50 protein-coding genes (1 of these 50 running past the window's edge) are annotated in these 57,671 nt (G+C 43.4%); 10 read left to right on the forward strand and 40 right to left on the reverse strand.

All coding sequences use genetic code 11. The annotated features are described in order from the left end of the window. The 6 genes from D8872_RS10945 to proB form a co-directional block, all read right to left on the reverse strand. The coding region (locus tag D8872_RS10945; RefSeq protein ID WP_125390574.1) for a GbpC/Spa domain-containing protein at window positions 1-4,302 on the reverse strand (4,302 nt) is incomplete at its 3' end. A gap of 284 nt (window positions 4,303-4,586) precedes the next feature. Next, a complete protein-coding gene (gene truB / locus D8872_RS08155) occupies window positions 4,587-5,465 on the reverse strand; it encodes a tRNA pseudouridine(55) synthase TruB (protein WP_125390575.1) in 879 nt (292 codons plus the stop codon). Between the two features lie 11 nt (window positions 5,466-5,476). Continuing rightward, window positions 5,477-6,748: a DUF2130 domain-containing protein gene (locus D8872_RS08160; protein ID WP_125390576.1), complete on the reverse strand. Its 1,272-nt coding sequence runs from the start codon at window positions 6,746-6,748 to the stop codon at window positions 5,477-5,479. Between the two features lie 236 nt (window positions 6,749-6,984). Beyond that, window positions 6,985-7,785 (reverse strand): pyrroline-5-carboxylate reductase, encoded by an 801-nt coding sequence (proC, locus tag D8872_RS08165; RefSeq protein ID WP_125390577.1) that lies wholly within the window; start codon window positions 7,783-7,785, stop codon window positions 6,985-6,987. A gap of 2 nt (window positions 7,786-7,787) precedes the next feature. Then, a complete protein-coding gene (locus tag D8872_RS08170) occupies window positions 7,788-9,050 on the reverse strand; it encodes a glutamate-5-semialdehyde dehydrogenase (protein ID WP_125390578.1) in 1,263 nt (420 codons plus the stop codon). 96 nt (window positions 9,051-9,146) lie between these two features. Continuing rightward, window positions 9,147-10,256, reverse strand: coding sequence for a glutamate 5-kinase (gene proB / locus D8872_RS08175; protein WP_125390579.1), 1,110 nt, complete (start codon window positions 10,254-10,256; stop codon window positions 9,147-9,149). 137 nt (window positions 10,257-10,393) lie between these two features. Between proB and D8872_RS08180 the strand changes: the two genes are divergently transcribed. Next, window positions 10,394-11,209: a Cof-type HAD-IIB family hydrolase gene (locus D8872_RS08180; protein WP_125390580.1), complete on the forward strand. Its 816-nt coding sequence runs from the start codon at window positions 10,394-10,396 to the stop codon at window positions 11,207-11,209. Window positions 11,210-11,326: 117 nt separating this feature from the next. Here D8872_RS08180 and D8872_RS08185 read toward each other — a convergent pair whose 3' ends face one another. The 8 genes from D8872_RS08185 to D8872_RS08225 form a co-directional block, all read right to left on the reverse strand. Then, complete coding sequence (locus D8872_RS08185) at window positions 11,327-12,478, reverse strand: iron-containing alcohol dehydrogenase (RefSeq protein ID WP_125390581.1); 1,152 nt, start codon at window positions 12,476-12,478, stop codon at window positions 11,327-11,329. Window positions 12,479-12,769: 291 nt separating this feature from the next. Continuing rightward, window positions 12,770-13,840: an ABC transporter substrate-binding protein gene (locus D8872_RS08195; protein ID WP_005590161.1), complete on the reverse strand. Its 1,071-nt coding sequence runs from the start codon at window positions 13,838-13,840 to the stop codon at window positions 12,770-12,772. Continuing rightward, window positions 13,837-14,610: an ABC transporter permease gene (locus D8872_RS08200; RefSeq protein WP_005590157.1), complete on the reverse strand. Its 774-nt coding sequence runs from the start codon at window positions 14,608-14,610 to the stop codon at window positions 13,837-13,839. The genes D8872_RS08195 and D8872_RS08200 overlap by 4 nt, the downstream gene beginning before the upstream one ends. Next, window positions 14,607-15,413: an ABC transporter permease gene (locus tag D8872_RS08205; RefSeq protein ID WP_125390582.1), complete on the reverse strand. Its 807-nt coding sequence runs from the start codon at window positions 15,411-15,413 to the stop codon at window positions 14,607-14,609. Before D8872_RS08205 ends, D8872_RS08200 begins: the two co-directional genes overlap by 4 nt. Next, complete coding sequence (locus D8872_RS08210) at window positions 15,394-16,551, reverse strand: ABC transporter ATP-binding protein (protein WP_045497085.1); 1,158 nt, start codon at window positions 16,549-16,551, stop codon at window positions 15,394-15,396. The genes D8872_RS08205 and D8872_RS08210 overlap by 20 nt, the downstream gene beginning before the upstream one ends. Before the next feature lie 203 nt (window positions 16,552-16,754). Next, the gene (gene murB / locus D8872_RS08215) at window positions 16,755-17,657 is read right to left on the reverse strand and encodes a UDP-N-acetylmuramate dehydrogenase (RefSeq protein WP_061911264.1); all 903 of its coding nucleotides are present in this window, start codon (window positions 17,655-17,657) and stop codon (window positions 16,755-16,757) included. A 165-nt stretch (window positions 17,658-17,822) separates the two neighbouring features. After that, window positions 17,823-18,689 (reverse strand): homoserine kinase, encoded by an 867-nt coding sequence (thrB, locus tag D8872_RS08220; protein ID WP_125390583.1) that lies wholly within the window; start codon window positions 18,687-18,689, stop codon window positions 17,823-17,825. A 1-nt stretch (window position 18,690) separates the two neighbouring features. After that, window positions 18,691-19,977 carry a homoserine dehydrogenase gene (locus tag D8872_RS08225; protein ID WP_125390584.1) on the reverse strand — a complete coding sequence of 429 codons (1,287 nt, stop codon included), beginning with the start codon at window positions 19,975-19,977 and terminating at the stop codon, window positions 18,691-18,693. Between the two features lie 132 nt (window positions 19,978-20,109). Here D8872_RS08225 and D8872_RS08230 point away from each other — a divergent pair, with 132 nt between their 5' ends. After that, the gene (locus D8872_RS08230) at window positions 20,110-21,042 is read left to right on the forward strand and encodes a polysaccharide deacetylase family protein (protein ID WP_125373024.1); all 933 of its coding nucleotides are present in this window, start codon (window positions 20,110-20,112) and stop codon (window positions 21,040-21,042) included. A 252-nt stretch (window positions 21,043-21,294) separates the two neighbouring features. Here the strand turns inward: D8872_RS08230 and D8872_RS08235 are convergent, their stop codons facing one another. The 8 genes from D8872_RS08235 to D8872_RS08270 all read right to left on the reverse strand — a co-directional run bounded on the left by D8872_RS08235 (window position 21,295) and on the right by D8872_RS08270 (window position 29,062). After that, window positions 21,295-22,251, reverse strand: a complete 957-nt coding sequence (locus tag D8872_RS08235) for an ABC transporter permease (protein ID WP_061911259.1) — start codon at window positions 22,249-22,251, stop codon at window positions 21,295-21,297. Window position 22,252: 1 nt separating this feature from the next. Next, complete coding sequence (locus D8872_RS08240; protein WP_061422956.1) at window positions 22,253-23,347, reverse strand: ABC transporter permease; 1,095 nt, start codon at window positions 23,345-23,347, stop codon at window positions 22,253-22,255. Between the two features lie 13 nt (window positions 23,348-23,360). After that, complete coding sequence (locus tag D8872_RS08245; RefSeq protein WP_125390585.1) at window positions 23,361-24,875, reverse strand: ABC transporter ATP-binding protein; 1,515 nt, start codon at window positions 24,873-24,875, stop codon at window positions 23,361-23,363. Window positions 24,876-25,011: 136 nt separating this feature from the next. After that, window positions 25,012-26,067: a BMP family lipoprotein gene (locus D8872_RS08250; RefSeq protein ID WP_061911253.1), complete on the reverse strand. Its 1,056-nt coding sequence runs from the start codon at window positions 26,065-26,067 to the stop codon at window positions 25,012-25,014. 71 nt (window positions 26,068-26,138) lie between these two features. Beyond that, window positions 26,139-26,528 (reverse strand): cytidine deaminase, encoded by a 390-nt coding sequence (locus D8872_RS08255; protein WP_125390586.1) that lies wholly within the window; start codon window positions 26,526-26,528, stop codon window positions 26,139-26,141. Next, a complete protein-coding gene (gene deoC, locus D8872_RS08260) occupies window positions 26,515-27,177 on the reverse strand; it encodes a deoxyribose-phosphate aldolase (protein WP_125390587.1) in 663 nt (220 codons plus the stop codon). Before deoC ends, D8872_RS08255 begins: the two co-directional genes overlap by 14 nt. Before the next feature lie 17 nt (window positions 27,178-27,194). Continuing rightward, window positions 27,195-28,472, reverse strand: coding sequence for a pyrimidine-nucleoside phosphorylase (locus D8872_RS08265; protein WP_125390588.1), 1,278 nt, complete (start codon window positions 28,470-28,472; stop codon window positions 27,195-27,197). Window positions 28,473-28,474: 2 nt separating this feature from the next. After that, window positions 28,475-29,062: a class I SAM-dependent methyltransferase gene (locus D8872_RS08270; RefSeq protein ID WP_125390589.1), complete on the reverse strand. Its 588-nt coding sequence runs from the start codon at window positions 29,060-29,062 to the stop codon at window positions 28,475-28,477. Window positions 29,063-29,155: 93 nt separating this feature from the next. Here D8872_RS08270 and coaA point away from each other — a divergent pair, with 93 nt between their 5' ends. The 4 genes from coaA to D8872_RS08290 all read left to right on the forward strand — a co-directional run bounded on the left by coaA (window position 29,156) and on the right by D8872_RS08290 (window position 31,999). Continuing rightward, a complete protein-coding gene (gene coaA / locus D8872_RS08275; RefSeq protein ID WP_125390590.1) occupies window positions 29,156-30,076 on the forward strand; it encodes a type I pantothenate kinase in 921 nt (306 codons plus the stop codon). Window positions 30,077-30,146: 70 nt separating this feature from the next. Beyond that, window positions 30,147-30,383 (forward strand): 30S ribosomal protein S20, encoded by a 237-nt coding sequence (gene rpsT / locus D8872_RS08280; protein WP_001274000.1) that lies wholly within the window; start codon window positions 30,147-30,149, stop codon window positions 30,381-30,383. A gap of 67 nt (window positions 30,384-30,450) precedes the next feature. Continuing rightward, window positions 30,451-30,969, forward strand: coding sequence for a DNA topology modulation protein (locus tag D8872_RS08285; protein WP_125381763.1), 519 nt, complete (start codon window positions 30,451-30,453; stop codon window positions 30,967-30,969). 301 nt (window positions 30,970-31,270) lie between these two features. After that, window positions 31,271-31,999 (forward strand): TraX family protein, encoded by a 729-nt coding sequence (locus tag D8872_RS08290; protein ID WP_005590134.1) that lies wholly within the window; start codon window positions 31,271-31,273, stop codon window positions 31,997-31,999. Between the two features lie 279 nt (window positions 32,000-32,278). Here the strand turns inward: D8872_RS08290 and yaaA are convergent, their stop codons facing one another. Next, window positions 32,279-33,007, reverse strand: coding sequence for a peroxide stress protein YaaA (yaaA, locus tag D8872_RS08295; RefSeq protein WP_125381762.1), 729 nt, complete (start codon window positions 33,005-33,007; stop codon window positions 32,279-32,281). Window positions 33,008-33,177: 170 nt separating this feature from the next. Here yaaA and D8872_RS08300 point away from each other — a divergent pair, with 170 nt between their 5' ends. From D8872_RS08300 to D8872_RS08310, 3 genes are all read left to right on the forward strand, one after another. Further along, on the forward strand, window positions 33,178-33,624 hold the full coding sequence (locus tag D8872_RS08300; protein ID WP_125390591.1) for a DUF1836 domain-containing protein: 447 nt from the start codon (window positions 33,178-33,180) through the stop codon (window positions 33,622-33,624). Continuing rightward, window positions 33,608-34,255: a PAQR family membrane homeostasis protein TrhA gene (trhA, locus tag D8872_RS08305; protein ID WP_005590131.1), complete on the forward strand. Its 648-nt coding sequence runs from the start codon at window positions 33,608-33,610 to the stop codon at window positions 34,253-34,255. The genes D8872_RS08300 and trhA overlap by 17 nt, the downstream gene beginning before the upstream one ends. Before the next feature lie 189 nt (window positions 34,256-34,444). Then, complete coding sequence (locus D8872_RS08310) at window positions 34,445-35,203, forward strand: CPBP family intramembrane glutamic endopeptidase (RefSeq protein ID WP_005590130.1); 759 nt, start codon at window positions 34,445-34,447, stop codon at window positions 35,201-35,203. 105 nt (window positions 35,204-35,308) lie between these two features. Here D8872_RS08310 and D8872_RS08315 read toward each other — a convergent pair whose 3' ends face one another. The 4 genes from D8872_RS08315 to D8872_RS08330 all read right to left on the reverse strand — a co-directional run bounded on the left by D8872_RS08315 (window position 35,309) and on the right by D8872_RS08330 (window position 42,566). Continuing rightward, window positions 35,309-36,949 carry a hypothetical protein gene (locus tag D8872_RS08315; protein ID WP_125390592.1) on the reverse strand — a complete coding sequence of 547 codons (1,641 nt, stop codon included), beginning with the start codon at window positions 36,947-36,949 and terminating at the stop codon, window positions 35,309-35,311. Further along, a complete protein-coding gene (locus D8872_RS08320; RefSeq protein WP_045497015.1) occupies window positions 36,939-37,682 on the reverse strand; it encodes an ABC transporter ATP-binding protein in 744 nt (247 codons plus the stop codon). The genes D8872_RS08315 and D8872_RS08320 overlap by 11 nt, the downstream gene beginning before the upstream one ends. Before the next feature lie 110 nt (window positions 37,683-37,792). Then, window positions 37,793-39,406 (reverse strand): M20/M25/M40 family metallo-hydrolase, encoded by a 1,614-nt coding sequence (locus D8872_RS08325; protein WP_125390593.1) that lies wholly within the window; start codon window positions 39,404-39,406, stop codon window positions 37,793-37,795. A 124-nt stretch (window positions 39,407-39,530) separates the two neighbouring features. Then, window positions 39,531-42,566, reverse strand: a complete 3,036-nt coding sequence (locus D8872_RS08330) for a CocE/NonD family hydrolase (protein WP_125390594.1) — start codon at window positions 42,564-42,566, stop codon at window positions 39,531-39,533. A 179-nt stretch (window positions 42,567-42,745) separates the two neighbouring features. Between D8872_RS08330 and D8872_RS08335 the strand changes: the two genes are divergently transcribed. Beyond that, complete coding sequence (locus tag D8872_RS08335) at window positions 42,746-44,194, forward strand: alpha-amylase (RefSeq protein WP_125390595.1); 1,449 nt, start codon at window positions 42,746-42,748, stop codon at window positions 44,192-44,194. Window positions 44,195-44,264: 70 nt separating this feature from the next. On the opposite strand, the gene D8872_RS08340 is transcribed toward D8872_RS08335, so the two are convergent. The 13 genes from D8872_RS08340 to D8872_RS08400 form a co-directional block, all read right to left on the reverse strand. Beyond that, the gene (locus D8872_RS08340) at window positions 44,265-45,215 is read right to left on the reverse strand and encodes an alpha/beta fold hydrolase (protein WP_260471690.1); all 951 of its coding nucleotides are present in this window, start codon (window positions 45,213-45,215) and stop codon (window positions 44,265-44,267) included. A 120-nt stretch (window positions 45,216-45,335) separates the two neighbouring features. Then, the gene (locus D8872_RS08345) at window positions 45,336-46,373 is read right to left on the reverse strand and encodes a M42 family metallopeptidase (protein ID WP_125390607.1); all 1,038 of its coding nucleotides are present in this window, start codon (window positions 46,371-46,373) and stop codon (window positions 45,336-45,338) included. A 191-nt stretch (window positions 46,374-46,564) separates the two neighbouring features. After that, window positions 46,565-47,269 carry an MIP/aquaporin family protein gene (locus D8872_RS08350; protein WP_125390597.1) on the reverse strand — a complete coding sequence of 235 codons (705 nt, stop codon included), beginning with the start codon at window positions 47,267-47,269 and terminating at the stop codon, window positions 46,565-46,567. Window positions 47,270-47,339: 70 nt separating this feature from the next. Beyond that, window positions 47,340-49,166, reverse strand: a complete 1,827-nt coding sequence (gene glpO, locus D8872_RS08355) for a type 1 glycerol-3-phosphate oxidase (RefSeq protein WP_125390598.1) — start codon at window positions 49,164-49,166, stop codon at window positions 47,340-47,342. A gap of 56 nt (window positions 49,167-49,222) precedes the next feature. Beyond that, complete coding sequence (gene glpK, locus D8872_RS08360; protein ID WP_125390599.1) at window positions 49,223-50,731, reverse strand: glycerol kinase GlpK; 1,509 nt, start codon at window positions 50,729-50,731, stop codon at window positions 49,223-49,225. A 157-nt stretch (window positions 50,732-50,888) separates the two neighbouring features. Then, window positions 50,889-52,316 (reverse strand): AcpB/EbpR/MafR family transcriptional regulator, encoded by a 1,428-nt coding sequence (locus D8872_RS08365; protein ID WP_125390600.1) that lies wholly within the window; start codon window positions 52,314-52,316, stop codon window positions 50,889-50,891. Between the two features lie 192 nt (window positions 52,317-52,508). Then, a complete protein-coding gene (locus D8872_RS08370; RefSeq protein ID WP_045496981.1) occupies window positions 52,509-53,021 on the reverse strand; it encodes a DUF6630 family protein in 513 nt (170 codons plus the stop codon). 135 nt (window positions 53,022-53,156) lie between these two features. Beyond that, the gene (locus D8872_RS08375; protein ID WP_125390601.1) at window positions 53,157-53,612 is read right to left on the reverse strand and encodes a hypothetical protein; all 456 of its coding nucleotides are present in this window, start codon (window positions 53,610-53,612) and stop codon (window positions 53,157-53,159) included. After that, the gene (locus D8872_RS08380; protein WP_125390602.1) at window positions 53,605-53,796 is read right to left on the reverse strand and encodes a hypothetical protein; all 192 of its coding nucleotides are present in this window, start codon (window positions 53,794-53,796) and stop codon (window positions 53,605-53,607) included. The genes D8872_RS08375 and D8872_RS08380 overlap by 8 nt, the downstream gene beginning before the upstream one ends. A 54-nt stretch (window positions 53,797-53,850) precedes the next feature. Next, on the reverse strand, window positions 53,851-54,738 hold the full coding sequence (locus D8872_RS08385; RefSeq protein WP_125390603.1) for a DUF4300 family protein: 888 nt from the start codon (window positions 54,736-54,738) through the stop codon (window positions 53,851-53,853). Between the two features lie 228 nt (window positions 54,739-54,966). Then, complete coding sequence (locus D8872_RS08390) at window positions 54,967-55,278, reverse strand: hypothetical protein (RefSeq protein WP_125390604.1); 312 nt, start codon at window positions 55,276-55,278, stop codon at window positions 54,967-54,969. Between the two features lie 155 nt (window positions 55,279-55,433). Beyond that, window positions 55,434-57,200, reverse strand: coding sequence for a glycoside hydrolase family 13 protein (locus D8872_RS08395; RefSeq protein WP_125390605.1), 1,767 nt, complete (start codon window positions 57,198-57,200; stop codon window positions 55,434-55,436). A gap of 230 nt (window positions 57,201-57,430) precedes the next feature. Continuing rightward, on the reverse strand, window positions 57,431-57,671 hold the 3' end of the coding sequence (locus D8872_RS08400) for a hypothetical protein (protein WP_125372996.1). The gene runs 260 nt beyond the window's last position; the window shows 241 of its 501 coding nt (coding positions 261-501); its start codon lies off the right edge, out of view — the gene reads right to left on this strand; it ends in the stop codon at window positions 57,431-57,433.

The following is a 57,671-nucleotide window of genomic DNA, read 5'->3' on the forward strand; positions in this document are numbered from 1 at the left end:
GTTCTTATCAAGACCAACTTTAACAGTGTGCGTGCCGTTGTTATTATCGACAACTTGGGCTAATGATGGCTTACCATCTTCTCCTTTAGCACCAGTTGCACCTGTTGCGCCAGTGGCTCCAGTTTCACCTTTATCACCCTTAGCTCCGGTTGCACCTGTGGCACCAGTAGCACCGGTTGCGCCAGCTTTTCCATCCTTACCATCTTTGATGATTGTAGATGATGTTACTTCGTCTGGATCAAGCTCACCGTTACCGTTCTTATCAAGACCGACTTGAACTGTGTGTGTGCCATTGTTATTGTCAATAACTTTAGCTAGTGGAGATTTTCCATCCTTACCGTCTTTGACGATTGTTGAAGATGTTACTTCATCTGGATCCAACTGGCCGTTGCCGTTCTTATCAAGACCAACTTTAACAGTATGAGTACCGTCGTTGTTGTCTACGACTTGAGCCAATGATGGCTTACCATCTTCACCTTTTGCACCTGTAGCTCCAGTTTCACCTTTATCGCCTTTAGCTCCGGTCGCACCTGTAGCACCGGTTGCGCCAGCTTTTCCATCTTTGACGATAGTTGAAGATGTTACTTCATCTGGATCAAGCTCACCATTACCGTTCTTATCAAGACCGACTTGAACTGTGTGTGTGCCATTATTATTGTCGACAACTTTAGCTAGTGGAGATTTTCCATCCTTACCGTCTTTGACGATTGTTGAAGATGTTACTTCATCTGGATCCAACTGGCCGTTGCCGTTCTTATCAAGACCAACTTTAACAGTGTGTGTACCGTCGTTGTTGTCTACGACTTGAGCCAATGATGGCTTGCCATCTTCACCTTTGGCACCTGTTGCACCTGTTGCGCCTGTTTCACCTTTATCGCCCTTAGCTCCTGTCGCGCCTGTTGCTCCAGTAGCACCGGTTGCGCCAGCTTTTCCATCCTTACCATCTTTGATGATTGTAGATGATGTTACTTCGTCTGGATCAAGCTCACCGTTACCGTTCTTATCAAGACCGACTTGAACTGTGTGTGTGCCATTGTTATTGTCGACAACTTTAGCTAGTGGAGATTTTCCATCCTTACCGTCTTTGACGATTGTTGAAGATGTTACTTCATCTGGATCCAACTGGCCGTTGCCGTTCTTATCAAGACCAACTTTAACTGTGTGTGTACCGTCGTTGTTGTCTACGACTTGCGCCAATGATGGCTTGCCGTCTTCACCTTTATCACCTTTAGCTCCGGTCGCTCCGGTTGCTCCAGTTTCACCTTTATCGCCTTTGGCTCCGGTCGCTCCTGTAGCTCCAGTTTCACCTTTATCACCTTTAGCTCCGGTCGCTCCTGTAGCACCTGTGGCACCTGTTGCGCCAGCTTTTCCATCCTTACCATCTTTGATGATGGTTGAAGAAGTTACTTCGTCTGGATCAAGCTCACCGTTACCATTCTTATCGAGACCGACTTGAACTGTGTGGGTACCATTGTTATTGTCTACAACCTTAGCTAGCGGAGATTTACCGTCCTTACCGTCTTTAACGATGGTAGATGAGGTTACTTCATCTGGATCCAATTGGCCGTTGCCGTTCTTATCAAGACCAACTTTAACAGTGTGAGTGCCGTTGTTATTATCGACAACTTGGGCTAATGACGGCTTACCATCTTCTCCTTTAGCGCCAGTCGCACCTGTTGCGCCTGTTTCACCTTTATCACCTTTAGCTCCGGTCGCGCCTGTGGCTCCAGTCTCTCCTTTGTCGCCTTTAGCTCCAGTGGCGCCAGTAGCGCCGGTTGCACCAGTCTCACCTTTGTCGCCTTTAGCACCAGTGGCGCCGGTCGCCCCCTTATCACCTTTGGCTCCAGTGGCTCCGGTCGCACCTGTTTCACCTTTATCGCCTTTAGCTCCGGTCGCGCCTGTGGCTCCGGTTGCGCCAGTAGCGCCCTTATCGCCTTTTGGTCCTGCTGCACCTGTGGCTCCAGTGGCGCCAGTTGCACCCTTATCACCTTTTGGTCCTGCTGCGCCTGTGGCTCCGGTGGCACCAGTTGCACCTTTATCACCTTTTGGTCCTGCTGCGCCTGTGGCTCCGGTTGCGCCCTTATCACCTTTTGGTCCTGCTGCGCCTGTGGCTCCGGTTGCGCCTGTTGCGCCCTTATCACCTTTTGGTCCTGCTGCACCTGTGGCTCCGGTTGCGCCTGTTGCACCTTTATCACCCTTAGGTCCAGTTGGTCCCGCATTACGTTTGACAACCATAATGGTATCTACAGGATCAACGTAATTGTGTCCTTTAAATCCTCTTACAGTTCCACCATTTTTAAGTGTCTCAAGCTCTTGAGCTGTAAACTTAGGATTCGGTACATCATTTAGGTTTTCTGGTTTTGGTCCTACAACAATAACTTGTCCGTCCTTACCTTGTTGGTAAACAATCTGAGAACCAGTTTGATTGTCGAAGGCGCGTTTTTGATCTGGAGTGGCATTCTCATAATCTACGACTCTGACATTATGTGGAATATCCATGACAAATCTGTCATAAGACTTTTCTGGTTCTGGTGCTGGAACTTCATTGACATATGCTGCAGGAGTATAAGACAAATTAGGGTTAGTTACGACGTTATTCGCTTTCACATTGGTATTAAATGAGAACCATTGGCGAATTGGGCGTGGCCAGTACCGACCAGGGTTAGTGGTAGCAATATCAAAGCTCAATGATGTACCACTTGTAACTTTTGCAGCACCCGCTCCCCAGAATTCATTTGGATTACCTTGTTGGTCCCATTGATATTCAGTTTGGCCTTTATAAGAGTTATTCTTACCATTTGCATAGTACCAACCATTTGCCTGTGGAACGATAGAAGAACCTACAATTTGTACATTCTGCATATTTGAGCTCAAATTACCATAAATTTCAGCGTAAATATCGTCCCCGTGGTGGTTACGTGAAGCGAAAGAAACAACACCAGGTGTTTTACCAAAGTCTACCTTAGTACCGTCCGCATAATAGAATTCCCATTCCATATGCAACTGGTTACCAGTTCCTTTACGATCATAGCTGGATCCATTCCAAACTGTCATAGTTGGGTCTTTATGGATAGCCATTACCATACTATCATCATAAGCAGAACTCTTCTTAGGAGTATATCGAGCAATAGCTTTCGTAATAGGTCGACCACCAACAGAAGAATTCTTCAACGTGTACTCTACTGTTGTGGTTCTACCAACTTGCGTATGAACCATGTAGTAACCATCTGTTTGGTCCTTGATGATTCGCTCAGCTGCTGGCTGACTCGTATCAGCTCTAGTGATGACTGCATTTGGTTGGGTCGTTGTCCCGTCTCGCCACTCACTGTAGCTTCGGCTGTCCAAAGCTTCACGAACATATTGATTTCGTGATGTGAGCGTACTGTCTTTGACGAACCAGTCTCCTTGTGCCAGCTTAATCTTAGCCGTTGCATTTGGCTCATCGGTAAATACGAAGTTCTGTGGTGCAAGCTGTTGCAAGCTTCCTTCTTTACCGGTTAATTGTTGAGCTCTTTGTTTGGCCACTAAGTAATCAGAGATTTTTTTATTCATTGCCTGAGCTTCAGTATTTTGAAGATCCGCTGCTTGACGTTCTAAGTTGCGTCTTTCTTCGTCAGTTGTTGCGGTTCCAAAATTTCTAAGCTGATTTGGTGTAACTGGCAAGTTCTCTGATGCTGCTCTATCCAACTGAGTTTTCAAAGCATTAGCTTGAACTGTAGCTAGATTACCGTCTTGGGTAACAGTATAGTCAGATCCTTGACGAGTAGCACCAGTATTTCGGAATCCTGATGTACCACTAACACTTCTGAATCCTGATGTGCCTGAACGCTTAGGTTGTGTGGCTGCATTAGTTTCAGAACTTGGTGTTTTTGCTTCTGTTTTCTCTTCTTTTGGCTCAGCCTTTTCTTCTGCTTTAGCTTCTTTCGGAGCACTTGTTTCTTCTGACTTTTCGTCTTTTGAAACAGCAGCTTCTGCTACTTTAGCTACTTCTTCAGTACTCGGTGCAGATTGTTCCTTAGCTTCAGTTGCTTGATCATTTGCACTTGATGACGCAGTATTCTTTTCAGGTTCAGCTTGTGCTTCAGTTGCCTGTTTCTCAGACTCTTTTTCATCTGAAACTCTAGCAGCTTCTGCTACTTGAGCTGCTTGGTCTTGTGCAGAAGGACTAACTTCTTGCGCACTTGCAACTCCCCCTCCTAGAAAGAAAATACTTGATCCTAGAAAAACTGAACATGCACCCCATGCTCTCGTCTTACGAATTGTAAAACGTTGCCTTTCTATTTTCTTCCAGTCTTGTCCCATGTATTGGAACCCTCCTTATTATTCTAAAATTGTCACTCTTTCAAGTGTACCATATAAGTAAGATTTAAGCAATTTTATGGCCCTTTAATTAATTAATCATTTTTAGCAAAACTGTCCAATTTTTGAGTTTTACTATTTCAAAAATTCACAGTAAATTTTATAAGTGTTTCTGATCTATTCGAACAGAATTTTTATTCATTTTAGCTCATATATTTGATTAATTATTCTAAGCATATAGAAAAATCCTGAAATTAGATTTCAGGATTTTAACATTCTCAATTTGATCAAAGAAAAACTTTTCTAGGTTTGTAGGTTTCTTCCCTTTTTTCTAAGATAGCGATAAGCTTACCTTTATGAAAACCAGCCAAGATTGTTGCCGCATTTTCAATGAAAATAAAGCGACCAAAGCGGACTTCCTCTAGCTGCTCTATCGTTAATTCAATCTTGGGTAGATCACCTGTCCCCAACTCCAGAGGCTGAAGGAATGCAAAATCCTCCACTGCTACTCGCTCCGCTATTTCATCCAAGGTCAAAGCATCATCCAAGCTCATACCTGCTGAAGAAGTCCTTGTCAGCTGGGACATGTGACTGGCAAAACCCAGCTTCGCTCCTAAATCAACAGACAGGGTTCGAACATAGGTTCCCTTGCTGCACTTGACTCGAAAACGAAAGCGGGCTTGTTCAGCTTCATAGGAAATCGGACTTGTGCGCTCGAAACTATAGATGGTTACCAGCCGCTCTGGACGCTCCACTTCTTGACCTGCACGCGCATACTCATAAAGCTTGCGACCATTGACCTTGACTGCTGAGTACATGGGCGGTATCTGGCGAATCTCACCAGTCATGGACTCCATCGCTTCATCGATGAGAGCTTCTTCTAAAAGTTCCGTCACTGGCGTCCGCTCAAGAATGTCTCCGCTGGCATCTTCTGTTGTCGTTGAGCAACCCAGCGTGATTTCACCCTCATAGATCTTGCCTTCCTCCTGCATGAACTCGACCAAACGTGTCGCCTTACCTACAGCAATCGGAAGCACCCCGACTACATCTGGATCCAAGGTCCCCCCGTGACCAATTTTCTTCGTTCCTAAAATCTTGCGCAGCTTAAATACCGCATCATGCGAAGTCATTCCCGCTTCTTTTCTTAAGTTGATAATTCCGTTCATGTCTTACTTTCTTACTTCTCCTTCAAAGCTTCAAACTTAGCTTTCATGGTGGGATTTTTGCGCGTCAGTTTCTTGACAGAGACATCGTCCAGTTTGTTGTTTGCCAAGCGCAGCTGGTTTTCAGAGGTCGTCAAGAATTTCTTGATTTCTTCCATCCGGCGGATTGCCTTGTCAATCTCCTCGATGGCCTTGCCAAAGTTGGTCGAAGCTGACTGATAGTTCTTGGCGAAAGCTACTTTAAAGGCATCCAAATCTTCCTCAAAATGCGTAATATCAATGTTTTGTTCCCGCACCAAGGCCAGCTCCTGCTTGTACTGGAGCGAGTTAAGCGCAGCATTACGCAGGAGGGTAATCATGGGGAGGAAGAACTGAGGCCGGATAACATACATCTTCTCATAGGCATAGGACACATCGACAATACCCGAATTGTAGAGCTCGCTATCAGCCTCAAGAAGTGTCACCAAAATGGCATACTCACAGCCTTTCTCCCGCCGGTCCTTATCCAGCTCTTTGAAAAAATGCTCGTTTTTCTTCTTGGTCGCTGTCTCATCGCCTTCATTTTTCATCTCAAACATTATGGAGAGGATTTCTACACCATTTTCATCCACCTCACGGTAAATGTAGTCACCCTTGCTGCCTGTTCTGGCATCATTGTCCTTGCCAAACTCCGCTCGTGGAAACATGGCCATACGGTTCTTGTTAAACTCGTACTCACAGTGCTGTTCCAAACTCTCGCCAATCATCTTAGTGGACTGCTTGGCTTTAAAATCCTTGTAGAACTCTATGGTCTCATCCTTCTGACGCAGCTCTACCTCATAGCGCTCTTTGAGAGAGGTCTGAGCCAGCGCTGCTTCCTTTTCTTGCAAGACTAGCTGATTCTTAACCTCGTCTCGCTCTTTTTCCAGCGCTGACAAGGTTTTTTGAAGTTGATTTTCATGCTCCAAGCGCAAAGTTGTCAGCTGACTTTCCAATTGATGAACTTCCTTATCCTTCTCCTGCAATTGAAGACTAGCTGCCTGCTCCGCCTCTTTCTTTGCCAATTCCTGCTGGGTCTCAAACTGAGCAATCTGACTTTGAAGATTACTAATTTCCTGCTCTTTCTGCGATAGCAGAGCTTGTTGGACATTCTGGGATTTTTGCTCTGCTAAAGCCAGTTCCTGCTCAATCCGAGCATGAACCTCCTTGTCAAACTCTGCTGTCCGAACCTGCGACAAAAGCTCACTGTACTGGCTCTCATTGACTGTAAAAACCTCCCCGCAGTTGGGGCATTTGATTTCATTCATGGGGTACCTCATTCAAGATTTTCTATATTTCATTATACCATTCTTCCCTTTAAATGAAAAACAGCAAGCCANNTGGCTTGCTGTTTGTTGAGGGAATTAATATACTTTCCCCATTATCTTCTGAAGGGTCAATAGAAATTTTTTTAGATGTTTCCTAGTTTACCCTAAAGCATGTCCACTGAAAGTTAGCTTGTTATTTCAAACCGTCAGAAATCGGTTCAAAACTGGTAAATCCTTCATTTCCCCAACTCCTGCGTCCTCTTGTAGGCAGCTTGAACGGCTGCCATGACCGTTCCTCGAAAGGCGTTTTCTTCCAGACTGGCTACCCCAGCGATGGTCGAACCAGCTGGACTGCAGACTTGATCTTTGAGCTGAGCCGGATGTTGGCCACTGACCTGACTTAGTTTAGCAGCGCCTAAAAGGGTTTGATTGGCCAGTTCAAGCGATATGTCGCGACTAAGTCCTGCTCGGACACCTGCATCCGCTAAAGCTTCTATAAAGAGATAAACGAAGGCTGGTCCACAGCCAGCAAGAGCTGTCGCCGCATCCAGCTGCTTTTCCTCCAGTTTGACCAAAAGGCCAGCTGAAGACAGAAGTTCCCGCAACATATCTTCGTCCGCTTGATTCGCTTGCTGGGATAAGGCATAGCTAATAACGCCCTCGCCAACAGCTACTGGTGTATTAGGCATGATCCGAATCCAACGATGGTGGCTAGGTGTCAATTTTTCTAACGTTCCCAAAGGCAGACCAGCAGCCATCGAAACCAGCAGAAGAGACTCCCGTTTTTCTAGAATTTCCTGATACTCAGCCAGCATGTCAGCAAATTGAGCTGGTTTGATACCCAGAAAAATCACTTCTGCCTGAGCAAAAACTTCTGCATTACTGACCGGCTGGCCACCAACTTCCGCAGCAATCTTTTCAGCCTTTTCGCGACTGCGATTAGCTAGTAGTAATTCGCTTCTATATCTTTCATCTTGGGCAACTAGGCGAGCGAGACTACCACCCATATTTCCAAGACCGATAAATCCAATTTTCATCTTTATTTCCTCACTTGACCAGTTCCTTGGATGACGTACTTATAGCTGGTCAACTCTTTCAGTCCCATAGGACCTCTGGCGTGCAATTTCTGAGTAGAAATCCCCATTTCGCAGCCAAGGCCAAATTGACCGCCATCTGTAAAGCGAGTTGAGGCATTGACATAAACTGCTGCGCTATCCACCTGCTCTGTGAAGTATGCTGCTGCTGCATCGTTCTCCGTCACAATGGCATCCGAGTGATGAGTGCTGTGAGCTTCAATATGCTCCACCGCTTCTTCCAGCGAGGAAACCAGCTTGACAGCTAAGACATAATCCAAAAATTCGGTGTCAAAATCTTTCGGTCTAGCTTGCGAGCCTGATATATACTGAGCTGCTTTCTCATCCAAACGTAATTCAACAGGGTTTTCTTGCAAAGCATCACGATCTGTCACCAGTACCTTCTGCAAACGTGGTAAAAAGTCAGCTGCAATCTCTTCATGAACCAATAGTACCTCCATGGCATTGCAGACTGAGGGGCGACTGGTCTTAGCATTCTCAATAATCGCCAAAGCCTGATCTTGGTCAGCATCCTTATCTACATAGATATGGACAATTCCGGTACCCGTCTCAATAACCGGCACAGTCGCATTTTCCACGACCGCCTGAATCAGTCCGGCACCTCCACGAGGGATGAGCAAATCCAGATAGCCCTTGGCCTTCATCATAGCCTGTGCGGAAGCCCGACTGGTATCAGAAACCAACTGGATACAATCCGGCGAAATCTTGGTCTGAGTCAAACCTTCTTTCAAAGCTATGACAATAGCTAGCGCTGTCTGATAGGCATCCTTGCCGCTTCTGAGAACGACTGCACTACCACTTTTTAGGGCAAGGGCCGCAGCGTCAGAGGTGACGTTAGGGCGACTTTCGTAGATAATGCCAATCACGCCCATAGCCACTCGCTTTTTGCTGATGACGAGGCCGTTCTCAAGCTCAGTCCTTTCCAAGACTTGCCCTACAGGATCCTCCAAGTCAATCAACTGGCGAATGCCTTCTGCCATAGCAGCAATCCGCTCCTCATCTAGATAGAGGCGGTCCAGCATGACATCTGAAATTTTACCTTTAGCCGCTGCCATATCCAGTGCACTGGCTGCTAAGATATCCGCACGAGAAAGCCAGAGCTGCTTTGCCATTTCTTCCAACGCTTTGTTTTTCTCAGCAGTCGTAGCCGTGTTGATTGATTTTTTTGACTTTCTAACAATTTCAAATAATTCTTGTGTCGAGGTCATAGCGCCTCCTTTCGTAAGATACAATAATTTATTTTTTCTATTGGCGAAGATGTTGGAGAGTTCGGGTAAAGGAAATAAGTAAGTTCCTATTTCCACTTAAAATTCAGAAAAGAGCAGTTGGAGCTCTGGAGTAATAGAAATCCAATCGTCACGATGAATCACGACTCCCTTGGGTTTGCTAGATCGAAGCATGTCCTTGAGGGCAGATTTACCAAAGCGCACGCGCCCCTTTCCTAAAATCGCACCAGTCTCCTCTTCGTACACTGTCACCGTATCTTGGTAAGAAAAATGCCCCTCTAACCTAACAATTCCTGATGCCAGAAGGCTTTTGCCATCGTAGCGCAGAGCCTGAGCCGCACCTTGATCCACATAGATAGCACCTTGGCTCTTGGCATAAAAGGCCAGCCACTGCTTTTGCGTCTTCAAGCCCTTATCCTGCGCTGAGAAAAAGCTCCCATCTCTAGTCTGGCTCGCCGCTTCCAATAAAGCATTGCTTTTTAGCGATGAGCAAATATAAACTGGTACACCAGACATGGTCGCCAAAGTCGCTGCTTTAATCTTGGTCAGCATGCCACCAGTCCCATTGCTGGAGCCCGCCCCGCCTGCCATGTCAATCAAATCGCTCGAGATCGCCTCAATTCTTTCAAGACGTTGGGCAGTTGGATCTGAAGCTGGGTTGGCCGTGTACAGCCCATCAACATCTGTCAAAAGTACCAAAAGATCCGCCTGAACCATGGCTGCCACCTGAGCACTAAGCGTGTCATTATCACCCACTTTTATCTCCTCGATAGAAACTGTGTCATTTTCATTGATAATGGGAATGGCACCCCGATTAAGGAGGACTGACAAAGCTTGGTGGGCATTTTTGTAACGTCGCTTATCCGCAAAATCATCCTGTGTCAGCAAGATCTGGGCAGACACAATCTTCTTCAAGAGTAGATTGGTTGTGTACTCCTCTAGGAGAAGGCCCTGACCAACAGCTGCCGAAGCCTGTTTATCGGCTACCTTGGTGGGGCGTTTTTTAAAGCCCAGAGAAGAAAAACCTGCTGCAATGGCTCCAGACGATACCAAAATCAACTCATGTCCAGCTTCATGCAAGACCGATAATTGATGCGTGATTTCCCGCACCTTCGCCCGCGACAGACTCCCGTCAGGATTTGTCAATGAGCTCGTTCCAACTTTAAATACAATACGCTTTGCTTTCATAGCTTCTCTTTTCCTTACTAGATTTTCTTATTATACCATAAGGACAGGAAAATTAAAAAAACAATCTTTCCCCATTTCTGCTCTCCTAGCAATAGAAAATATGCTATAATATTCACAAATACTATTGGAGAAAAACTATGATTAAACTAATTGCCCTTGATATGGATGGAACCCTGCTAACTGAGGAAAAAAAGATTCCTCAAGCTCATATTGATGCCATCCACCAAGCTATCCAAGCTGGAGTCAAGCTGGTCCTCTGTACAGGTAGACCGCTCGTGGGTGTCAAGCCCTACTATCAGGAGTTGGGCTTGGAGAATGAGAATGAATATGTCATCGTAGACAATGGCTGCGCTATCCATCAGACTAGCGATTGGCAGGTCGTCGACTGGCAAGAATTAAATCCAGATGACATTCGCTACCTCTACAGTTTGGCCGAGCAGAGCCAAGCACAGTTGACCTTGTTTGATGAAGAGCATTACTTCGTCGTGGGAGAAAAAGCCAGCAAAATTGTGACAGATGATGCGGCTCTTGTCTTTACGACTCCTACTGAAATCAGCCTTGAGGAAGCTTGCAGCGGCCAGCATCGAATGTTTCAAGCTATGTTTCTAGGAAATCCTGAGCAGGTAGATGATTTTGAGAACAAGTTCGCACAAGAACTCTGCCAACGATTCAGTGGCGTCCGTTCCCAGCCTGTCATCTACGAGGCGATGCCAAAAGGTGTTACCAAAGCCTTTGCCCTAGAATGTCTAGCGCAACGCCTAGAGATCAAGCCTGAGGAAATCATGGCACTGGGCGATGCTAATAACGATATTGAAATGCTGCAGTTTGCTGGCTTGGGCGTTGCCATGGGAAATGCTAGCCAACATGTCAAAAACTTGGCCGACTATGTGACAGATAGCAATGAAGAAAATGGCGTCGCCACAGCTATTGCTAAGTTTATTTTAGAGCACTAATCCTGTACGACCATCCTATTTCCATAAATTAAAAAGACAGTTGTAGGAGAGAGAGAGCAACTGTCTTTTTTTGATATAAATCAACTAAGTTTAGAGAGTGAACTGTTTTCCTCTGGCTTAAAACAATTCTTTGTATAAAGCAATGGTTTCTTCCAAAGTCGGCATGAAAGGATTGCCCGGTGCGCAAGCATCAATCAAGGCATTCTTAGAAAGGTATTCAAAGTCAAAGTCCTTTTCTTCAATACCAAGTTCGGTCAATTTCTTAGGAATACCGACCGTTTCGGACAAGGTTTCGATTTCTGAAATGGCATATGCTGCACACTCTTCATCAGTCTTGCCTTCGGTATGCAAGCCTAAAGCTTTAGCTACATTTCTAAAGGCTGCTGGCACACGTTTGGCATTTTCACGCTCAACTACTGGCAGGAGCATAGCACAGCAAACGCCATGAGGCAAATGATAGACCGCACCTAGCTGGTGAGCCATCGAATGCACGTAGCCCAGACCTGCGTTGTTAAAGGACATGCCGCCGAGGAAAATAGCATTGACCATAGCTTCACGTGCTTCTATATCATGGCCATTAGCGACTGCTCGCGGCAAATATTCCTTAATCAACTCAATGGCACCAATAGACAACTTCTTGGTCACGCCATAAGCACCAGGAGTTACCAAGGCCTCAACAGCATGAGTCAAAGCATCCATCCCGGTTGCTGCTGTTAAATTAGCTGGTTTGGAAACCATGAGCTCTGGGTCATTGACAGAGATGAGAGCCAGACTATTTTTATCAACCATCACCATCTTAACCTTACGTTCTTCATCCGTGATAACATAGTTGATAGTGATTTCAGCAGAAGTCCCTGCCGTGGTGTTGATGGCTACAACTGGCAGACCCTTTTCTTTAGACTTGTGAAGCCCTTCGTAATCCTGCGGCTTGCCTCCATTTGTCGCCATGATGGAAATACAGCTAGCAGCATCCTGAGGTGAGCCACCGCCGACACTGATGATAAAATCACAGTCATTTTCTTGAAGAGTAGCTAAGCCATCGTAGACATTCTTACAAGATGGATTTGGGTCTACATCTTCAAAAACCACATATTCAATGCCTTCTGCTTCTAGCGGATTGATGACTTTTGGTAAAATGTCACTGGATGCAATGTAGTGGTCTGTAACGATCAGAGCTTTCTTGAAGCCCAGCTCTTTGACATGACCGCCAAATTCATTAATGACACCCTTACCAATCAAATTGACTGATGGAACGTAGAAAACTGACATAATGATTTCCTCCTTAATTGAGCACAAGGCTCTATTGCATATGTTAATATAATTTTACTACTTTCTCTACTGCTTTTCAAATAATTATACAAGTCAAAATAGAAAAAAGAGAGTGGGACAGAAATCGGTAATTCGTTAGAATTCGATTTCGTCGTCCCACCTCCGCACAGTTGAGTAGGGCTGTAAAAGCTGATGAAATCAGCGTAGTAGAGCCCACTCAACCACTGCGCCTTGCTCGATAATCCAAAGACAATTGAGAGGCTAGGACTTTTGTCCCAGCCTCTTCTTTGGCTATTTGCGATACATTTTGACTTGAAGATAGAGGTCGTTGTAGGTTCCAAGCCATTTTGGTCCTAATTGCTGATAGACTTCCAGATGCTTCATGGTTTCTTCGGTTGGATAGAAAGCCTCGTCTTCCTGCACTTCTTCTGGCAGCATAGCCTTGGCAGGAAGGTTTGGCGTTGAGTAGCCAACATAAAGGGCATTTTTATAAGCATTTTCTGGTCTCAGCATGAAATTGATAAACTGATAGGCAGCTTTTTTATTTTTGACCGTTTTTGGAATAACGATATTGTCAAACCAAAGGTTGCTGGCTTCTGTAGGCACGACATAGCGCAAGTCTTCATTGGCTTCCAGCATTTGACGAGCTTCGCCAGAGAAGGTCACGCCGATAGCCGCGTTATTCTGAATCATGTAGCCCTTCATCTCATCAGCGACGATGGCCTTGATATTGGGCGTCAGAGTGTAGAGTTTATCGACAGCCTCCTGCAGCTGGTCAGCATCTTTGGAGTTAAGACTATGACCATTCGAGTTCAGACCAATCCCCATGACTTCACGGGCTCCGTCAATCATCATGATGGAGTTTCTGTATTCTGGCTTCCAGAGATCGTTCCAGTGCTCAGGCGCGTGCTCGACCATTTTAGTATTGTAAACAATGCCCAGGGTTCCCCAGAAATAAGGAATGGAATACTGATTTCCTGGATCAAATGGCTGATCCAAAAAGTCTGAACCAATATTTTCCAAGCCTTTGATCTGGCTATGGTCCAATTTCTCCACCAAGTTTTCCTTCATCATCTTGGCGATCATATACTCGCTTGGGATTGCGATATCGTAGGTTGTACCACCTTGTTTGATTTTCGTGTACATGGCTTCGTTAGAGTCGAAGGTTTCGTACTGCACCTGTACGCCTGTTTCCTTGGTAAACTCTGTCAGTAATTCCGGATCAATGTAATCTCCCCAATTATAGACAACCAATTTATCACTGCCCTTGCTATTGGCTTTACTCTCAATCCGATAGCTAATTCCCCACAAGATCAGGATAATCGCAAGAATCCCTGCCAAAAACGAATAGAGTTTTTTCATGCTGCTTCCTCCTTCTCACGCGTGATAAAGTAATAGCCAATGACTAAAACGATACTAAAGAGAAAGACCAGAGCAGACAGGGCATTGATTTCCAAGGAAATTCCTTGCCGTGCACGGGAATAAATTTCTACGGAAAGAGTCGAGAAGCCATTTCCTGTTACAAAGAAGGTCACAGCAAAGTCATCTAGTGAGTAGGTGAAAGCCATAAAGTAGCCAGCAATAATCGCTGGTGTCAGATAAGGCAACATGATTTCCTTGAGCATCTGGACTTGACTGGCTCCCAAATCATAGGCAGCCTTAATCATGTCGTCATTCATTTCTTTCAGTCGTGGCAAAATCATCAACACAACAATGGGGATTGAAAAAGCGACGTGGCTGGCCAAAACGGACACAAAGCCCAGCTGGAATTTAGCCGTGGTGAAGAGAATCAGGAAGCTAGCCCCAATCATAACGTCAGGCGCCACCATCAAAATATTATTGATGGATAGGAAAGCATCCTGATATTTCTTGCGAGCTTGGTAAATATAAATAGCACCGAAAGTTCCGATAATGGTAGCAATGAGGGAAGAAAGAAAGGCTAAGAAGAAGGTCTGCGCCAAGATCAAAATCAGGCGCGAATCTTCAAATAACTTTTGAAAATGAACCAGATCAAAGCCAGTAAATTTATTCATATCATCGCCAGCATTGAAAGCATAGGCAATCAAGTAAAAGATCGGAAGATAAAGGATTAGAAACACAATCGCTAAATAGAGATTAGCAAATTTTTTCATCGTTCTCTCCTTTCCTTGGTTGCCCACATAGTGAAGAGCATGGCAATAATCAGAACTACTCCGATGGTTGAGCCCATTCCCCAGTTTTGCGTTGTCAAGAAATGCTGTTCAATGGCTGTACCCAGCGTAATAACACGGTTCCCACCGATCAAACGCGTCAGCATGAAGAGGCTGAGACTGGGAATAAAGACTGACTGCACGCCACTTCTCACACCATTCATTGAAAGTGGAAAGACGACATTGCGGAAAGTCTGCCGACGATTGGCACCCAAGTCATAGCTGGCATTGATGAGGTTGGGATCCAAATCATCCAAGACGTTGAAAATCGGCAGAATCATAAAGGGCAGCTCAATGTAGCTGGCAACAAAAATAAAAGAAAAGTCAGTGAAAAGAATCTGTTTGGGACCAATACCGATAAAGGTCAAAAATTCATTCACCGAGCCGTTTTGCCCAAAAATACCGATAAAGGCATAGGCCTTGAGCAAAAGATTGATCCAAGTCGGCAGGACAATCAGCATCAGCCAGAGCTGGCGATGCTTGAGCTGGGTCAAAAAATAAGCAGTCGGATAGGAAATGAGCAAGGTCACCAAGGTGATGATGCCTGCGTAAAATACCGAGTTAAAGCTCATTTTCAGATAGGTCAAATTCTGCGACGTGAAATAAATCCGATAGTTTTCCAGCGTGAACTGCCCTTCGATATTAAAGAATGATTTCCAGACAATCATTATCACTGGAGCTAGGACAAAAAGCAGAATCCAAAGAAAATATGGAAGCATAAAAAGGTTAGAGGTTGTTTTCTTCATCTCTTTCCTCCTCAATGGCGTTTATCAGCCCTGCTTCTTGTTCTTCGATTTCTACGTATTCTTCAATCCGAGCATCGAATTCTTCTTCGGTTTCATTGAGGCGCATGATATGGATATCCTCTGGCTCAAAGTCCAGACCGATTTCTTCTCCGACGATGGCCTTGCGGGTCGAGTGAATCATCCATTCATTTCCGAGTTCATCATAGGCGATAATTTCGTAATGAACCCCGCGGAAAAGCTGGGTATCTACTTTAACCTGCAGTTTTCCTTCTTCAGGCAGAGTAATGCGCAAATCCTCTGGACGAATCACCACTTCAACGGATTCGTTTGGTCGCATGCCTCCGTCAACTGCTTCAAAGCGCTTGCCATTGAACTCGACCAAGTAGTCTTCGATCATCTTACCTGGCAGGATATTAGATTCTCCGATAAAGGTCGCAACAAAGTGGTTAATCGGCTCATCATAGATATCCACTGGCGTTCCTGACTGGACAATCTCCCCTTCGTTCATGACAAAAATCCAGTCACTCATAGCTAGGGCTTCTTCCTGGTCGTGAGTGACAAAGACAAAAGTGATCCCAAGGCGCTGTTGGAGTTCACGGAGCTCATATTGCATATCCGTCCGCAACTTCAAATCTAGCGCAGAAAGAGGCTCGTCAAGTAGGACAACCCGTGGCCGATTGATGATGGCACGAGCAATGGCTACCCGCTGGCGTTGACCGCCTGAAAGTCTCCGAATTGAACGGCGCTCATATCCTTCCAGCTGCACCATTTTCAGAACTTCAGTAACCCGTTCTTCAATTTCTTTTTTGTCTACCTTCCGCAACCGCAACGGAAAGGCTACATTCTCAAAAACATTCATATGCGGGAAAAGGGCGTAGGACTGAAATACGGTGTGAATATCCCGCTTATTAGTAGGAATGTCATTGATGCGAACACCATCCAAAAAGATGTCTCCCGTTGTCGCATCTAGCAGTCCTGCAATAATATTGAGGATGGTTGACTTCCCAGAGCCAGAAGCTCCTAGAAGCGTATAAAATTTTCCTTCTTCTAATTCAAAGTTAATATCTTTGAGAACGACGGTGTTACTGTCTTCAAAAACCTTCGAAACGTTTTTGAACTCAATAATTGGTTTTTTCAATTGGCATAAATTCCTTCTTTTCCATGTATTAACAGATTTTTGGTTCTGTCAGACCAAAAGAACCTCTCGAGGGCTACTATGGCCCTGCATACTTGCGATATCGATAGGCTTTCACCCCCTTTACTAATGACACATGGATATGGGCTATCCCAAAGACTTAGACAAATCTTAAAAAAGCAATCAGATAATTACATATTGGACTCTTATGCTTCTCCAATAATTCGAACTTCTCGTTCCAGAGTGACACCTGAATGCTCCTCGACTGTTTTAATGACATGAGCAATCAACTCTTCATAATCGCTAGCTGTACCATGATCGACATTAATCATGAAACCAGCATGCTTTTCTGAAACCTCTACACCACCGATTCGATAGCCTTTTAGACCAGCCTCACTGATTAGCTGGCCAGCAAAATGTCCCAGAGGACGCTTAAAGACCGACCCACATGATGGATATTCCAAAGGCTGCTTGAGTTCACGCAGATAGGTCAGACGTTCCATTTCCTGACGAATGTTTTGGTGGACACCTGGTGCCAGACCGAACTTAGCTGAAATGACGATGTCGCCAGTTTCTTGAATAAGTGAATGACGATAACCAAAACGCATATCACGTGCATCCAAGGTCTTAATTTCTCCTTCAGGGGTCAAGACCTTGCAAGAAACAAGCACATGAGCAATTTCTCCGCCATAAGCGCCAGCATTCATAAAGACAGCACCGCCGACACTACCCGGGATGCCACAGGCAAATTCAAAGCCAGTTAAACTATGATGAAGGGCAATACGAGTAGTCTGAGTTAGATTGGCACCAGCTTCTGCCTCAATCGTATAGCCATCTACTGTTACATTATTTAGCTTGTCAAACATGATGACAAAGCCTCGAATACCGCCATCTCGAACGATAATGTTACTTGAATTTCCAAGCACCAACCAAGGAATATTTTCACGATTGGCCAACTTGACAATCCGAGCCAATTCATAACGGTTGCGTGGAAAAACTAAGAAATCGGCAGCTCCGCCTACCTTCGTATAAGTGTATTGACTCAAAGGTTCATTAAAACGGATGTCGATTCCTTCTAATTCCGCAGAAAATTTTTCTAGGTTTTGCATGACTTACTCTCTTTTTTACAAATTACACTCTATTATATCAAAATTAAATGATATTTACGATAGACTAAGGGAAATAAAGATTCTTTTTCAAAGCAAAAAGAAAGAGGAGAACGAAGATTGTAGACCAACACTGCGTCCACAAGTTCGTCATCCTCAAACTCTCTTCTATTTTTCTACACGTACACCCTGAGTATCGACTTGCAACTGGAAGACTTGTCCATCAAAGCCTTGTTCCTTGATTTGCTGATAAATCTGCTCAGCCTTGTCTTTTGGAGATAAAACCATAACAGTCGGACCAGCTCCAGAGATGTAAGTCGCAAAAGCGCCCTGTTTTCTGGCTAAGAATTTAATGTCAGAAAATTCTTTGATAAGCGGTTGGCGATATCTCTCATGGAAACGATCGGATTCGATAGCACGACCAGCTGTTTTCATATCGCCTTTTAAGAGCGCTGCAACAGCGACATTGGCTACGGAGCTTGCGGCAACAGCTTCCTTGTATGAAAGGCGATTAGGCAAGACTCGGCGGCTTTCAACTGTTCTCAACTCATAATCGGGAATAAAAGCGATAAAGCTGACCTCTGGGAAATCTGACACGACAGCTGAAACTTGATTTTGGAAAGAGCTTGCAATCACTAAGTTTCCATAAATCGCTGGTGCGACATTGTCCGGATGCCCTTCGATTTTTGTCGCAATTTTTAACTTCTCATGATCCGATAAGTTCAGATTTGCTAACTGATTGGCCAGTTCAATCCCAGCAACAATAACGGAGCTAGAAGAGCCGAGACCGCGCGCCAAAGGAACATCGCTAATCATTTTTAAGCGATGAGGCTGAAGATCTGGGGCTAATTGCAGGGCAATCTTGATTAGTAAATTCCGTTTATCCGTTGGAATTCGAGGATTGAGGTCATGCTCAATAACCCACTCCTCACTTTCTTCCAAGACTTCAATTTCTAAATATTTGGAGACTGCGACACCAACTGAGTCAAAACCAGGCCCGATATTGGCACTGGTTGCTGGTACAATAATTTTCATCTTATTCTCCTAATACTTTAAAGGTATTGAGCAATTCAAACTCTGGTACCTCACGGAGCTTGGCAACGACATTTTCTAGCTGAGTCTTGCTGACAGCATGCGTGATGATGACTACACGAGCAGTTTCACCATCCGTACCTTCTTGCAGAATTTGCTTGAAGGAAACTTCTTCAGCATTGAAGATTTCAGCCAAATGCAAGACTTGACCCTTGGCATCTGGAGCCAAGATAGAGAAATAATAGTTGCTCTTAACATCCTCAGGCTTAGCCAAGACAAGCTCGCGACTAAATTCATTGAAGGCTTTGCCAATCGTGCCTTCATTTAGGCGACGAACAATACGGACAATATCCGCAACGACACTGGTAGCAGTTGGTTTTTGACCTGCACCTGGACCGTAATACATGGATTCTCCGATACCGATTGACTCGACAAAGACCGCATTCATTACGCCGTTTACGCTAGCTAGTGGATGCGCTTTTGGCAAGAAAGTCGGTGTCACTTCCGCAGCGATTCCTGATGGCGTTTCCTCAATCGAACCAACTAATTTCACTACATAGCCCAAATCTTGAGCAACAGCGACGTCTTCAGGCGTGATGTTGCGAATACCTTGGTGGCTGACGTCTTCAAACTTGATATTCATACCAAAAGCAAATTGGCTGAGGATAACCATTTTATAGGCTGCGTCAATACCATCAACGTCGTTCGTCGGGTCACTTTCAGCAAATCCTAAACGTTGCGCTTCTGCAAGAGCATCCTCGTAAGACCAACCTTCTTCTACCATCTTGGTCATCATGAAGTTAGATGTTCCATTGACCACGCCCAAAACGCGGGTAATCTTATCAGATGCCAATGAATTAACCAAGGTGCGCAAAATAGGGATACCACCTGCAACAGCAGCTTCATAGTAGAGAGCAACGCCATTTTTCTTAGCAATATCTAACAATTCAGAACCATGAACTGCCAGCAAGTCTTTGTTAGCGGTTACCACATGTTTACCTGCTTCAAGTGCGCGCGTGATAAAGGTTTTTGCTGGTTCAATCCGTCCCATCAGCTCCACTACGATCGCAATTTCGCCGTCATTTAAGATTTCATCCACATTGGTCACAAAGTTATAATCATTTCCAGCTGCCAAAAGACGCTCTTTTTCAGCATCATCCTTGACCAAAACTTTAGCAACTTCAATCTCAGAATGAGCAGCCTGAACAATCTTTTCTCCATTTTCTTTCAACAAGAAAGGAACACCACTGGCAACTGTTCCAAAACCAAGTAAAGCAATTTTAATAGACATGAGGAACTCCTTGAATATTTCTTATATAAAAAACATTATAACAAAAATATATAGAAATGCCTACAAATCTATTTGTATATTTGTTATAATGTAAGTAAAAATTTTAAACTCATGAGATTAGAAGGAGATACCATGACCGATAAACACATTGGAAGACGCATGCAAAGACACAAAGCTAAGAAAAAGGCATTCCTTTTTTCTATTATCAATCTTTTCTTGCTCCTTGCCCTAATCGTAGGCGGAATTTATCTTTGGAAGACTCAGTTCTCTCCTAGCAAACAATCCTCTGCAGGCAACCAAACTGTGCAATCCACCTCCAAGCCAGACTCTACCTCAACAAATGAAGAAGCTTCAAAAATAAAGTGGGTAAAACAGGATGAGCCTGTTAAAATTCCAATTTTAATGTACCATGCGATCCATGTAATGGATCCCTCTGAGGCAGCCAATGCTGGTTTGATTGTAGATCCAACTACTTTTGAAAGCCATTTGCAGGCTCTGAAAGAAGCTGGTTACTATACATTAACCCCAGATGAAGCTTACAAAGCTTTGACAGAGAATGTCCTACCTGAAAATAAAAAAGTAGTCTGGCTGACCTTTGATGATAGTTTGAAAGACTTTTATACCAATGCCTTCCCGCTACTTCAAAAGTACCAGATGAAGGCAACCAACAATGTCATTACTGGATTTGTCCAAGCTGGCCGTGAAGATATGCTGACGCTGGATGAGATCAAAGAAATGAAGGAAAAGGGTATGTCCTTTGAAGACCATACCGTCAACCACCCTGATCTATCAACTGCTACTGCTGATCAACAAACCCTTGAACTACGTGATTCTAAAGCCTTTTTAGACGACAATCTCTCACAAACAACCACGACTGTTGCTTATCCATCAGGCCGCTATAGTGATGCGACCTTGCAGATCGCTGAAAGCCTGGGCTATAAGATGGGATTGACGACCAATAACGGCCTGGCTTCACTGTCTAACGGATTACTCTCGCTCAATCGTGTTCGAGTGAACCCAACCACTACTGCAGAAGATTTATTAAACGAAATCGCTACAAATTAATCTCAGAAAGCTTGCTTCAGACGAAGCAGGCTTTTTCTATTTCCGATAGCAACTTTTTCCAATCACAAAAAGAGGCTGGGACAAAAGTCCTAGCCTCTCAACTGTCTTTGGATTGTCGAGCAAGACGCAGTGGTCGAGTGGGCTCTACTACTCTGATTTCATCAGCTTTTACAGCCCTACTCAACTGTGCGGAGGTGGGACGACGAAATCGAATTCTAACGAATTACCGATTTCTGTCCCACTCTCAAAGGGTTATTTAGACTTGATATAGTTGATACCGTCTGCTTTTGGAGCAACAGCTTTACCAAAGAAGGCCGCAAGAACCACAATCGTCAAAACGTATGGCGCAATCTGTAGATAAACCGTTGGCACTTTTGAAAGAAGAGGCAACTGGTTTCCGATAACGGCTAAACTTTGAGAAGCTCCAAAGAAGAGACTTGCCAACATAGCACCGATAGGACTCCATTTACCAAAAATCATGGCTGCCAAGGCGATAAATCCTGGACCTATGATAGTCGTCACAGCAAAGTTAACGGAGATTGACTGAGCATAGATAGCCCCACCAATACCACCAAGCAAACCAGAAATCATAACACCGCAATAGCGCATGAGGTAAACATTGATTCCTAATGTATCTGCTGCCTGCGGATGTTCTCCAACTGAGCGAAGGCGCAATCCAAATTTTGTCTTAAACATGATAAACCAAGCAAGGAAAGAGAAGGCGATGGCCAAATATCCCATCAGACTTGTATGTTTGAAGAATATATCTCCTATGACCGGAATATCAGACAAAATAGGAAAATTAAATTTGCCAAATGAACGCTGAATGTTGTCTGTTTGCCCCTTGTTGTAGATAGCTTTAACAAGGAAGACTGCCAAGGCTGGTGCTAGCAAGTTTAGAACCGTACCACTGACAACGTGGTCTGCACGGAAGTTAATGGTTGCTACAGCATGGATAAGGGAGAAGAGCACTCCGACTAAACCAGCAGCAATCAAGGAAAGCCACGGAGTCAAGCTACCAAAACTACTCTCGAAAGTCAAGTTAAAGAGAACACCTGTAAATGCTCCCATTACCATGATCCCTTCCAAGCCGACATTGACAACTCCGGCATGCTCCGAATAAGCTCCACCGATACTTGTAAAAATCAAGGGAGCCGCATAAATCAGCATAGATGATACTAATAAACCTAATATCGTTACAATACTCATCCTAGTTTCCCCCTTTCACTTTACCAGCTTCTTGCTTACGGTTTTTAAATAATTCAAAGACTGTCTTACCAGTCAGACGCTCAATCAGGTAATGGGCGCTGACAAAGAAGATAATCGAAGCTGTCACGATATTGACTAATTCTGTCGGAATCTGAGCCACGTTCATACCTGGCGCACCGACACTTAGAACTGCAAAAAGGAAAGCCGCAAAAAGGATACCAACTGGAGAGTTTGCTGCTAAAAGACTAACTGCCATACCATTGAAACCAACGCTCAATGAACTTCCTTGCACAAAGACATTCTGATAAGTACCCAGTCCTTCTACGACTCCTCCAAGTCCTGCAAGGGCTCCAGAAATAATCATAGACAAAATAATAGTCCGTTTAGAAGACATCCCTGCGTATTCAGATGCATTCGGGTTCAGTCCTACAGCGCGGATTTCAAAGCCAAGTGTTGTTTTCTTCAGCATATACCAGATTAGCACAACTGCAATCAAAGCAAAGAAAATACCAATATTCATACGAGAGTTAGCTGTCAAACTTCTCAGCCATTCTGTTTGATAGATAGCATTAGCACCAACACGCTTACTAGAGTCAACACTCTGCATCACAGATTTTGGAAAGCTGCGGATAAAGGCATTTCCAACGAAGAGGACGATATAGTTCATCATAATCGTAACGATGACTTCACTCGTTCCTAAATAGGCCCGCAGAACTCCTGGAATAGCACCAATGATCCCACCAGCCACTGCAGCAATGACTACAGTTGCTAGCAACATCAGAGGGCGAGGTAGGTCAGGGAAGGAAAGGGCAAACCAACCAGCCAAAATCCAACCAGCCAAGGCTTGGCCCGGAAGTCCGACATTGAAAAATCCAGCCCGACTAGCAACGGCAAAACCCAGACCAATGAGAACTAGAGGTCCCATCGCCCGAGAAATTTCACCCAAACTTCTCAAAGAACCGAATGCCGTTTTAAAGAGGGATTCATATCCCCAGATGGCATCATAGCCAAAGATAGCCATGACAATCGCTCCCAATAAAATCCCTAAAAGAACTGAGATTAAGGGAACTGCGATCTGCTGTGTTTTTTTAGACATTTGAATCTCCCTTCTAAATCTTACCACCAGCCATAAGAATACCAAGTTCTTGCTTATTAGTCTTCTCTGGAGTCACAATTCCTTGAATCTTGCCATCATGGATAACGGCGATTCTGTCAGAAAGATTGAGTATTTCATCTAGCTCAAAGCTAACAACAAGTACTGCCTTGCCCTGAGTACGCTCCTCAATCAAGCGTTTATGGATATACTCAATTGCTCCGACATCAAGACCGCGGGTTGGCTGACTGACAATCAGCAAGTCTGGATCACGATCCACTTCCCGAGCAATGATAGCCTTCTGCTGGTTTCCTCCTGAGAGGGCTGAAGCAGGTACATACTCGCTAGCTGCCCGCACGTCAAACTCTTTCATCAGATTGCACGCGTAAGAGTAAATATTATTGTAATTCAAGATGCCGTTTTTGCTAAGTGGTTCCTTGTAGTAAGTCTGCAAAGCAATATTTTCAGAAATGGACATCTGCAGCACCAAACCATCGCGATGGCGGTCTTCAGGTACGTGGCTGACCTTCATCTCTGTAATCTGGCGTGGTTTCTTACCAATCACGGACTGGTTCTTGATCAAAATATCGCCCGAGCTTGCTTTTCTAAGTCCTGTAATAGCTTGAATCAACTCGGTTTGACCATTGCCGTCAATACCAGCAATCCCAACAATCTCACCAGCACGAACATCCAGTGAAAGTCCCTTAACAGCTGGAACGCCGCGATTTTCTTCAACGACAAGATTCTTGATTGAAAGAACCGTCTCTTGCGGATTAGAAGGTTTCTTCTCAGTCTTGAAGGAAACAGCACGTCCCACCATCATTTCTGCCAAGTCTTGATTAGTTGCACCAGCAATTTCAACGGTTTCGATCGATTTTCCTCGACGAATAACAGTCACTCGGTCAGAAACTGCACGAATTTCATCTAACTTATGGGTAATAAGAATGATAGACTTACCTTCCTTGACCAAGTTTTTCATGATTTTCATCAATTCATCAATCTCAGATGGTGTCAAAACAGCTGTTGGTTCGTCAAAGATGAGGATATCAGCACCACGGTAAAGGGTCTTCAGAATTTCAACCCGTTGTTGTGCTCCTACGGAAATGTCTTCAATCTTGGCAGATGGATTGACCGACAAACCATATTTCTTAGACAAACGCTTAATTTCTTGCGTAGCGCGTTTTAAGTCTAAGATACCATTTTTTGTAATCTCACTTCCAAGAATAATATTTTCAGCAACAGTGAAGGCTTCCACAAGCATAAAGTGCTGATGCACCATCCCGATACCAAGTGAGGCCGCCTTTGATGGAGAGTCCAGCTTAACTAGCTTTCCGTTTACTACAATCTCACCACTAGTCGGCTCAAGTAGGCCGGCCAACATATTCATCAAGGTTGACTTCCCGGCACCATTTTCTCCTAAAAGAGCGTGAATTTCACCTTTTCGGAGTTCCAAATTGATTTTATCATTGGCCACAAATTCACCAAAAATCTTGGTAATTTCTCGCATTTCAATGACATTTTCATGTGTCATGGCTCTTTCCTTTCCAGAATTTCATTTTATGTCGATATAACCTCCTCGGACTCCTATCCTAGTAGGCTTAACCGATGCAAAGGCGTCAGAATTTAAAAATGAGCGACCCTAGTAGGTCGGATCGCTCAACATTCAATTATTTATCAGGAACTGTAATGCTACCGTCAAGGATTTTAGCTTTCGCTTCTTCAACAGCTTTTTTAGCATCTTCAGAAAGGTTGGTTGTTGTCAAATCAACACCACCGTCTTTCAAACCAAAGGTTGTAGTTTTACCACCTGGGAATTTACCTTTAGCAGTTTGGTTAGCAATGTCTTGGACAGTCTTACCAACTTGTTTCAAGCTTGATGCCAAAACAAAGTTAGATTCTTTACCATCTTTAGATTTGTATTTACCTTCTTCAGTTTGGTCACGGTCAACACCAAGTACCCAAACTTTTTCATTTTCATTTCTTGTTTCGTTGATTGACTTAGCTTCGTTAAATACTCCAGCACCAGTACCACCAGCTACTTGGTAAACGACATCCGCACCACCAGCATAGTGAGCAGCTGCAATTGTTTTACCTTTAGCTGCATCGCCGAATGAACCAGCATAGTCCACTTTAATCTTGATAGATGGGTCAACTGATTTCACACCAGCTTCGAAACCTTTTTCAAAACGTGTGATAACTGCACCTTCTATACCACCTATGAAACCAACTTGTTTTGTCTTAGTAGTTTTTGCAGCTGCAACACCAGCAAGGTAAGCTGCTTCATTATCCGCAAAGACTGCTGAAGCAACATTCTTTTGACCTTCAATCACATCGTCAATAATAACGTAGTTAATACTTGAATTATCTTTAGCAGCAGATTCAACGGCATCACGAAGGGCAAAACCGATACCAAATACTAGGTTGTAACCATCCGTAGCAGCTTGGTTTAGGTTGTTCGCGTATTGTGACTCGTCTGTTGATTGGAAGTAAGTATAGCCGTTATCTTTTGAAAGGCCATTTTCTTTCCCCCAAGCTTGCAAACCTTCCCATGCAGATTGGTTAAATGACTTATCATCAACACCACCTGTATCGGTTACGATAGCAGCTTTTAAATCAGTTTTAGCGTTAGAGCTATCTGATTTAGACGCACGATTCCCACATGCAGCAAGTCCGATTGCTGCGACAGACACTAGACCAAGACCTAGCCATTGTTTCTTGTTCATTTCTGAACCTCCTATATAAGATGTGCAACTTAGTTGCAAGTTTAATTTTGGTCAGTTGACCAGCAACAGACTCAAGTTAAGTCTGTAAAAGAGTATGGAAGTAACTCCTTGACCGTCATCACGACCGTCGATTTATCTTTAGCGACCAAGGTCACTGGTAAATCCTGATTAAAAAACTCTGCCATTACTTGGCGGCAGGCACCACACGGAGAGATCGGTTTTTCCGTTTCTCCGTAAACAATTAATTCCTCAAAGTCTAAAAAGCCTTCAGAAACAGCTTTAAAAATGGCTGTTCGCTCTGCACAATTGGTCAAGCCGAAACTAGCATTTTCGACATTGACACCTGTGAAAACTTGTCCATTTTTAGCTACTAAAACAGCTCCGACAGGGAAATGAGAGTATGGAACATAGGCATTCTTCGTGGTTTCTACAACTAAATCAATCAAATTAGTAGTCGCCATTAGCCACGTCTCCCTCCATAATCGCTACACCAGAGGATGCTCCAATGCGAGTCGCACCAGCTTTGATAAAGGCAAGTGCATCTTCGTAAGAACGGGCACCGCCAGAAGCCTTGACTCCCATATCTGGCCCAACTGTCTTACGCATCAAAGCTATGTCCTCAACGGTTGCACCACCAGTTGAGAAACCAGTAGATGTCTTGACAAAATCCGCACCAGCTTTCTGAGCAAGCTGGCAAGCTCTCACTTTCTCATCATCTGTCAAGAGGCAGGTTTCAATAATAACCTTAACTAAGGTTCCTTTGGCAGCTTCCACAACAGCTCGAATGTCTCTTTCAACTAAGTCAAAGTTTCGAGACTTTAAAGCGCCGATATTGATGACCGTGTCGACTTCATTCGCTCCGTTTTGGATGGCATCATTCGTTTCAAAAGCCTTGAGCTCCGGAGTATTTGCTCCCAGTGGAAAACCAATGACCGTACAGACCTTAACATCCGTAGCTTTTAGTGCTTGCGCAGCAAAACTCACCCAAGTCGGATTGACACAGACGCTCGCAAAATCGTATTTCTTTGCTTCCTCAATTAAGGTTTCAATCTGCTCCTGACTTGCATCAGGTTTCAAAAGCGTATGGTCAATGTATTTGTTTAATTTCATATTGGATTCTCCTAGAATTAAGCGATCACTTCGACAATCTCGCTTACTGCAACGCTTTCACTACCTATTCTAACATTTTTTTGGAATTCTGTAACTAGTTCTTGAGAAATTTTTTCATTTGCGTAAATTTTTGCGACAATTTCCCCAATTTCGACTGTTTCGCCAACCTTCTTTTCAAACACGATTCCAGTTTCATAATCTAGTTTATCAGATTTGACGGCTCGTCCTGCTCCTAATCTCATCGCAAACAAGCCAAATTCCGTAGCTGGAAGCTCTGTGATATAACCAGATTGCTCTGCTCTCACTTCAGCCACATAAGCCGCTTGGGATGGTCGATACAAGTCCTCTAGATCTCCACCTTGAGCCGCGATCATCTCTTCAAATTTTTTCAAAGCCGCTCCATTTGTCAGATGCTCTCTAATTTCAGAAACTGACTTCTCAACATTAGCCAAATCAAGCATGATTTGAGCGAGCTCGCAGATAAACTCCGTAATATCCTCGCGTCCTTGTCCTTGAAGGATTTCCAGTGCTTCCAAGATTTCCAAACGATTGCCAATGCTAGTGCCCAAAGGCTGACTCATGTCTGTAATAACTGCAACCGTCCTACGTCCGACTGCCTTGCCTAAATCTACCATGGTACGGGCTAGGACACGGGCATCCTCTAGATTTTTCATAAAGGCACCTTCACCGACGGTTACATCTAACAAAATGCTGTCTGCACCAGCGGCGATTTTCTTGCTCATAACTGAACTGGCAATCAAAGGAATGGTATCAACTGTAGCGGTCACATCACGCAGGGCATAGAGAAGCTTGTCAGCCTTGACCAGCTGGTCTGACTGACCGATGACGGATACACCAATATCCTGAACCTGCTTGATGAAATCTTCCTGACTGCGCTCTACCTGGTAGCCCTTGACAGACTCGAGCTTGTCTATGGTACCACCCGTATGCCCCAAGCCTCGACCGCTCATCTTAGCAACGGGCACGCCAAAGCTAGCTACGAGAGGAGCCAAGATTAAGGTAACCTTATCTCCCACTCCACCAGTCGAATGTTTATCTACCTTAATCCCTGAAATAGCTGACAGATCAAACTGCTGGCCTGTCCCCACCATAGCCATGGTCAAATCAGAAATTTCCCGAGTAGTCATTCCTTTAAAGTAAACAGCCATAGCAAAGGCTGACATCTGGTAATCTGGTACTGTTCCGGCTACATACCCCTCAATCAGCCATTCGATCTCTTGACTGGACAACTCTAGTCCATCTCGTTTCTTTTGAATAATATCAACTGCCCGCATTTTTACTTCACACTCCTTAGGATATAATAACCTTTGTCCTTCTTGAGAGTCTCACAGTTGCCAAATACTTCTTCCATCTTGGTTTTAGCGCTGGGAGCTCCTTGTTTCTTTTGGATAACAATCGTCAAATTCCCATCCTCTAGCAAGTGATCATAGCTACCTGAAATAACCTCGTGCACCACCTGCTTACCAGCCCGAATCGGTGGATTGCTGATAATATGATGGAATTGTCCGGTCACATATTCGTAAACATTGGACTGGAAAATATCTGCAGACACTTGGTTCGCATCCGCATTCTTTCTAGCCAAGTCTAGCGCTCGCTGATTGATATCCACGAGAGTGACTTCCAGCTCTTGCGCTTTAGCAAGAGTCAAGCCCAACGTTCCATAACCGCAGCCGACATCCAGCAGCGTTTCTTTTTTGTTAAATTCCAAGGCAGACAACAACACTCGACTGCCGTAATCGATCATTTTTTTGCTAAAGACACCAGCATCTGTTAAAAAGGTCATCTGTTGTCCTAATAGTTCCACTTTTAATTCATGAATGTCATGTTTGGCATCCGGATTTTCTGCAAAATACATTTTAGTCATAAAACCATTTTATCATAAATTTTCTAGATTTGTAAATCGTTTTCATTTCTCCAAAAGTATGTTATACTAAAATCCATCATATAGGAGTAACTTATGACTAACGAATTTCTTCATTTTGAAAAAATCAGCCGCCAAACTTGGCAGAATCTGCATCGAAAAAAAAATCCACCGCTCACTGAGTCCGAACTCAATTCTATCAAGAGTTTCAATGACAAAATCAGTCTACAGGATGTGACAGATGTTTATCTGCCTCTGACAAATCTCATTCAGATTTATAAACGTTCCAAAGAAGATCTCGCCTTTTCAAAAGGTATTTTTCTACAAAAGGAGAGTAAAAGACAGCCCTTTATCATCGGAGTATCTGGCAGTGTTGCCGTTGGAAAATCAACGATTAGCCGCCTATTGCAAATCCTCCTATCACGGACTTTTACAAATGCAACCGTTGAATTGGTGACGACCGATGGCTTCCTCTATCCTAATCAAACCTTGATTGAATCAGGCATTTTAAATCGCAAGGGCTTCCCTGAAAGCTATAATATGGAACTTTTGCTGGATTTCTTAGACCGCATTAAAAATGGTCAAAACTATGAAATTCCCGTCTACTCGCACGAAATTTATGATATTGTCCCAAATGAAAAGCAGGAAATTAAGGCAGCTGACTTTGTCATCGTGGAAGGTATCAATGTTTTCCAAAATCCGCAAAATGAACGCCTTTATATGACTGACTTTTTCGACTTCTCTATCTACGTAGATGCCGAAATCGAAAATATTGAGTCTTGGTATCTGGATCGTTTTAAAAAATTACTGGCACTAGCCAAGCATGACACGGACAACTACTACCATCGCTTTACAACCCAGCCCGAAGAAGAAGTCATGGCGCTGGCCCATAATATCTGGGAAACAATCAATCTGGTGAACCTATTAGACTATATTGAGCCAACTCGTAATAGGGCCGAAGTGATTTTGCACAAGGCTAAAAATCATGAAATTGACGAAATCTATCTAAAAAAATAATTTAGACTTGTCAAATCATAACTTTTCATATATAATTAGATAGTTAGTATTTTCAATGGAGGTGAATAACTTGGCAAACATTAAGTCAGCTATCAAACGCGCTGAATTGAACGTTAAACAAAACGAAAAAAACTCAGCTCAAAAATCAGCTATGCGTACTGCAATCAAAGCATTTGAAGCAAACCCGTCTGAAGAACTTTTCCGTGCTGCTAGCTCAGCTATCGATAAAGCAGAAACAAAAGGTTTGATCCACAAAAACAAAGCAAGCCGCGATAAAGCACGTCTTTCAGCTAAACTTGCTAAATAATGCATCGCGCATACAAAGGAGCTCCACGGAGCTTTTTTTGTTGCTCACTGTAATTAGGAGAATGTATATGAAGATTGCTATCATCGGCTACTCAGGCTCTGGCAAGTCAACCTTAGCCCAGCAGTTAGGCCACTTTCACCATATTCCTGTGCTTCATCTGGATACGATTCGGTTTGAAGAAAACTGGCAGACTCGTAGCCAAGACCAAGTCAAGGCTGATTTAGCAGATTTCCTCAAGCGAGAACAATCCTGGGTCATCGATGGCAACTACTCCTTCGCCTGCTTTGAGGAAAGGATGGCTCAGGCTGATCAGATTATCTTTATGAACTTTTCTCGCTGGAACTGCCTCTATCGTGCCCTTAAACGCTATCTAAAATATCGCAATCAGGTGCGAGAGAGTATGGCTTCTGGCTGTACTGAAAGACTGGATTGGGAATTCATCCGCTGGATCCTTTGGGATGGCAGGACAAGAGAGACTAAAAATCTCTATCAAAAGGTTCGTCAGACCTATCCTGAGAAATTTATCGAATTGCAGAATCAAAAGCAATTATCAGACTATGTAAAAGAATCTGGGACAAAAGTCTAACCTTAAATATAAAAAGCGAACAAAACGGAGTTATCTGACACTCAGAATTCTGTCTTGTTCACTTTTTTGTCTAATCTATCAATTTTAAAAATTTATAATAAAGAATCCCTAAAATCAAAATCTTTTTGTCCCAGCCTCGTTCAGTCTTATTTGTCAAGAAAAATCAGAAGTATTCATCGATGAGGTAAAAAGGTGAAATTCCAACTTACAAAATTGTAAGAAAAATGAGAGAAATGTAAGCTAAAGAAATGGAAAGAAGAAACTCTTTCTTGTATCATAGGAGAGGAAAAAGGAGTATCCTATGAAAAAAATGATTGACAATAGCAGTTTGAAACTGCTTGCTATGCTTGCAATGCTGATTGACCATATCGCCTGGGTATCTTTTCCACTGGCTACCAATATGAATATTCTCTCTCCTAACTGGCTGGCCAATAGTATGCACATAATAGGACGCCTGGCTTTTCCAGTCTTTGCCTTTTGTATTGCAGAAGGCTATCGGCACAGTCATGATGTGAGCAAGTACATGAGACGATTAGGACTGCTGGCTCTTATCAGTATCATCCCTTTCTCTCTGATGGGCTGGGTTACTGGTCTTGGCTTTATCATGCAAAATACGGTTGTTACTCTCTTTTTGGGGCTCTGTGCTCTTTATTACAGTGATCAGCAAACAGCAACCTGGAGAAAAGTTCTAATTATTCTACTCTGTTTTACTCTGTCCATTATCGCTGACGGCGGACTGACGGGAGGAGTTTTTGGTATCTATTCCTTTGCAAAGATTAAAGACCCAATCTTCCGAAAAATTGGCGGTGTCTTGGCATTGAACAGTGTGCAAATCCTAATTTTGGCCTTCAATTTCTCCTATGATGGTCTGGCTGATCTGGCTGCCACCTGTCTTCTGTTTCTCCTCGTGACCTCTTTCTACAACGGTCAAAAAGGGGCCAATATTGGAAAAGTATTTTACTGGTTTTATCCCCTTCATTTGCTCGCCCTGTCTCTGTTTCGAATTGCCTTTCTCTTATTTCTAATGTAGTTAATGAATGTATTAAAAGTTGCAGTAGAATACCTGTTAAGTTAATTTTTCTTTTGGTAAGTCTAAATAATAGAGTAAAAGAGTCTGGGACAATAGTCTCTTTGCTACAAAAAAGAGTTTGGGACAAAAATATTTCAATTTTTAAAAATCTTAATTATTAAGCCCTTCAAATCTACAATTAAATGCGAAAAGCGAACAAAGTAGAATTCTGATTACCAGAAAACTAGTTTTGTTCGCTTTCTATATTTGAGGTCGGACTTTTGTCCCAGCCTCCTTTTCTTATTCTTCTTTTACAAAAACCAATTCTTTAGCATCTGAAAGATCTGCTCGATAGGTAAAACCTGCAAAAGAAACCTGTTTTATTTGGTCAAGATGATCGGCCTGAGCTTCCATCAAAGCAGTCAAAAACTGCCCACGCGCCTTTTTGGAAATGGTAGAATGACTTTTGAGTTTGCCAGCCTTTTCCTCTAAGAATTTAAAACGAAGCATCTTCTCTCTGACGGATTTATCAAAAACATCCTCAAATTCACTGGACAAGAGAGAAAGCAGCATATCTTCGTCCGCTACTGCTTTTGTATACTCTTCCCGCCAAAATTTTTTCAGCGTTTGACCATTTGGCTTCAGCCCCACCAAAAAGTCCAGCCGATGAGGGGCAATCGGACTCAAGGCAGGAATGACCCCATATAGACTAGACGTTAACAGCAAATGCTCTTGAATGTAGGATTCCTCCTCTTGTGTCCAATCTTTTCGCTTGATATTGCGATACATGAGCCCATCAAATAAATGCAAGGCTGGATAGGTCTCCGCTTCATTTTTGCTCAGATTTTGAATTCGCTGGTATTCTATTTCAGCCATTTGCGGACTGATTTTGTATAATTTTTCCAGCTCCTTGGCTGAGTGTTTTAATAGCTCTTCTATGATGATTTTGCTGTTCGGCGTCAACTGGGAGCGCCCCAGCGAGCTCTGATTTTCATTCATTTCTTTGGCGGTCGGAATTAAAATCTTCATATTTTCCCTTTCTCATCTTGGATTCAGAGTCCATTTTCCTGTTTTCCTTACTCATGATTATAGCAAATTTTGGACAAATTGGATTTATTCTTGACTTTAATTTTCAAAAATGATATTATCTAGTTATCGAAACTAGATAATAGAAAGTTTAAAATTTGGAAACGAAAAATATGTTCCCGAGATGGGATGAATTACCTGTTCTTGACCTGTATCTGGACCAAGTCCTGCTCTACGTCAACAAGGTCTGTAAGCCAGCTTTTACTGCATCCGACAAAGGCTTGACTGCATCCATGATCAATAATTATGTCAAGCATGCCTATCTTGAAAAACCTTTAAAAAAGAAATACAATCGCCAGCAAGTTGCCCGCTTGATTGCTATTACAAGCTTGAAAACTGTTTTTTCCATTCAAGATATTGCTGCGACTTTGGATATGCTCAACGCTGAGACCCAGTCTGAAGATCTTTACAATGATTTTGTGGATTATATGAACGGACGGAAGCTTGAAGTGACGCCCATCATTGCCAGTGCTTGTCAGACTTTAAAACTCTACCAGCAAACCCTTGCTTTTATCCAAGTACCCGAAAAGGAGGCCGATAACGATGAACTACGCGCTTAAACTCAGTAAACAACTCTCTTTTGGAGAGGAAATTGCCAATGCTGTCACTCATGCCGTCGGAGCTGTTTTGATGCTGATTCTTCTACCCATCTCTGCTATTTACAGCTATGAAGGGCATGGCCTCGTTTCTGCTGTTGGTACTTCTATCTTTGTCATTAGCCTTTTCCTCATGTTTCTTTCTTCTACCATTTACCACTCCATGTCCTATGGCTCTACCCACAAATACATCCTACGGATTATTGACCACTCCATGATTTATATCGCTATCGCAGGCAGCTATACGCCAGTCGTCCTTTCACTCATGAATGACTGGCGGGGTTATCTGATTATCGTGATTCAGTGGGGCACGACCATCTTTGGTATTCTCTACAAAATCTTTGCTAAGAAGGTTAATGAGAAATTCAGCCTAGCCCTCTATCTAATTATGGGTTGGCTGGTGATCTTTATCATCCCGCAAATTATCGGACAAACTGGACCAGTGTTTTGGGGACTCATGCTAGCAGGCGGTCTTTGCTACACAGTAGGTGCTGGTTTTTATGCCAAAAAGAAACCCTACTTCCACATGATTTGGCACCTCTTCATCCTAGCCGCTTCTGCCCTCCAGTACTTAGCTATTGTTTATTTCATGTAAAACTGCTTTTCAAGCAGTTTTTTCTATAGCATAAGGCAGCTCTTCAACCAATCCTGCAACAGGTCTGCACTAACCACCTCTCAAAAGTAAGAACTTTGAAATAATATAAATTTAAGCTTTCTCTGCTAAGATAAAGATAGAAAAGATGATCTCTGGCAATTAAATCTGCCAATTATGGAAGGGAAATGAATGACTATTTTATCAAAAATCCGCCCATCGCAGCCCCTGAAAGAGCTGAAATGGTTCGATATTCTTGTGATTACTCTGCTCATGTTTGGTCAGTTCATCTACACATCAACCGAACTTTATCTAGCTAGCTTTGCAACAACAGCGACGACAGCGGCAACTGAAACGGTCAGCAATACAGCTAGCGAAGGCGCAGCATTCTCAAGCAATTTCAATCTTCAGCTCCTGATGCTGGTCTTGACCATTCTATACCTATTGCTTCGGCGCTTCGACTTTAAGCAGCTTCCTATCCGTCTGAGCTGGTCAGTTCTCCTTTGGACTCCTCTTATTTTTGTAGTGGTAGGGTTCTTTGGTGACATTGTGACGACACTGAGTGGCGAGTATAATTACTTTGATTCAACCCTCTGGTCCTATATAGATTTACTGGAAATCTTCCGGAAATTTGCTGAACTGACACCTATGGCCATCCTCTACGGACTTCTCAATGGTTTCTATGAGGAATTCTTCTTTCTGGGTCTTATGACCTCAGTCAAGGATAAGTATAAGTGGTGGGCACTGGCCTACTCTACCATCATTCGGATTTCTTTCCATACTTATCAAGGAATGCTCTGGGCCTTGGTTATCGGAGTGGTCTATGGTCTCTTCTACTATTTTCTTTACAAGTACAAGGTCAAGAACCTCCTGCCTTTCTTTCTCATGCACGCCTTGGCGGATATGTTTGGCTCCAGCTTAATGTATGTCTTGATTAATTGGCGTTCCTAAAAGGATAAATATCAGCTAACAAAAAACTATAGAATAAATCGCAACTAAAAAGCTTAGAAGTAGGTAATCAAATCACCATGCTGCTAAGCTTTTTATTATTGTTATTTAGGAATTGAAACTAGCAATTTCGCTATCAAGTTTTTTCATATAATAGCGATAAATCAGATAAGAAACAAGTCCAGAAATCAAAATCAGCAGAAGGGAAAGGAGGTAGAGAACAGTGAGAGGCAGGGAGTATGAAATCACATAGAGAAGACCAATCACGATAATCACTCCAATAGTAAAGGCTAGTCCTAATAAGGTCTTACCCATACTATTATCTCGAGTCATCAGCTCGTTGACATTGGACCAGTTGGTCACTAAATGCTTATAATCCCGATGATAGCCCCAAGCGCTCCAAGCTAGGCTAGCCATAAACCAAACCAGCAGCATAACCAGAAAAGTCACTTGATGAACATGGAAGATAAGACTAGTCACCAACAGAAGAATCACTGGTAGAATGGACTGAATAGCAAATAGATACCAAAATTTGAGACGAACGTATTTTCTGAGCTCAAAAGGCAAAACCTTCAGATAATCAAAATTTTCCCGCTCCAAGGATAAACCAATAGAGGTCAGATTATTCCCACCCGAATTGAGGGTAGCGATGAACATAGATAGGAAGATAAGCGGAAGCAAAAATCGTGGAATCAAGAACGGGCTAACATCCAGACCTGCATTGATCGCCCCCATGACCATGCTAAAAATGATGATGTAAGGTATCAGTGCCGACATAAAGAGAGCCTGCAAGATGACCGAACCTTCACTCAGCAGCCGAATGTGATAGCGCCAGACGAACTTCTTGAAATTCTTGGCCTCGTCCATATTGATATCGTGCACACGCTCGCGTTTGCCTCCTGCTGCTCCTGTCATCAAGGCTGCTTCATAAAATTCTGGTATGACCTTGAACTTAACCACCAAGAAGAGCAGAGCCGCCACAGCAAGCCAAGCTAGAATTCCTAAAATTGCAGACAAGCTAAAAGGATTGATGATAAAGTCGTAAAAGGCTACAACTGGCGGGAAATAAGGTGTGTCTATTGTATTGCTGGCGATACTACGACTGTTCATTTGATTGATAAAGATATAGAGTCCTACCGAACCAAGGGAAACCAGCCCCAGAATCACATTGGATAGAATAGTCTTATACTTTCTAAAGAAAGCTGTCTTGGTGATAAAATGCACCAAAATCAAAATGACAAAGGTTATAACCGAACTTAAAATGATAATCGAAAGCAAGGCCATAGGCAGGCCGACTAAAGGATTTCCGCCTTGAAGACCTAGCACGATGAAATAGCTATACATGGGCAGAATCGCAATCAAGAGGGTCAGAACAACAGAGATGCTCTTTCCGACAATGATTTCTGATTCACTAAAGGCATAGGGCCGATAGGACTGCAAATCCTTGCTTTCATAAAAGACATTATAGAAAACCAAGAAGCCCTGTGACATGGAAAATATAGCAAATATGGAGACCATATTGGCAAAATGTCCTGGATTGCCCACCATGTGATTGAAAGCACTCATGATACCAAAGAAGAACAGGTAGACCAAGCCCAAAATCAAGTACATTCGAATAGCCTGCAGGGAGACATTGACTTTGACCTCTGGATTTTTTTCCTGCTTCTTGCGGTATTGCTGCAACTGCGAAGGTTGAATCGCATAAAGAATATTGATATCAACTAATTTTTTAATCGCTTTAAGGCGCATCTGAACTCACCTCTTCTCTGCGGCCAGCCAGACCTAGATAGATGGTTTCGAGGGACTGGTCTGGATGCTGGGCTTTTAGGTCCTCAACCGTTCCGTAGAATATCAGCTCTCCTTTTTTGAGAATAGCAATCTTGTCGCATAGCTGTTCAGCCACTTCTAACACGTGGGTTGAAAAAAGAACAGTATTCCCTTTATTGGCATGCTCACGCATCATCTGCTTTAGATCAAAAGCTGCCTGAGGATCCAAGCCCGTCAAAGGCTCATCCAAGACCCATATATCTGGATCAGACAAAAGAGCACCAATGACAAAGACCTTCTGCCGCATACCGTGTGAAAACGACTCAATCACTTCATAGCGATGACTAGCAAAGTCAAAGATAGCCAGCAGCTCACCCAAACGAGCTTCTACTTCTGCCGTGGTCATGTCGTAGGAAGTCGCCACTAGCTCCCAAAATTCATTGGCTGTCAGGCGCAAGAAAAGGTCAGGAGAATCAGCTACATAGCCAATTTTCTTCTTGATTTCTAGGCGATTACTGGATAGCTCCTTGCCGTCCACAAAAATTTGCCCCTGTGTCGGATTGATGACACTGACCAGAGATTTAATGGTCGTTGACTTACCCGCTCCATTGTGACCGATCAGACCAACAATCTCACCGCTTTCCAAGGTCAGATTCAGATGGTTAAGCGCCAGCTTGCCATCATAGTCTTTTGTAACATCTCTAAATTCAATCATGGGAATCTCCTTTGCTATGTTTTAAGGTTATTATACTATCCTAAAAATCATTTGTCTAGAAACTAGCGAAAAAGTTCGGATTTTGCTTTAAAACAAGGCAGAACCATCCTTTAAACTTTGAAAGATTGAGCATTCTCCAGCAGATAGAGCAAGAAATTAGGAATGGTTTCCAGCATATCCTGCTCATAGACACGCTCAGTAAGCTGATGCAAGTCCTTGCCCCATGGACCGAGATTGATACCGGGGATATGATTAGCCACAATTTCTGGGAAATCCAGATGATAGAGATTCTCAGGCACAGGCATACTGGCAATTAAGTCTTGGTATTCAGCTGCAGGCTTCTCTAAGGCACAGTAACTAAGGTCACAAATCCCCATGAAGAATTCGTCCACTTGGAGCTGACAACCAGCTTCTTTATCCAGATAATCCCCATAAAGTTGAACGACCTTATCAATCCTAATCGGACTATCTGACAAGCGGCGACAATTCATGGATGGGTAGTAAGGCGGCGCGATTGCTAGGACAACCAAGGCTTCCTTACGGTCATAAAAATCTAAAACCTTCTGGATATTTTGAATACTGATTTCCTGATAGGAGGCACCCTCTTGCAGAGCCTGCTGCGCTTCTTCATAAATTTGCTGCAAAGTGGCTTTAAAACCGATTTTTTCTTGGCATTCTTGCAGTAATTCCTGATAGGTCAGCACGCGCGGTTTCGCTACAAGCTTGCTTTCTTGATAGACTTTCTGAAGCTGACAGTAGTTTTGATAAAAGCCATCCACTGCTTCCTGACTGAGATTCTTTATGGTCGCCAGTAGCTCTGTCGGGCTCTTTTCTAGATAGAGGACGCTGAAATAACCTGCAGCACGCAGCACAGTTGACACATCATAATTTTCCTTCAAATCGCGCAGATAAGACCAAGATGGCAGGGGCGAACGTTCGCCATAGGCCATGTCAGACAAAGCCGGATTGAGGTCAATTTTTTCAGCAACCTTGGCCAGCAAGGACAGAGCATTGATCCCCTTGAGTGGCTCTTTCATATGAGAAAGGATCCCCTGAGTCACGACAACTGGCATCAACTTGCCGACTGTTCCTACATGAAGCACCTTTTTCTCCGCTGACTGGCTCTCAAAAGGCTCAGAATCCACAGCCAGAAGGTAATGAAGCTGGAAACGCTCCTTCAATTCAGCAAGCAAGGATGTTGCTGCCCGCATGCCTTGGGAATAGGATTCCTCATCTCCGACCGACAGATAGAGCAAATTGACCTGACCAGACTGTATCTGACTGTATCTTTCCACCACTCCCAGCTGCAAGGCCAGAGCCGCTTTCATATCGCAAGAGCCTCGACCGAACTGCCATTTGTCCGACGCAATATCTGCTAAAAGATCTGAATCTGAAGAAATGGAGGGCAATTTTTCTTTGAGGGACTGATTATCAAAAGCCCAGTCTTTGAGACTGCCAAAGTCCTCAATATCCACTGTATCATGATGATGAAAAAGAATAATGGTGTCAGCCGTATCTCGCTTGACCAGAGCCCAGTTAACACTACGGCCATAAAAATCATTCGGAATCTGATAGCAGCCAAACTGTTCTGGATGCTCCTGAAAATAAGGAATCTCTCCTATCCGCTCCTGAAGAAAGGCTTCAATCTTCCGCTCAGAACTAGTATGGGTAAAACTTTCAATCGCCATACTTTGGTCAAAAATATTTTGAATATACTGTTTCATTCTTTCTACCTCTATATTGCTGGCACTTCTGACTTGCAGGCCATGGCCAGCTGAAAGACGATAAGGCAAAAGCAGCCAATCTTTACCTAGTCAGGAATGTTTGGCTGCTTTTATCTTGTAATGACTAACGATGTGAATATTTCTTAACGAGGCCGGACATGCCGAATGTGCTGACAAGAAGCACCAAGCCTAGATAGAACATTCCTTTTTCTGAGTGGCTACCAGTTTTTGGCAAGGAAGTTGGAGCTTGTTGAACAGCTACCTGCTCCACTTGAGACGCTTCTGGTTGACTAGCTAATTGCTGCACCTGAGGCACCACTTTCTGACTGCCTAATTGCTGCACATGGTCAGTCGTTCCTTGCTGCTCTTCTTTACGTCTAACCCTCGAATCAACTGACGGAGCTCCTTGTTGTAGTTCCTGTCTATCAAAGATATATTCTGGAACTTCTCTGATTTCTGGTGCAACTAGCTTTTCACCAAGAATTTCAGGTAAGTTGGCATATTCCGTATCAAGAGCACTCGCTACATAATCAGCTTTTTGAGAACGACTCGCTTCCACAGTCGGTACTAGCGCACTAATAGAATCCGTCTTGAAAGTCACTGCATACTGACGCTTAATCGTCAGATCACTAGGGTCATAAGTATTGAAGACTAGAGCCAGCTTGTGGCCTTTTTTCACCGTGTAAAGATTCGGCTGCAAATACATGGTGTAATCATGGAATTGGCCTACTTTTGGCTTAATACTCTTTTCTGAACTAGACGGTGTATAGCCTGATTCTGGATTGGCTAAGTTTAGCCAGCCCTTAGCAATGACCTTGTATTTAGTTTTGGTTGTTGCAAAGTTTTTAACATCCAGATTGCTGAGATTGCTGCCCATCCAGAAGTCACCAGCCTTGCTATCATCACCAGCAGCACCATTTCCAACAACATCAAACTCTTGATCTGATACATCTACCAAGAGTGCATTGACCTGCAAGTTTTTGCCACTGCCCTTGGCCAAGGCTGCCTTGAAGTGGACTGGAATATGGCCTTTGATAGTCGTATCTTCTTTGACTTCTGTCATAAAGGTCATGTTGGCCTTAGAAGAAGCTTGACTGACTGCCTCATCTCGCTTGCTAGTGTCAATCCCAGCAGCCGCATAGTCACTGGAGATGGTTTCTTCGAGACGTTTGGACTTAGCTGTCAAAATCAAACGATTGGTGCTTTTCCAATTGTCATAGCTCGTCCATTTATTTGGATCGTAGTTATTTTGTGCCAAAACAGCAGGAAGCTTGCTAACATCGTTCTTGACATCGTAAAGATAATGAGAGAACCAAATATTGAGCAAATCATAGAAATCTTGATTGTTGGCCTTGATACCATACCCTCGAGAGATGGCTGCTGGATGGACATGGTCTCCTTGGTGGAGGTAGAGTTTTACGTTTTGTCCCGCTTTTTTCAAGACATCGTACATGAGCTCAAATTGTTTGGTTTTGACATTGTCATCATTTAAGCCATGTACCAGCAGGGCACTAGTCTTTATCTTTCCTGAATTTAGGGTATAATCGCGTTCCCGCCAAAGTTGGCTATAATTGCGACCGTGAGCTTTTTGGTCCTTGTTTAGCTGATTGATGTAGTCAGCATACTTGTTCCAGATTGAAGCCCAATCGTCTTGATCAAGCATCCGAGTAGAAACGTAGAGTGACAGCCAAGATAGATCACTGTATGGCGGATTGCTGTAGGCTGTTCCTTGACTATTGAAATAATCATACCAGCTAGCAATTCCTGCGGCTGGAACGATGGTTCTCAGGCCTTCTACACCCGTCGTTGCCACACCGAAAGTTGTCGTACCAGCCCAAGATAGGCCAGTCATGCCGACTTTGCCATTGGCCCAGTCAGCCTTGATTTCAATATTGCTAGTTTTGTCCGTGTAGGCTGTCCGTTTACCGTTGACCCATTCGACAATATTTTTAAAGGCTTCTACTTCCAAATCAGATCCAGTTGTATTGAAGCCTTCTGAACCCTTAGTACCCAGACCCGCACTGGAAACAAAGGCATAGCCGCGCACTAGGAAGTAATCATACCAGTTCAAATTCTCGTAATCATAAATCCCTTCATAAGGGCTATAATAGTACCAATCTGACGCCTTGGCCTTCTTCGCCGCATCAATACTGCTCATGCTAGAAACCGGTTGGCGCTTAGCGGGCTTATTGTGCAAACTCTTCATATCATAAGAACCGTTTGTCGGCAGATTGAGGCTTTCTAAGGTTACATAGTTTTCATCCAAAGTCCCTGCGACGTAAGGACGAGCTTCTAAAATCGTCGAAGCCTTAAAATCACCTTGAGCTACTGCTTTCGGAAGTTGTACGATAGCCTTGACGAGGTCACGCTTTCCGTCTCCATCCGTATCATGATCCGTCTCAACATAGACAGGAAAACGGACGATATCACTTTTCTCGTATGAATAGTCTTTATCTTCCTTAGCTCCACTGCTGTATGGGAAAATTGGCTGCGCCCGACCATTCAAAAAGAGCGGTGCTTTCTTTTCAGCACGATAGGCATCATGCAGGCGCTTGGCAACTGCATACATAGTCTGCAGATTGCTTCCCTGTACACTGGCTGTCAAATCAGCCTCTTTGTCAATCATTCCCATGCTCTTGGCTAGATTCACTCTATCTTGGGCACTAGTGCCTAGCTGAGATTCATTGACAGCTGCCCATTTCAGTAGCTCATCGACTGCTTCTTGCAGGGTCAATTCCTTATCAGCCAAGGCTGGATTTGAAAGGCTTCCAGTATAAGCAGACAAGTCTTGGCCTTTGGCAGTAACAGGCACAGCAGAAGGCACCAAGCTAGCATCTTGAGCCAAAGCTAAAGGTGGCGAATCCAATGATGAAGTAGGCTTTTCAGATTCCACAACTGATTTTTCAGCAGTGACCGATTCCTCTTCTTGCTTTTCTGGTCTTTCAGTAGCCGACGATTCCTTGCTTTCAACCTCTAAAACTGCTGGTTGCTGGACTGAAGACACCGGTTCAGACGGCTTTGCAATAGCTTCTGTTTGAAGAATTTCCTTGCTTTCGACATTCGCCTGACTCGCCTCATCGGCTTGAACAACCCGGCCTAGGGCCAAAGGTGCAAATAACGAGACTGATAAGAGTAACCTCACTAGTCCTCTCTTTTTCATAAAGAACCCCTTTCTTTTTATAAATTTTATTACTTGTCCATTATACTATGTAAGCGTTTCAATTTCAATGCTAGTTTTGGCTTATCATCAAAAAATATAAAATTAACTTGTATAAACGTTTGTATCATCATTCTTCTTTTGGTAAAATAGACCCATCCCAAGAATGTGAGGTATCTCGTATGGAAAATCAAACATTAATGCAATATTTTGAATGGTACTTACCAAATGATGGACAACATTGGAATCGCTTGGCGGAGGATGCTCCTCATCTAGCATCAAAAGGCATCCGCAAGGTTTGGATGCCACCAGCTTTCAAAGCAACAGGCTCAAATGATGTCGGCTATGGAGTTTATGATCTCTTCGACCTAGGTGAGTTTGACCAAAAAGGAACCGTCCGCACCAAATATGGTTTTAAGGAAGACTACCTAAAAGCTATCCAAACTCTCAAAGCCAATGGCATTGAACCCATGGCTGATGTAGTCCTCAATCACAAAGCAGCTGCGGACTACAAGGAGCGTTTTACTGTCGTTGAAGTGGATCCTAACGACCGAACTAAGGTCTTGTCAGAACCTTTCGAAATCAAAGGCTGGACTAAATTTGTCTTCCCAGGCCGCAATAAAACCTACAATGACTTTGAATGGCATTGGTACCACTTTACCGGTACAGACTATGATGCCAAAAACAACAAGTCAGGCATTTTCCTTATCCAAGGAGACAATAAAGGCTGGGCAGATGATGAGCTTGTGGACAATGAAAACGGCAACTATGACTATCTCATGTATGCCGATATTGACTTCAAGCATCCAGAGGTTATTCAAAACCTCTACGACTGGGTTTACTGGTTTATCGAAACAACGGGCGTTCAAGGATTTCGTTTAGATGCTGTCAAGCATATTGACTCCTTCTTTATGAGAAATTTTATCCGCGATATAACTGCAAAATACGGTGAGGATTTCTATGTTTTTGGGGAATTTTGGAACAGCGATGAGACAGCTAATAACGACTATCTAAAAAATATCGAATACCGCTTTGATCTTGTTGACGTCAAGCTCCACCATAATTTCTTTGACGCTAGCATAGCTGGGGCAGACTTTGACCTACGGACGATTTTTGATCAGACGCTTGCCAAGAATCATCCTGAATCAGCCGTGACCTTCGTGGACAATCACGACACCCAGCGAGGACAAGCTCTGGAGTCCACTGTCGAAGAATGGTTCAAGCCAGCAGCCTACGCTCTCATCCTGCTGCGAGAAGAAGGGCTGCCTTGCGTCTTTTATGGCGACTACTATGGTATTAGTGGAGAATTTGCCCAAGAGAGCTTCCAAGACGTGCTGGACAAGCTCTTGGATGTCCGCCTCAATCTCGCTTACGGCGAGCAGACTGACTACTTTGACGATGCCAACTGTATCGGCTGGACTCGCCAAGGCAAGGACGGTGGTCAGCCAATCGCTGTTGTTGTCAGCAATTACCAAGCCAGCAGCAAACGTATGCTGGTTGGGCCAGAATGGGCTGGTAGAGAATTCAGCGATTATCTGGGCAACAGCTCTCAAATCGTGACCATTGACGAAGAAGGCTGGGGAGAATTTCCAGTGGAGGAAAAGTCAGTCAGTGTCTGGTCTGTCAAATAATTCGTATATCCAAAAAGAGAGGGAAAAATTTCCCTCTCCTTTTTTAGTATTTCAAGCCCTATAAAACTTGCTATTTTAGAAACTGCTTTATTTTTTCTGATAACTCATCACTGGCGTAATCATGCACATAGTGAGGGCAGTCCAGTAGAATCAGCTCTGTCTGTGAATGCTGCGATGCAAAATCCTTCTGGAAGCTCTGCCATTCTCCCTGACTATAGCCAGTCCCTTGGCCATTTGAAGAAAAGAGCAAGAACGGTCGTTCAGGAAGCTTTTCCCTCGAAACTAGCTCAGCATTTTGTTTGACCTGGGTGACCTCTTCATAAACGGCATTTGCCAATGGACGTCGATAAAACAGCGCTTTGTATATTTGCTTTTCTTCTGCTGTCAAATTGCCAGACGCAAGAGCGGGAACCTGCTTGTCAGCATCATAAAATACCCGACTAAGGCCTAAATTAGCAGCCATTTGTAATCCTTTATAAGCCAAAGGATAGAGCCTCAAATCAGTGTAAGAACTCGGTAAAGCCATATCCAGTCCGATAATGCCTTGGACTTCTTCTGGATATTTTGCAACCCAATGAAGCGCTTCTAGCCCAGCCATAGAGTGAGCTACCAAAGTATATGGGCCAGTGATTTCAGCCTTTCTTAAAGCCTGCCTCGTCTGGGCAAGTACCGTGTCAATATCTCTACTATATCCTTGGCTGTCATCGCTGAAGCCATAGCCTAAGCGTTCAACAATAACAACCCGATAGTCTTTTTCCAATTTAGAATAGAGGGTCTTAAAGTCAAGAATAGGCGACGTTGTACCACCACCCGCCAAAAAGACCAGCGTCTTATCTCCTTGACCACTTACATAGACATTCATTTTCTTGCCATCTACTTGAAGCAGACGACCTGAGGGATTATCAAGCAATTTTTGCTCATTAGTCAGGCAGATTCGATGATAAGTAAAGATTAAGACCAGAGCACTGATGATTGTAAAAAGCAAACACAGAAAGAATTTCTTCAAATACCTGAACATCATAACTTTCCAAATATCTCTAAACATCTACGAAGACTTAACCGATTGAACAAGAACAGCCATTCTGATTTCCCATAGGATACTCAGATCTCTGCCTTTTATTCAAGGCTAGATACCCTACTATTACTTCACCAAGCCACTTCTTAGATAAGCGTCCACCATGCGCTCAGTTGCAACGACCGAGTCAATATGCGTGCGCTCGTAAGAGTGACTGGATTCGATGCCAGCGCCTAGCAAAGCGTGCTTGACTTCTGCTCCTGCGCTCATGGCTGCCGAGGCATCCGATCCGTAAAATGGATAAATGTCCAGTTTGTAAGGAATATTCTGCTCCTTGGCTAAATTAACTAAATGCTGGCGGAAACCATAGTGATAAGGTCCTGAAGCGTCCTTGACACAGATGGAAACCGTATACTCATCCGTCTGTTGATCGTCACCCATAGCCCCCATATCAACCGCCAAATACTCTACCGCTTGCTCTGGCAGGCTGGAATTAGCCCCGTGGCCGACTTCCTCAAAGACACTGAAGGCAAAGTGAGTCGTCACTGGCAGCTGAATATTTTCCTCTTTGTAGACGCGCAGAAGATTGAGCAAAATAGCTGCGCTGACCTTGTCATCTAGAAAGCGGGACTTGATAAAACCTGACTCGGTAACCGTGGTACGCGGATCAAAGGAAATAAAATCACCGACTTCAACTCCTAAATCCCGTGTTTCTTTCTCACTCGTCACCTTTTCATCCAAACGGACTTCCATATTGTCCTGTGTACGTTCAACTGTCCCAGCATCCTTATAGACATGGCAGGATGTCTGGTGAACCAAGATAGTCCCGCTGATAGTCTTGCCACTGCTGGCCACATGGACTAGACAGTTTTCTCCTTCAATCATGTTCCAAGGGAAACCGCCAATCCGATCCAGCTTGAGGCGACCGTCTGGCTTGACCGCACGCACAATAGCTCCCAGAGTATCCACATGAGCCGTCACGACGCGATGTTGAGCATCATTTTCACCCTTAACCACGACATGAACGCCGCCTTTATTGGTCCGAACAGGCTCATAGCCCAAGCCTTCCAGCGTTTGTACCAAATAGTCTGCCACCTCAGCCGTAAAGCCTGTTGGGGAAGGGATAGCCGTTAATTCTTGTAAATATTGAACAGTTTGATTCATCATAACTCCTTTAAATCATTTATACTGTCAATTATAGCATAAATCCGCTGTCAAATATCGTCCTGACTGGCTCTTTTCTCCTGATTTTAGATTGTTTTAGCAAAGTCCTCGATGAAATTGGAAAATCTATACAAAAATCCTCTTCTCCAAGCATGTATCAATCTCAGAGAAGAGTATTGCTTTATTTTAGTCTAAAATAGGGAAAAGACTGCTACTGCAAGGACGGCACCAATGATTGGTCCAACAACTGGAATCCAAGCATAGCTCCAATCGCCATTTCCTTTTTTGGGAATCGGAAGGAGGCTGTGCATGATGCGAGGTCCTAAGTCACGAGCTGGGTTGAGGGCGTAGCCTGTTGTTCCACCAAGTGAAAGACCAATCCCGACAATCAAGGTTCCAACTGCAAATGTGCCAAGGCCTGCTTGCAGCTCATAAAGTCCTAGAGCAAAGATAGTCAGAACAAGGACAAAAGTTCCAAGAATTTCACTAATCAGGTTAGAGAAGGTATCTTTGATAGCTGGTCCTGTGCTGAATGTACCCAGGATATTAGCTAGATTTTCTTCAGCCAGATAGTGAGGCTTGAACTGTAGGAAGACCAGGAACTGCCCGACCATAGCACCTGCAAACTGAGCAAGGATATACGGAAGAACAGATGCCCAAGGTAAATCACCTTTCAGAGCTACTCCGATGGTTAGAGCAGGATTCAGATGGGCTGGGCCAAGATTGCCAGATACAAAAGCAGCGATGGCAACGGCAATCCCCCACCCCATGGTAATCACAATCCAACCAGAATTGTGGCTCTTAGTTTTGGGAAGAACCACGCCTGCAACGACGCCGTTTCCCAAAAGGAGCAAGAGCAGGGTTCCTAAAAATTCGCCAAATATTTCTTTCATCATCTATATTACTCCATTTAAAAGAAGGAGTGGTTAGACAGGAGAACTGGTCCGCCACCTCTTCTTCTATTTTCTATTTTTTCAATTCTGCTAAATCATTATTTACAAGGGCAGCTTGTATATCATCGCGATAAGCCGCTTTTTCTTCTTCTGTCCAGTCGTAGAATCGACCCATTTCATCCAGAACAGGCTCTACAATCGCATCCAAACTATCACGCATAAAGAGCATGTGGTTTGTCCGGCGAAGAAGGAAGTCAACGGGGCTGAGTGCCAATTCATTGCGCATCGCATAGTGGAGTGACAAGGTATCCGCTAGGCTAAGTCCTGGTGCTTGTTCGATGCTGTGAGAGAGGGCAAAGACTTTAGGAGCATTTGAACCATAAAGGTTGGCAAGATAGAGGGCTTCTTTGCTGTCTAAGCCGCGTGAGACGCCAAGTTGAGCAAAAGCTTCGATTTCGGAATCTACATTTGCTGGATTGAGCTCTCCACCTGAAACAGGATAAGTCTTAGAGTTGATGAGTTTAAAGCTACGGTCAAATTCTGCTTTGAGGATATCAACCACGCGCTCCATAGCGCCTTCCGCCATTTTACGGTAGTCCGTAATCTTACCGCCAGCAAGGGTCAAGAGGCCATTGTTATCACGATCCAAACTAGAACCACGAGATACGGCAGATGGATCCAAGTGTTTTTCAGATGTACTGCTTTCAAGCTTAGTAACAGCCGCTTCAACATCCTCACGAGATTTTTCTTTAGCCAGATAGCTCTCAACAGTTGCAATCAATGCATTGAAGCTTTCGTCGCTAATGGTACCGTTGTTTCCGCCGTTGTAGTCAGAAGCACTGTTTCCTGCAATCAGAGGACGCAGACCCGCCCAGCTGCTCTCGATATCATCAATCGTGATGTTTGCTTCTGGGAAGCGATTATTGACAATGCCCAAGAGGTAATCCACATCTTCTTGTGTTACTTTTGGATGCTCTAGGTCGCCAGTGTAGTCAGTGTCAGTCGTACCAAAGTAGGTTTTATTTTCACGTGGAAGAACAAAGACCATCCGGCCATCTCCCAAGCCTGTGTCAAAGTAGACTGGCTGAGAAACCTTGATCTTGCTAGAGTCAACCACCAAGTGAACACCCTTGGTTGGACGCATTTGTGAGTATTGCTCACCGTCATTTGACAGATTGCGCACCTTGTCGCTCCAAGGTCCAGTTGTGTTGATGACTAGGCGAGCCTTGATTTCAAAGACTTCATCTGTCAAGAGGTCACGCGCAACAACGCCTGTAATCTTTCCAGCTTCATCAAAGAGGAAGCCTTCTGCCTTGACATGGTTGGCAATCAGGGCGCCGTCTTGGTTGGCGCGTTTGATATTTTCAATTACGAGTCGAGCGTCGTTGTTGCGGAAGTCAAGATAGACACCACCGCCGACTAAGCCTTCCTTCTTGAGTTCAGGTTCCCGTTCTAAGACTTCCTCCTTGCTCAAGACCTTGTTGCCAGCAGGAGTGTTGTTGACACCAGCCAAGAGGTCGTAGAGGTCCATAGCTACTTTGAGGCGGAAGAGGCTGAAGGTAGCGCCGTCTTCTTCATAGACAGGAAGCAGCATAGGATCTGGTTTTGGAATATGGGGGGCAATTTGCTGTACCACAGCACGCTCAGAAACTGTATCTGAGACCACCTCTACGTCGAATTGCTTAAGGTAACGAAGGCCACCATGGACCAATTTGGTAGAACGGCTAGAAGTCCCTTCTGCAAAGTCCTGCATTTCAATCAGACCGGTCTCCAGTCCACTAGCTGCCGCTTGCAAGGCTACCCCAGCACCGGTAATCCCACCACCAATAATCAGGAGGTCCAAGGTGCGTTCCTGCATTTTTTTTATCGATAATTCACGTGTTTTCTTTGAAAATTCCATAATTACACACTTTCTAACTTAGTCATTTCATGCTTCTACTGACTTGATTATCAAAATCAGTCGTCGATTTCTGCAAAGACTTGAGTTGCCTTAACGGCTTTTTTCCATCCTTTGTAGAGTTGTTCCTTACGGGATTCATTCATAGACGGCTCAAAGAGTTCTCCAGTTTCGTTGAGAGTGCGGAGTTCGTCTAAGTCTTTCCAGTATCCTACTGACAGTCCTGCCAAGAAGGCTGCACCGAGAGCAGTTGTTTCTAAGTTTTTAGCACGGGCGATATCGATTCCCAAAATGTCTGCTTGGAACTGCATGAGGAAGTTGTTCATAGCAGCACCTCCGTCGACTTTGAGGACTTGAATAGCAGTCTTGGCATCCACCTGCATAGTATCAATGATGTCGCGTACTTGGTAAGCGATGGATTGCAGAGTAGCCTTGATAAAGTCTTCCTTGCTGGTTCCGCGTGTCAAGCCAAAGACAGATCCGCGGGCATTTTGATCCCAATACGGAGCGCCCAGACCTGTGAAGGCAGGTACGACATAGACTTCGTCATTGTTGTGAGAATTGAGAGCATATTTTTCAGATTCTGGTGAATTTTCAACCATCCGAAGACCGTCGCGCAGCCATTGAATAGCACTTCCGGCAATGAAGATAGAACCTTCTAAGGCATAGTAAACTTTGCCGTTGATACCGTAGCCAATAGTTGTCAAGAGGTTGTTTTCAGACAGCTGCATCTCTTCACCAGTATTCATGATAATGAATGAACCAGTTCCGTATGTATTCTTGACCATGCCAGGCTCAAAAGCTAGCTGTCCAAAGAGAGCTGCCTGCTGGTCACCAGCCATACCAGAAATTGGAACTTCTCCACCGTAGAAATGGAATGGAGCGGTTTTACCATAGATTTCTGAGTTAGAACGAACTTTTGGAAGCATAGCCTTTGGAATGTTAAGGATTTCCAAAATTTCATCATCCCATTTAAGATCCTTGATATTATAGAGCATGGTACGAGCTGCATTTGAGTAATCGGTCACGTGAGCCGCGCCGTCAGTTAATTTCCAAACCAGCCAGGTATCAATAGTACCAAAGAGCAATTCGCCCTTTTCAGCTCTTTCTTGCGCACCTTCTACATGGTCCAAAATCCAGCGAACCTTGGTAGCAGAGAAGTAAGCGTCAATAATCAAACCAGTCTTTTCGTGGAATTTTTCCACATAGCCTTGGCTTTTCAGCTGTTCAGCCAGAGGAGCAGTCTGGCGAGATTGCCAAACGATAGCATTGTAGATAGGAAGACCTGTATTTTTATCCCAGACGACAGTTGTTTCACGCTGGTTGGTGATTCCGATAGCTTCGATTTGGTTGGGTTTGACTCCACTTTCGATGAAGGCACCGGCGATAACGGACTGCACGGAGTTCCAAATTTCATTGGCATTGTGCTCAACCCATCCAGCTTGAGGGAAAATCTGAGTAAATTCTTTTTGACTGGAGCTAACTTTTTCTCCTTTTTTGTTAAAGATGATGGCGCGGGAACTAGTAGTTCCTTGGTCGATGGCCATGATGTATTTTTCTTGTGACATGAACTGTCCTCCTAGTAAAAATCTTGAGGATGTTTCCTCTACAGTAACTAGTATATAAAATAAAACGCTTTCTTTTTTATCAACTTTTTTCAAATTTTAAAAAAATCTGAGGAGATTGTGCGGAAATCACAAAGAAACCTGGATTTCTCCAAGTTTCTCAATGAAATATCATGTGACGGATTTGAGCCAAATCTTCCAAATCCAAGTCATTTTTTAAATAATAGATGGGAGCCTGCTGGGCCTGATGAATAGGATTGTTGGTGATGATAAGGTCGTAATTTCGGGTAAGGTCGTAGGATTCAATCGTAATAAAGCGATTGTACTCTAAATACCGTCTTAAAATGGCTGTCATCCTGGAAACAACGATAAAGCTATCTGTCAAGTCCATGCCTATCTTGATGACTTGACCGTCATTTTCAGCAATGTACTCCATCAGCTGGAGCCATTCCCACAGCACCTTTTTATCCAGAGATGTTCCCTGCTGGAAAATAGGCAGTTTGCTAAAAATAGTGTCTGCTACTTGTCGATAATCGTCTTCGCTCCATAAGTAAGGATGGCGCAATTCCAAGTCATGCTTGTATTTGTCTTGCAAGAGATAGCCTCGGAAAAGAAAGACGCGGGCGCAGAGCTGGCTTAGTTCGTAGGTCACTTGGTCTTCGATGTAGTCACCTAACAAGTCATGAGACTTCATCTCTTGAATGATTTGCGTAATCAGACTGGCAATTTCACCGCCAAAGCCCAGAACATACTCCATGGTGTGCAGAGGCAGAATCCGATGGGAAAGCAGAAATGAAAAGAAAATCATCATTTCACCATCTTCCTGGCTCAGGGTGATGTGCTGTCCGGCAAAGAAATCATTTGTTCGGCGATGCAAGCGCTGGTAGAAGATATTTTCAAAATAGCCCTGCATTTTCTGCTCAATGTTTTGAAATTGACAGGCATTGACTCTTAGGCGTTGTTGGGTAATATGTGCCCAAAGGGCCAAGTCCAATCGCTGCCCTTGAGAGAGCTGAGCTCCACAGAGTTCTTCTAAGACGGCAACTTCCTGCCTTCTTTCTGGTTTTTGAAGTTCTTTTTCCCAATCTTGACTAGACCAAACCTTACGAAAGAGCCAGAAATAAAAATAGCGGATTTGATGCTCAGGCCCTTTCAAGCGGCCGTTTTGGATAGATAGCTCAAACTCTGATAAAATCTGATTTAAACCGGATATATGACGGCCGAGTGTTGCTTCACTGATCATGAGCTCTTGGGCTAATTGATGGGCTAAAAACTGCTGATGGTAGAGCAGGTAGTCTAAAATCTGGTATTTAACAGCATTGTCCAAAAAAAGTCTGCGAATGTCCCGTCCCTTGGTATCAGATCCGATAGACAGACTGAGCGTTTCGTCTTGAAGCTGGATAGATAAGGCTGTCTGATATTCCATAGCCTTGTCGTTAATCAAGCTAATGTACTTGGTCAAGGTTACTTTCGAGAAGCCTGTTTCAGACATAACGTCCTTCAAACTGGATGTAGAATGCTGCTGTAAATAAGACAGGACAATAAACTGCCCCGCTTCACTCTTTTCCATTAAGTCTGCTAGATACATTCGAAAACCCTTTCAGTTTGCTAATCTTAGCTTAACACAAAAAGAAAAAAAGACGAAGCAATCTGCTTCATCTGCTACATCCTTTTAAGCATAAGCGAAAAAAAGAAACCTGAACCAGCGGGATACTTTCCCCAGCCATCTCAGGCTTCCTTATGCATCATCAGGCTTGGTTCACTCTTTTAAACATGATATTTACATATTCTTTGCAAAATCAAAACGGAACCCAACCTTTTGACCTAATTGAGTCAGTTCAGTCAAAGTCTCTCTGCTGCAAATAAACATGACATAACTGTCGCTGTCAATATCCATTGCTCCGACGCAGAAGCCTGCTTCCTCCCATTTTTCATCCAAGACCTTGCACCATGATGGAATGTCTCCATCTTCATCTAGACACTCATCTTGCAGTGGGAGATTCTTTTGATCTGCCAATTCTTTCATGAAATAGGTGAAGTCTTCTAACTCAGCCTTCCAATCCAGCTCAATAGCATTACCACTCTCAATTAACTCATCCGCAATCCCGATCCAAACGATGGTATCTTCTGACTCATCGTCCTCTATCCCACGATCGTCATAGCGATCGATATTTTCATCAAAGTAGTCCCACGGTGAGGCAAGACAAGTTTCTATAGCAGAACGGACAGAGCTGTCCTCCGTAAGCAGTTCAACCATGCTGGTAAAAATTTCTTTGTTCAGTTCATTTGTCATAACTGACTCCTTTCTTGTCCATAAGGACATATTTTTAACGTTATTGAAAAAATTTTTATCTACAATCCCGACTAAAACCTAGTCATAGGACTGATGATTTAGGCAATTATCACTTGTTCGTTTAAGAAGGTTTCATCATCCATAGTGTTCAGAACCTTCAATATCTAGGTAGTGGAGTTCTAAATCCGAAATCAATTTTTCGCCATATTCCAATAATTGAGCTTTAGTGAGAGCATTTACATTCTTGTCAGAGAAAGGGAGCCTTTCCTTCAAATCAATTCGACAACTTCCAATAAGACTCGCTTGGATATAGGCTGTATAGTCATTTCTAGCAGACGCCCAGCCCATTAGTTGAAAGTCCATTTCAAAGCGAATGAACAATTCCCTACCATTCTGCTGCAAGTCTACAATAGTAAGGCTGTCGCTATCATGGATTTCGGATGAATCAACCATATCTAGCTTTTCTCTATTAAGATAGGGCAAATTCTCAGATAAGGCTTTGAATACGGACAATTCCTCTACTTTATGAGCAAAAAATTCCCATAAAATAATGTCTAAATCTTTTATTCGTAAGTACTGCTCTTTAATCATTATGCCTCTTAGTCTTTGCTAATAAGATGATGACACCTAGTAAAATAAGAATTCCAATTACAAAAACAGCTATTTCTAATTCTTTTAATTCTTCAATGTAGGGTATGATATAGATGCTTGATTCCACAAGTAGAAAACCGATAAGAATAAGGGCAATCAAAAAATATATCTGTTTTTTATCCATTTTTATGTCCCTCCCTTAACTAGAGTTTACATAAAACTTAACTAGCTCGAAATTCTATTTCCCCTCTACCCACCTATCATTGTCCATGATAAAGGGCTTGGCCAGNCCTTCTCCTGTGTAGTCCTTATATTTTGTTTGCAAGTATTTGTAGACATCTTCCTTGGTCGCAAACTTGATGGCCTGGTATGGCTCTTCAAAGGTCAGCTTCTCGACAAACAGATAGCCGTCTTTATCTGGAACCAAGACGCCGACATGCCCCACAAAGAGAGAGTCACCGTCAAGATTGTCGTGGACGATGACAGAAAGCATCCGAGCTTTTTCGTTAAACTTGAACTGTTTGAAGTATTCCTCCATCTTCTTAGCATGTACCTTGACATCTTGAGTCGCTTCAGTCTTGACTCTTGAAAATAGGATATTAAATNCTTCCTTATCTTTGGCATCAAAGAGCTTGCCCTTGTCAATCGAGTCATTATCGATGAACAAGAGTTCGTCATCTTTTTCTATTTGAGGAATTTCGATGCTATTTTTCAGCAAAGTATAAGTATTAATCCGGCAATTTGTCCCGATAAAATCGCCCTTCTTTGCCTGCCAGAGAGGATTGATTTTTTCTACGTCATATTCTGTTTTGGTAAATTTAGTGAAATCGCCCCTTAATCCAGTCGATCCAACAAGTCCATTGTAGTCATTGACTAAATTGACAAAGTTATCGACACTGTCTTTATCCAAGTCGGCAGCCAACAAATTCTTGACTTCTTCGACACTTTTTTTACTGTTTAGATTTGAATAAGTCGCCTTCCATGGGTATGTTTCTGAGCTAGACTGACCAACTGTTGGATTCTCTTGAGCGCTGTTTGATTGCTTTTGTGCCTTCCCACATGCGGCTAAGCCAAGAATAGCCAAGGTGCAGGCACTTATCAAGATAATCTTTTTTACTTTCTTCATTCTTTCGTCCTTTTTACATTTTTCCTATATTCATCTTCAAATAATTCCTCTTGTTATTATATCAAGAAATACTGAAAAACAGAAAGGAAAAATCTATCTTGGATAGAAACTTCCTTAAGCCATAAAAAATGACCGCACTTTTATCAACTGCAGTCACTTTGATTTATGAATAGAGGAATAATGTAGAGTAGCCAACTTAAAAAAGGGACTCGCTATAAACTGGTAAGTCTACTTAATCTTGTGCTTGTTCATCTTTTCTTCGAAGATAGCTGTCATGATGGCGCGCAATTCTTCACGCTCCTTTTCAGGAAGCTCTCCTGCTTGCTTGGCCACAGCGTAAAGTTCTGGGTATTGCTTGGCAACTCGCTCAACCGTCTTGGTCGTTGCATGCCCTCTCACAAGGAAAGGAATTCGCTTAAGCCATTCTTGTGGCACAAGGTCCAAAATCTTTTTAGCAGCTTCCTTATCGCTAATGACAGCTGTACTAAGCCCCTCTTTGATTTGCTCCTGCTCTTTTTGGGTAAAATCTTTTAATTCCATTCTGAACTCCTCTTTTCTAGTAAGTTACTTGCTAAGGACTCATTATACACCTAAGCCCTAAAAACTACAAATATATAACTTGAACAGGCTGCTTTTAGATTGGATTTTTGAAAGCTGAATAACTTTGATAAGTCTTTAAGTCAGTTTTCCAAAAATTAATTTGCAGCAGTTTCCAAAACTTCCGCAAAGATTACGAAGCCTTTTGGTAAAATATGAAACTGCCCATCCGAAATTTGGCAATGACTTGCTAGAGTTGCAGAATCACTATCTAAAAGATAGTTTTCAGTTGATTGGTTAAAAATTGCTCGGACCTTTTGACCATCATAATCCCATTCCAGAGATAGCACATCCGGCTTGATTTCTTTCAGGCTATAGGTTCCATGCTGGATAATGTCTGAAACACTCTTGCGAAGCTGAATCAATTTCTTCATGAAATCGAGCATGTCATTGTCACTGGAAACACGTTCCCAAGGCATAACACGACGACAATCTGGATCTGTTCCTCCATCTAACTCTAGCTCGGTTCCATAGTAGAAACACGGTGTTCCTCTTTGTAAAAAGAGGCAGGCTAAGGCAGACTTAACAAGTTGTGTATCACCTTTGGCAGTAGCTAGAATGCGCTCCGTATCGTGCGAATCCAGAAGATTAAACATCACTTCCGAAATCTGCTGTCTATAATACATAGACTGACCATTGATCTCATCAATGAATTGACTGGTTTTCTTGACCCCTCGCAAGAGATAATCCTTGATACTCTCAGAGAGAGGATAGTTCATAACTGCGTGGAACTCATCACCATTTAGCCAAGGCTGAGAAGTGTGCCAGACTTCCCCAAGAATATAAAGGTCAGTTTTTTTAGCCAAGACAGCCTTACGGAAATCTCTCCAAAATTGGTGGTCCACCTCATTAGCTACATCCAGTCGCCAAGCATCGATATGAAACTCTTCAATCCAGTAGGTCGCAACGCTCAACAAATAGTCCCTCACTTCCGGATTCGCCGTATTTAGCTTGGGCATATAGCTCTCAAAGGCAAAGGTATGGTAAGGGAGCTTTCTTGGATTTGCAAGCTTATCCTTTGTCACTGGGAACTCCTGAATGTGGAACCAGTCTTTGTAAACTGAATTTTCTCCATGTTTGAGAACATCCTGCCATTGAGGAGATTGGTCTCCGATATGGTTAAAAACAGCGTCCAGCATGATTTTCATGCCTCTCTGATGGACCTCCTCCACCAGTTTACGAAAAGTTTCCTTGTCTCCAAAATGACGATCAATTTCGAAATAATCCGTCGTATTNTACTTGTGATTGCTCGGGGATTCAAAGATAGGACAGAGATAAAGGCCTGTAATGCCCAAGTCCTGCAAGTAATCTAGATGGTCAATAATTCCCTGTAAATCTCCTCCAAAGAAATCCTCACTTTTAGGCGTGATTGACGAATCCCAAGCTAGAGATCCTTCTGGCGAAAGAGCAGGATTGCCGTTGGCAAAGCGTTCTGGGAAAATCTGATACCAAACCGTATCTGCTACCCAGTCAGGAACATGACAAGCATCAATTTCATGAATATAAGGAAGCTTAAAGCCGTTTCCTTCGTAATGAAGGTTCCCTACTGTATTTTCAACACATCCCTTATCTCCATACAAGATAGTCTGGCCTTGCTTATCCTTAATCTCAAAGAGATACTGAAGTCGCGCATAGCCGACTGAAACCTCCACCTGCCAATAATCAAACAAAGCATCGGAGGTGACATTGAGCATTTCCTTACTCTCTTCATAATGGTCCTCCATAAAAATAAAAGGATCTCCATAGTGCAAAGCGATTGTTTCAATTTCACCCTTTTTCGTCCGAATGCGAATATGCATTGTCTTATCTTTATAAAGATAAGCATACTCCGACTCTGGCCTGTGGTAAATAGCTGACAATTCCATATTTTCTCTCCTAGATTTCTCTTTATAAACTCATCGCAACCCTATGCAAACGATTTCAAAACATAGCCCTAGTATATCACTTTAAAAAAACGAATGCAAGGTGTTGTTTGGGTTAAGTAATAAAATAGATTTGCTATTCTCGACCAGGAGTTTGCCTATTATAAACTATTTACTAAATTCAAAATATGATCCCTAAAAATTTTCTTCCTCTATATCATAATCAAGTCAAATCAATAATGACCTTTTTTGGCAAAATAGAAAAAGTAACGTTCATCAGGTGTTAATTTTTTTTCATTAAGAAGTTCTTTAAATTTTTCATTTGTAAACAACATGCAAGCATATCTATCCTCATCAAGTTTTACAGCAAAAAGAAAATAAGCTTTATCAGAGTTGGCTTTCTTTTTAGTTAAAACATTCCAAGAATGCCATTCCCACTCTTTCAGTTGATCGGGCATAGTTGGTACATAATTT

Source organism: Streptococcus cristatus, assembly GCF_003943815.1.
In the GTDB taxonomy this organism is placed as follows: Bacteria; Bacillota; Bacilli; order Lactobacillales; family Streptococcaceae; genus Streptococcus; species Streptococcus cristatus_F.

Coding starts and splice junctions, on each gene's coding strand:
- D8872_RS08320 (WP_045497015.1), bottom strand. CDS start 37,682: ATGATTGAATTTAGAGATGTTACAAAAGACTATGATGGCAAGCTGGCG.
- D8872_RS08290 (WP_005590134.1), top strand. CDS start 31,271: ATGAAAAAAATGATTGACAATAGCAGTTTGAAACTGCTTGCTATGCTT.
- D8872_RS08390 (WP_125390604.1), bottom strand. CDS start 55,278: ATGGAATTAAAAGATTTTACCCAAAAAGAGCAGGAGCAAATCAAAGAG.
- D8872_RS08235 (WP_061911259.1), bottom strand. CDS start 22,251: ATGAGTATTGTAACGATATTAGGTTTATTAGTATCATCTATGCTGATT.
- D8872_RS08205 (WP_125390582.1), bottom strand. CDS start 15,413: ATGAAGAAAACAACCTCTAACCTTTTTATGCTTCCATATTTTCTTTGG.
- D8872_RS08340 (WP_260471690.1), bottom strand. CDS start 45,215: ATGATGTTCAGGTATTTGAAGAAATTCTTTCTGTGTTTGCTTTTTACA.
- coaA (WP_125390590.1), top strand. CDS start 29,156: ATGACTAACGAATTTCTTCATTTTGAAAAAATCAGCCGCCAAACTTGG.
- truB (WP_125390575.1), bottom strand. CDS start 5,465: ATGAACGGAATTATCAACTTAAGAAAAGAAGCGGGAATGACTTCGCAT.
- murB (WP_061911264.1), bottom strand. CDS start 17,657: ATGCAAAACCTAGAAAAATTTTCTGCGGAATTAGAAGGAATCGACATC.
- D8872_RS08370 (WP_045496981.1), bottom strand. CDS start 53,021: ATGACAAATGAACTGAACAAAGAAATTTTTACCAGCATGGTTGAACTG.
- D8872_RS08375 (WP_125390601.1), bottom strand. CDS start 53,612: ATGATTAAAGAGCAGTACTTACGAATAAAAGATTTAGACATTATTTTA.
- D8872_RS08255 (WP_125390586.1), bottom strand. CDS start 26,528: ATGGCGACTACTAATTTGATTGATTTAGTTGTAGAAACCACGAAGAAT.
- proB (WP_125390579.1), bottom strand. CDS start 10,256: ATGAAAGCAAAGCGTATTGTATTTAAAGTTGGAACGAGCTCATTGACA.
- D8872_RS08315 (WP_125390592.1), bottom strand. CDS start 36,949: ATGCGCCTTAAAGCGATTAAAAAATTAGTTGATATCAATATTCTTTAT.
- D8872_RS08350 (WP_125390597.1), bottom strand. CDS start 47,269: ATGATGAAAGAAATATTTGGCGAATTTTTAGGAACCCTGCTCTTGCTC.
- glpO (WP_125390598.1), bottom strand. CDS start 49,166: ATGGAATTTTCAAAGAAAACACGTGAATTATCGATAAAAAAAATGCAG.
- D8872_RS08240 (WP_061422956.1), bottom strand. CDS start 23,347: ATGTCTAAAAAAACACAGCAGATCGCAGTTCCCTTAATCTCAGTTCTT.
- D8872_RS08330 (WP_125390594.1), bottom strand. CDS start 42,566: ATGAAAAAGAGAGGACTAGTGAGGTTACTCTTATCAGTCTCGTTATTT.
- D8872_RS08170 (WP_125390578.1), bottom strand. CDS start 9,050: ATGACCTCGACACAAGAATTATTTGAAATTGTTAGAAAGTCAAAAAAA.
- D8872_RS08380 (WP_125390602.1), bottom strand. CDS start 53,796: ATGGATAAAAAACAGATATATTTTTTGATTGCCCTTATTCTTATCGGT.
- D8872_RS08285 (WP_125381763.1), top strand. CDS start 30,451: ATGAAGATTGCTATCATCGGCTACTCAGGCTCTGGCAAGTCAACCTTA.
- D8872_RS08195 (WP_005590161.1), bottom strand. CDS start 13,840: ATGAAAAAACTCTATTCGTTTTTGGCAGGGATTCTTGCGATTATCCTG.
- D8872_RS08365 (WP_125390600.1), bottom strand. CDS start 52,316: ATGTATCTAGCAGACTTAATGGAAAAGAGTGAAGCGGGGCAGTTTATT.
- D8872_RS08265 (WP_125390588.1), bottom strand. CDS start 28,472: ATGCGGGCAGTTGATATTATTCAAAAGAAACGAGATGGACTAGAGTTG.
- D8872_RS08345 (WP_125390607.1), bottom strand. CDS start 46,373: ATGAATCAAACTGTTCAATATTTACAAGAATTAACGGCTATCCCTTCC.
- proC (WP_125390577.1), bottom strand. CDS start 7,785: ATGAAAATTGGATTTATCGGTCTTGGAAATATGGGTGGTAGTCTCGCT.
- D8872_RS08300 (WP_125390591.1), top strand. CDS start 33,178: ATGTTCCCGAGATGGGATGAATTACCTGTTCTTGACCTGTATCTGGAC.
- D8872_RS08250 (WP_061911253.1), bottom strand. CDS start 26,067: ATGAACAAGAAACAATGGCTAGGTCTTGGTCTAGTGTCTGTCGCAGCA.
- D8872_RS08230 (WP_125373024.1), top strand. CDS start 20,110: ATGACCGATAAACACATTGGAAGACGCATGCAAAGACACAAAGCTAAG.
- yaaA (WP_125381762.1), bottom strand. CDS start 33,007: ATGAAGATTTTAATTCCGACCGCCAAAGAAATGAATGAAAATCAGAGC.
- deoC (WP_125390587.1), bottom strand. CDS start 27,177: ATGAAATTAAACAAATACATTGACCATACGCTTTTGAAACCTGATGCA.
- thrB (WP_125390583.1), bottom strand. CDS start 18,689: ATGAAAATTATTGTACCAGCAACCAGTGCCAATATCGGGCCTGGTTTT.
- D8872_RS08185 (WP_125390581.1), bottom strand. CDS start 12,478: ATGTCAGTTTTCTACGTTCCATCAGTCAATTTGATTGGTAAGGGTGTC.
- D8872_RS08225 (WP_125390584.1), bottom strand. CDS start 19,977: ATGTCTATTAAAATTGCTTTACTTGGTTTTGGAACAGTTGCCAGTGGT.
- D8872_RS08335 (WP_125390595.1), top strand. CDS start 42,746: ATGGAAAATCAAACATTAATGCAATATTTTGAATGGTACTTACCAAAT.
- D8872_RS08200 (WP_005590157.1), bottom strand. CDS start 14,610: ATGAAAAAATTTGCTAATCTCTATTTAGCGATTGTGTTTCTAATCCTT.
- D8872_RS08160 (WP_125390576.1), bottom strand. CDS start 6,748: ATGAATGAAATCAAATGCCCCAACTGCGGGGAGGTTTTTACAGTCAAT.
- trhA (WP_005590131.1), top strand. CDS start 33,608: ATGAACTACGCGCTTAAACTCAGTAAACAACTCTCTTTTGGAGAGGAA.
- D8872_RS08325 (WP_125390593.1), bottom strand. CDS start 39,406: ATGAAACAGTATATTCAAAATATTTTTGACCAAAGTATGGCGATTGAA.
- D8872_RS08310 (WP_005590130.1), top strand. CDS start 34,445: ATGACTATTTTATCAAAAATCCGCCCATCGCAGCCCCTGAAAGAGCTG.
- glpK (WP_125390599.1), bottom strand. CDS start 50,731: ATGTCACAAGAAAAATACATCATGGCCATCGACCAAGGAACTACTAGT.
- D8872_RS08180 (WP_125390580.1), top strand. CDS start 10,394: ATGATTAAACTAATTGCCCTTGATATGGATGGAACCCTGCTAACTGAG.
- D8872_RS08270 (WP_125390589.1), bottom strand. CDS start 29,062: ATGACTAAAATGTATTTTGCAGAAAATCCGGATGCCAAACATGACATT.
- D8872_RS08245 (WP_125390585.1), bottom strand. CDS start 24,875: ATGACACATGAAAATGTCATTGAAATGCGAGAAATTACCAAGATTTTT.